The 57,671-nt window shown below is 59.0% G+C and carries 47 protein-coding genes (2 of these 47 cut by a window edge); 25 read left to right on the top strand and 22 right to left on the bottom strand.

The features are described from left to right. The 4 genes from Q0106_RS09190 to Q0106_RS09175 form a co-directional block, all read right to left on the bottom strand. Positions 1 to 3,018, bottom strand: partial view of an autotransporter domain-containing protein gene (locus Q0106_RS09190; protein WP_297611914.1) — the 5' portion only. Its footprint begins 1,872 nt before the window's first position; the window shows 3,018 of its 4,890 coding nt (coding positions 1-3,018); its start codon is at positions 3,016 to 3,018; its stop codon lies off the left edge, out of view. A 349-nt stretch (positions 3,019 to 3,367) separates the two neighbouring features. After that, positions 3,368 to 4,516 carry a hypothetical protein gene (locus Q0106_RS09185; protein ID WP_297611911.1) on the bottom strand — a complete coding sequence of 383 codons (1,149 nt, stop codon included), beginning with the start codon at positions 4,514 to 4,516 and terminating at the stop codon, positions 3,368 to 3,370. Between the two features lie 21 nt (positions 4,517 to 4,537). Further along, on the bottom strand, positions 4,538 to 5,383 hold the full coding sequence (locus Q0106_RS09180) for an SAM-dependent methyltransferase (RefSeq protein WP_297611908.1): 846 nt from the start codon (positions 5,381 to 5,383) through the stop codon (positions 4,538 to 4,540). Positions 5,384 to 5,444: 61 nt separating this feature from the next. After that, complete coding sequence (locus tag Q0106_RS09175) at positions 5,445 to 6,041, bottom strand: Maf family nucleotide pyrophosphatase (protein WP_297611905.1); 597 nt, start codon at positions 6,039 to 6,041, stop codon at positions 5,445 to 5,447. Positions 6,042 to 6,290: 249 nt separating this feature from the next. Between Q0106_RS09175 and Q0106_RS09170 the strand changes: the two genes are divergently transcribed. From Q0106_RS09170 to Q0106_RS09150, 5 genes are all read left to right on the top strand, one after another. Next, complete coding sequence (locus tag Q0106_RS09170; RefSeq protein WP_297611902.1) at positions 6,291 to 6,803, top strand: YceD family protein; 513 nt, start codon at positions 6,291 to 6,293, stop codon at positions 6,801 to 6,803. Between the two features lie 109 nt (positions 6,804 to 6,912). Further along, positions 6,913 to 8,811 carry a PhnD/SsuA/transferrin family substrate-binding protein gene (locus Q0106_RS09165; protein WP_297611899.1) on the top strand — a complete coding sequence of 633 codons (1,899 nt, stop codon included), beginning with the start codon at positions 6,913 to 6,915 and terminating at the stop codon, positions 8,809 to 8,811. Continuing rightward, entirely contained in the window at positions 8,795 to 9,424 is a 630-nt protein-coding gene (locus Q0106_RS09160; protein ID WP_297611896.1) for a response regulator, read from the top strand. Before Q0106_RS09165 ends, Q0106_RS09160 begins: the two co-directional genes overlap by 17 nt. A 247-nt stretch (positions 9,425 to 9,671) precedes the next feature. Beyond that, complete coding sequence (locus Q0106_RS09155; protein WP_297611893.1) at positions 9,672 to 11,243, top strand: FAD-dependent oxidoreductase; 1,572 nt, start codon at positions 9,672 to 9,674, stop codon at positions 11,241 to 11,243. Positions 11,244 to 11,330: 87 nt separating this feature from the next. Beyond that, complete coding sequence (locus tag Q0106_RS09150; RefSeq protein WP_297611890.1) at positions 11,331 to 11,681, top strand: cytochrome c3 family protein; 351 nt, start codon at positions 11,331 to 11,333, stop codon at positions 11,679 to 11,681. A 136-nt stretch (positions 11,682 to 11,817) separates the two neighbouring features. Here the strand turns inward: Q0106_RS09150 and Q0106_RS09145 are convergent, their stop codons facing one another. Both Q0106_RS09145 and Q0106_RS09140 read right to left on the bottom strand, forming a co-directional pair. Further along, entirely contained in the window at positions 11,818 to 13,044 is a 1,227-nt protein-coding gene (locus Q0106_RS09145) for an OFA family MFS transporter (protein WP_297611887.1), read from the bottom strand. 797 nt (positions 13,045 to 13,841) lie between these two features. Next, a complete protein-coding gene (locus Q0106_RS09140) occupies positions 13,842 to 13,979 on the bottom strand; it encodes a hypothetical protein (protein WP_297611884.1) in 138 nt (45 codons plus the stop codon). On the opposite strand from Q0106_RS09140, the gene Q0106_RS09135 reads away from it, so the two are divergent. The 3 genes from Q0106_RS09135 (at position 13,978) to Q0106_RS09125 (ending at position 16,812) form a co-directional block, all read left to right on the top strand. Then, the gene (locus Q0106_RS09135; protein WP_297611881.1) at positions 13,978 to 15,060 is read left to right on the top strand and encodes an ABC transporter substrate-binding protein; all 1,083 of its coding nucleotides are present in this window, start codon (positions 13,978 to 13,980) and stop codon (positions 15,058 to 15,060) included. The genes Q0106_RS09140 and Q0106_RS09135 overlap by 2 nt on opposite strands. A gap of 103 nt (positions 15,061 to 15,163) precedes the next feature. Further along, on the top strand, positions 15,164 to 15,961 hold the full coding sequence (locus Q0106_RS09130; RefSeq protein ID WP_297611940.1) for an ABC transporter ATP-binding protein: 798 nt from the start codon (positions 15,164 to 15,166) through the stop codon (positions 15,959 to 15,961). A 44-nt stretch (positions 15,962 to 16,005) separates the two neighbouring features. After that, positions 16,006 to 16,812, top strand: a complete 807-nt coding sequence (locus tag Q0106_RS09125; RefSeq protein ID WP_152158753.1) for an ABC transporter permease — start codon at positions 16,006 to 16,008, stop codon at positions 16,810 to 16,812. A gap of 114 nt (positions 16,813 to 16,926) precedes the next feature. On the opposite strand, the gene mfd is transcribed toward Q0106_RS09125, so the two are convergent. Further along, on the bottom strand, positions 16,927 to 20,616 hold the full coding sequence (gene mfd / locus Q0106_RS09120) for a transcription-repair coupling factor (RefSeq protein WP_297611878.1): 3,690 nt from the start codon (positions 20,614 to 20,616) through the stop codon (positions 16,927 to 16,929). A 228-nt stretch (positions 20,617 to 20,844) separates the two neighbouring features. On the opposite strand from mfd, the gene brnQ reads away from it, so the two are divergent. Together brnQ and Q0106_RS09110 are read left to right on the top strand one after the other, a co-directional pair. Continuing rightward, positions 20,845 to 22,206: a branched-chain amino acid transport system II carrier protein gene (gene brnQ, locus Q0106_RS09115; protein WP_297611875.1), complete on the top strand. Its 1,362-nt coding sequence runs from the start codon at positions 20,845 to 20,847 to the stop codon at positions 22,204 to 22,206. 236 nt (positions 22,207 to 22,442) lie between these two features. Next, a complete protein-coding gene (locus Q0106_RS09110; protein ID WP_297611873.1) occupies positions 22,443 to 23,921 on the top strand; it encodes an amidohydrolase family protein in 1,479 nt (492 codons plus the stop codon). A 328-nt stretch (positions 23,922 to 24,249) separates the two neighbouring features. On the opposite strand, the gene Q0106_RS09105 is transcribed toward Q0106_RS09110, so the two are convergent. Both Q0106_RS09105 and Q0106_RS09100 read right to left on the bottom strand, forming a co-directional pair. Further along, the gene (locus Q0106_RS09105; RefSeq protein WP_297611870.1) at positions 24,250 to 25,587 is read right to left on the bottom strand and encodes an outer membrane protein transport protein; all 1,338 of its coding nucleotides are present in this window, start codon (positions 25,585 to 25,587) and stop codon (positions 24,250 to 24,252) included. A gap of 399 nt (positions 25,588 to 25,986) precedes the next feature. Then, the gene (locus Q0106_RS09100) at positions 25,987 to 26,475 is read right to left on the bottom strand and encodes a TIGR00645 family protein (protein WP_152158347.1); all 489 of its coding nucleotides are present in this window, start codon (positions 26,473 to 26,475) and stop codon (positions 25,987 to 25,989) included. A gap of 156 nt (positions 26,476 to 26,631) precedes the next feature. Between Q0106_RS09100 and ispF the strand changes: the two genes are divergently transcribed. The 7 genes from ispF (at position 26,632) to Q0106_RS09065 (ending at position 34,054) form a co-directional block, all read left to right on the top strand. After that, a complete protein-coding gene (gene ispF / locus Q0106_RS09095; RefSeq protein WP_297611867.1) occupies positions 26,632 to 27,828 on the top strand; it encodes a 2-C-methyl-D-erythritol 2,4-cyclodiphosphate synthase in 1,197 nt (398 codons plus the stop codon). A 145-nt stretch (positions 27,829 to 27,973) separates the two neighbouring features. Continuing rightward, positions 27,974 to 28,804 (top strand): RNA methyltransferase, encoded by an 831-nt coding sequence (locus tag Q0106_RS09090; RefSeq protein WP_297611864.1) that lies wholly within the window; start codon positions 27,974 to 27,976, stop codon positions 28,802 to 28,804. A gap of 62 nt (positions 28,805 to 28,866) precedes the next feature. Next, positions 28,867 to 29,667 (top strand): serine O-acetyltransferase, encoded by an 801-nt coding sequence (gene cysE / locus Q0106_RS09085; RefSeq protein ID WP_297611937.1) that lies wholly within the window; start codon positions 28,867 to 28,869, stop codon positions 29,665 to 29,667. 130 nt (positions 29,668 to 29,797) lie between these two features. After that, positions 29,798 to 31,261, top strand: coding sequence for a radical SAM protein (locus Q0106_RS09080; RefSeq protein ID WP_297611861.1), 1,464 nt, complete (start codon positions 29,798 to 29,800; stop codon positions 31,259 to 31,261). Between the two features lie 343 nt (positions 31,262 to 31,604). Continuing rightward, on the top strand, positions 31,605 to 32,357 hold the full coding sequence (locus Q0106_RS09075) for a MipA/OmpV family protein (RefSeq protein WP_297611858.1): 753 nt from the start codon (positions 31,605 to 31,607) through the stop codon (positions 32,355 to 32,357). A 109-nt stretch (positions 32,358 to 32,466) separates the two neighbouring features. Then, the gene (locus tag Q0106_RS09070; protein ID WP_297611855.1) at positions 32,467 to 32,589 is read left to right on the top strand and encodes a hypothetical protein; all 123 of its coding nucleotides are present in this window, start codon (positions 32,467 to 32,469) and stop codon (positions 32,587 to 32,589) included. Between the two features lie 271 nt (positions 32,590 to 32,860). Beyond that, a complete protein-coding gene (locus tag Q0106_RS09065; protein ID WP_297611852.1) occupies positions 32,861 to 34,054 on the top strand; it encodes a porin in 1,194 nt (397 codons plus the stop codon). Between the two features lie 167 nt (positions 34,055 to 34,221). Here Q0106_RS09065 and Q0106_RS09060 read toward each other — a convergent pair whose 3' ends face one another. The 10 genes from Q0106_RS09060 to hutW all read right to left on the bottom strand — a co-directional run bounded on the left by Q0106_RS09060 (position 34,222) and on the right by hutW (position 44,104). Beyond that, positions 34,222 to 35,130 carry a TonB family protein gene (locus Q0106_RS09060; protein ID WP_297611849.1) on the bottom strand — a complete coding sequence of 303 codons (909 nt, stop codon included), beginning with the start codon at positions 35,128 to 35,130 and terminating at the stop codon, positions 34,222 to 34,224. Next, positions 35,117 to 35,557 carry a biopolymer transporter ExbD gene (locus Q0106_RS09055; RefSeq protein ID WP_297611846.1) on the bottom strand — a complete coding sequence of 147 codons (441 nt, stop codon included), beginning with the start codon at positions 35,555 to 35,557 and terminating at the stop codon, positions 35,117 to 35,119. The genes Q0106_RS09060 and Q0106_RS09055 overlap by 14 nt, the downstream gene beginning before the upstream one ends. A 12-nt stretch (positions 35,558 to 35,569) precedes the next feature. Then, on the bottom strand, positions 35,570 to 36,223 hold the full coding sequence (locus Q0106_RS09050; RefSeq protein ID WP_297611843.1) for a MotA/TolQ/ExbB proton channel family protein: 654 nt from the start codon (positions 36,221 to 36,223) through the stop codon (positions 35,570 to 35,572). 66 nt (positions 36,224 to 36,289) lie between these two features. Then, positions 36,290 to 36,793, bottom strand: a complete 504-nt coding sequence (locus tag Q0106_RS09045; protein ID WP_297611840.1) for a flavodoxin family protein — start codon at positions 36,791 to 36,793, stop codon at positions 36,290 to 36,292. A gap of 22 nt (positions 36,794 to 36,815) precedes the next feature. Continuing rightward, entirely contained in the window at positions 36,816 to 37,349 is a 534-nt protein-coding gene (gene hutX, locus Q0106_RS09040; protein WP_297611837.1) for a heme utilization cystosolic carrier protein HutX, read from the bottom strand. Positions 37,350 to 37,398: 49 nt separating this feature from the next. Then, positions 37,399 to 38,913, bottom strand: coding sequence for an ABC transporter ATP-binding protein (locus Q0106_RS09035; RefSeq protein WP_297611834.1), 1,515 nt, complete (start codon positions 38,911 to 38,913; stop codon positions 37,399 to 37,401). A 16-nt stretch (positions 38,914 to 38,929) separates the two neighbouring features. Next, positions 38,930 to 39,712: an energy-coupling factor transporter transmembrane component T gene (locus Q0106_RS09030; RefSeq protein WP_297611831.1), complete on the bottom strand. Its 783-nt coding sequence runs from the start codon at positions 39,710 to 39,712 to the stop codon at positions 38,930 to 38,932. Further along, a complete protein-coding gene (locus tag Q0106_RS09025; RefSeq protein WP_297611828.1) occupies positions 39,693 to 40,235 on the bottom strand; it encodes an MptD family putative ECF transporter S component in 543 nt (180 codons plus the stop codon). The genes Q0106_RS09030 and Q0106_RS09025 overlap by 20 nt, the downstream gene beginning before the upstream one ends. A gap of 107 nt (positions 40,236 to 40,342) precedes the next feature. After that, positions 40,343 to 42,349 (bottom strand): TonB-dependent receptor, encoded by a 2,007-nt coding sequence (locus tag Q0106_RS09020; protein WP_297611826.1) that lies wholly within the window; start codon positions 42,347 to 42,349, stop codon positions 40,343 to 40,345. Positions 42,350 to 42,409: 60 nt separating this feature from the next. After that, positions 42,410 to 44,104 carry a heme anaerobic degradation radical SAM methyltransferase ChuW/HutW gene (gene hutW / locus Q0106_RS09015; protein WP_297611823.1) on the bottom strand — a complete coding sequence of 565 codons (1,695 nt, stop codon included), beginning with the start codon at positions 44,102 to 44,104 and terminating at the stop codon, positions 42,410 to 42,412. Between the two features lie 327 nt (positions 44,105 to 44,431). On the opposite strand from hutW, the gene Q0106_RS09010 reads away from it, so the two are divergent. From Q0106_RS09010 to Q0106_RS08985, 6 genes are all read left to right on the top strand, one after another. Continuing rightward, a complete protein-coding gene (locus tag Q0106_RS09010) occupies positions 44,432 to 44,896 on the top strand; it encodes a metal-dependent transcriptional regulator (protein ID WP_297611820.1) in 465 nt (154 codons plus the stop codon). Between the two features lie 87 nt (positions 44,897 to 44,983). Continuing rightward, positions 44,984 to 45,502: a flavodoxin family protein gene (locus Q0106_RS09005; RefSeq protein ID WP_297611817.1), complete on the top strand. Its 519-nt coding sequence runs from the start codon at positions 44,984 to 44,986 to the stop codon at positions 45,500 to 45,502. Positions 45,503 to 45,559: 57 nt separating this feature from the next. Next, positions 45,560 to 46,462 carry an ABC transporter ATP-binding protein gene (locus Q0106_RS09000; protein WP_297611814.1) on the top strand — a complete coding sequence of 301 codons (903 nt, stop codon included), beginning with the start codon at positions 45,560 to 45,562 and terminating at the stop codon, positions 46,460 to 46,462. 4 nt (positions 46,463 to 46,466) lie between these two features. After that, complete coding sequence (locus Q0106_RS08995) at positions 46,467 to 47,225, top strand: ABC transporter permease (RefSeq protein WP_297611811.1); 759 nt, start codon at positions 46,467 to 46,469, stop codon at positions 47,223 to 47,225. 113 nt (positions 47,226 to 47,338) lie between these two features. Continuing rightward, the gene (locus tag Q0106_RS08990; RefSeq protein WP_297611809.1) at positions 47,339 to 48,688 is read left to right on the top strand and encodes an ATP-binding protein; all 1,350 of its coding nucleotides are present in this window, start codon (positions 47,339 to 47,341) and stop codon (positions 48,686 to 48,688) included. Positions 48,689 to 48,992: 304 nt separating this feature from the next. After that, entirely contained in the window at positions 48,993 to 50,744 is a 1,752-nt protein-coding gene (locus tag Q0106_RS08985) for a flavocytochrome c (protein WP_297611806.1), read from the top strand. Positions 50,745 to 50,827: 83 nt separating this feature from the next. Here the strand turns inward: Q0106_RS08985 and Q0106_RS08980 are convergent, their stop codons facing one another. After that, positions 50,828 to 51,904, bottom strand: a complete 1,077-nt coding sequence (locus Q0106_RS08980; protein ID WP_297611803.1) for a hypothetical protein — start codon at positions 51,902 to 51,904, stop codon at positions 50,828 to 50,830. A 234-nt stretch (positions 51,905 to 52,138) separates the two neighbouring features. On the opposite strand from Q0106_RS08980, the gene Q0106_RS08975 reads away from it, so the two are divergent. Both Q0106_RS08975 and menC read left to right on the top strand, forming a co-directional pair. After that, positions 52,139 to 52,975, top strand: a complete 837-nt coding sequence (locus tag Q0106_RS08975; RefSeq protein WP_297611800.1) for a MetQ/NlpA family ABC transporter substrate-binding protein — start codon at positions 52,139 to 52,141, stop codon at positions 52,973 to 52,975. A 58-nt stretch (positions 52,976 to 53,033) separates the two neighbouring features. Further along, positions 53,034 to 54,158: an o-succinylbenzoate synthase gene (gene menC, locus Q0106_RS08970; protein WP_297611797.1), complete on the top strand. Its 1,125-nt coding sequence runs from the start codon at positions 53,034 to 53,036 to the stop codon at positions 54,156 to 54,158. Here the strand turns inward: menC and Q0106_RS08965 are convergent. Both Q0106_RS08965 and pflB read right to left on the bottom strand, forming a co-directional pair. Then, entirely contained in the window at positions 54,155 to 55,405 is a 1,251-nt protein-coding gene (locus Q0106_RS08965) for an alpha/beta fold hydrolase (protein WP_297611793.1), read from the bottom strand. The two genes, menC and Q0106_RS08965, sit on opposite strands and share 4 nt — an antisense overlap. A gap of 98 nt (positions 55,406 to 55,503) precedes the next feature. Next, a protein-coding gene (pflB, locus tag Q0106_RS08960) for a formate C-acetyltransferase (protein WP_297611790.1) crosses the window boundary here: on the bottom strand, positions 55,504 to 57,671 show its 3' portion. It continues 79 nt past the right edge of the window; the window shows 2,168 of its 2,247 coding nt (coding positions 80-2,247); its start codon lies off the right edge, out of view — the gene reads right to left on this strand; it ends in the stop codon at positions 55,504 to 55,506.

Here is a 57,671-nt window from a genome sequence, read left to right as displayed (position 1 = left end):
AATGGTCGAGACTTCATCATTAAAAGTCTTTTCGGTCGAATTGTAGTAATCCCGAGTATTACTGACCGTGACGTCATTGGCGGCGGCCGAGAAGGTAGCGTCTTCACCGACGTTCAGCGTACCGGTCGCAACCGTGTAACCCGAGCCGGACTCAACGCCAGCGATCGTGAGCTTGCCGTCAACATTGAGATCATCAACATTGATGGTCTTCGTCGTCAGATTGCCGTCAGCGGTGACGGAGAGCTTGGTGCCAGTGACTGTGTCAGCAGTCTTCGTGACGCTGCCGACTTCACCGGTCGTAGTAACAACCAGAGCGCCGCTATCACCGAGCTTCACATTCGAGACGGTCGGGGTCTTAGTGGCGGAGGTGCCGGTGCCGGAGGTCACTTCATGCCAAACAAGGAAGCCTTCCTTTTCGGTAGCCTTGTTGAGCGTGAGGGTACCCGTGGATACCGTCAGATCCGTACCTGTCGTGTAGATGTTGCCGTAGCTTTCAGAACGATCGATCGTATTAGTTTCAACGGACGCAGACTTGTAAGCCGTCGTGGTGAGGCCCTTGATCATGTCCGTATAGGCGAAACGTCCTGTTTCGTCATCGGCATCAACACCAGAAACCGTGACGTTGCCGAGATCGATTACACCCTTATAGTCAGTAGCGAGCTTACCAATCAGCTGAGTGTTGATGGTATCTTTTGTAAAGGTAGCATCAGACTCAGCGTAGTCCGTGAGTACGAGGGTGCCGTTCTGGTTGAGCTGAATAGTCTTGGCAATAACCTTGCCGGCTCCTGAAGAACTATCTTCAGCGAGAATATTGGAAGTACCAGCCTTCAGACCAATGCCATGGAGGGTGGTGGTGACTGTGCCGTCCTTCACAGTCAGGATTCCGTCAGTACCCTTAGTGGTGAGCTTTCCGATCGTGAGGTTGCTTGCACCGCTCACCGTTGCTGAATTGCCAGTAGTGTTATCAATGCTCAGATCGCCAACCGTAACCGCGGCGCCCGATGCAACAGAGAAGGCACCAGATTTGACGTAAACGGACTTGAGTTCCTGATCAGCAGTGACGGCGAGAGAGGCGGTCGCGGCATTAACGACAAAGTCAGAGATGACGGCATCGTTACGATCAGTGATCGTGCCGCCAGCAAGCACAAAATTCGTCGTCAGACCAAGGGCGGTTGCGGGCTTCTTATTCGCAGGCACAGGATCAGTGCCGTCCGCTTGAACATTGAGCGCCGTCTTCAGAACGCCGCCTTCAGCGATCGTCGTCGTGCCCACATCATAGTTGGCAGGAGCAAGCGTCGTGCTGACGAGACCGCCTTCGGCGATCGTCAATTTTTCAGCGCTGATCTTGCCGTTGACATCTTTATCCGCGGTAGCGCCAGCAGTGTAGTTGATGAGCTGGCCGGCAACGGAGATGGAACCAGACGTGTTGGCTTCACCGACCGAACCGCCAGAAGCATTCGTGAGCACCGCATCCTTTGCGATCGTGAGGGAGCCGCTGGTGCCGAGCGAGATGGTGCCGGCATTGGTGGAAGCGCCGGACGCGAGGGTCAAGCCAGCCTTTTGATTCTGAGAATCACTAATCTTGACCGTGCCATGGTTGGTGACGGTATTGAGCGTAAGACCGCCCTGAGCAAGAGTGAATGTACCTGCTTCGGTCTTAGGATCGGCAACAGCCGCTTCAATCGTCAGCGATTCAGCGGTAACGTCGACCTTGCTGTTCGTATTCGTAAGCGTAAAGTCGGCGGCAGTTGTGGCTACGTCTTCAATCGTGATGGCGCCGAGGTTCGCCGTACCAAAGACGTTTTTACCGCTAACATTTTCAGACCTGATGGTCACTTTAGCGCCGGATGCAGAAACAACCGTAGCGGCGGTTTCAACTGCGCCATTTACGGTAAGAGTCTTGTTGCCAGCAAATGTAAGCTTTGTCGCGTTGATAGATCCGCCGTTTTTGACCGTCGCACCATTCTGGAGAAGAACGAAAGCTGCATCATCGGTCTTGCCATCTTTCTGATTAAAGTTGTCAGCCAGGCGGACTTCCCCACCGGTGATGGCGCCACCGATGTTTGTTTCAGTTGTTCCATTGACAACGAGCTTGCCGGAGTTCTGTTCAGCGGCATAGTCGGCATTGAAGTTAACACTCGCGCCGGAGAGCGTAACCGTGCCGGCATTAGCGAAAACAACACCTTCTCCGATAGTCGTAATAGCGGCTAAAGAGAGTTCCTTTCCTTCTGCAACCTTGATATTGCCTTTCTGGTAATCAACTTTGCCTGCGGTAACGGTGGTGTTAAGACCAATGTCGAAGTTGTAGTCAGTGCCCGGCGTGACAAGAGTATCGTTCGTAGCCAGTTCATCCGCAACGCCGAGCTGCAGCGTGCCGTTCGCGAACTTAAGCTCGGCAGAGCCGGCATCGACATGCTTTTCAGACGTTGCAGTCGTTGTCTTCAGCGTACCGGATGCAAACACACGCGTATCGGAACCGGAGAGCGTCAGAGTCGCTTTAGTTGCAGCACCCTTATCGCCATCCGCAGCGGTCATGTTGATGTCAAGAGCGGTGTGGGTATGCTTCTGCGTGAACCCCTTATCTTCAGCCAACGTGGTGTTAGCGGTGCTCGCATCAACCGTCACAGTGCCGGTGCCATCGATGGAGTCGACCGTCGTAGTTTCCGTGTTGGCAACCGAGAGGAGCCCATTAGCCAGAACAACCTTAGAACCGGCGCCGAGCGTATCAGTCTTGTCGTCCCACGAGGCGGTGGTAGAGGCGCCATCAGCACCAGTAGTAGTCTTATTGACGTCGCTGCTCTTGTAGGTTGTCGCAGAGTTAGCAGTTGAGATCGCAAGCGAACCCGTGATGTCTACGGTGCCGGCAACTTCTGCCGCCATCGCCGCACCAGCGACGAGGGAAGCCACCGCCGCAGCGATAACCGTCTTCACGGCCTTGCCCTGATAGGAAGAAGCCTTTTCGCTTGTCACGACCGTGCCGCGCGTCAGCGAGCGAGCCACTTTGAATGTCTTATTCATTTTTAGGGTTAACTCCAAATCAATTGATTTTGGTGAGCTTTCTGGTTTCTCCCGCTAAGGAGAAAAAGCTCATGCCCGCTCTGCTCATTTACTTCGGAAAGAAGCCGGGCAGTCGCAGGCACAGGCTTGATCCTAAGAAAATGCACGGATCGGGGGGGGGGGTTAACCCTAGTAATGAAGATAATTGCTTCGGTTTTCTTTAAATAAAGATCAATTAGTATGTGTAGTATAAACCCGAGTTTAGCAATGTTGGCAATCTGCTACGGCTTTCAATTTAACCTATAAAATACTAAATAATTTATTTTGATTTAATTAAAATTCCCAAGAAAAGCATATCATTCCATGAATCTTACCGACGTGCCAGCATCTCCTCATGCGCCTTCATGCCGATGAGCGAGCCGGATGACATGGGTCTCGGGAAAAGCTTCGCCACGATGGGCGTGAGAAGCTCGGAATAGTCGGACGCACTGATGCCGGCTGCTCCGCTGCCGCTCGACGAGAGCGACAGAAACTGCTTCGCATCCCCGAGCTTCGCTTCAATCACCTTGCGAAGATCCATGGACGGGCGGATAAAGAAGACCGCATTGTTCGTGCGAAGAACCGGCGCCGACGGGCGCCCGGATTCCGCAGAAAGAACGAGCGCGTTGATGACCGTCTGCAGAATGTCCTTCGTACGCATGGCTTCCGCCCAGCGCAGGGGATCCTCGGACCGGCCGCCCTTCGACTTGTATTCGAGCGCGATGAGACCGGAAGAGAGTTCAATCACGGCATCAGGCTGCGCAAAAAGGTCGCCCGAGGAGAAGGTTTCCCGATCGGATTCGGTAATCAGGAGCTTGCCGCTTCCCTGAGGAAGGAAAGGCACCAGGCGCAGCGTTACATCATCCCAGCGGGAGACGGCTTCCGGATCAAAGAAGACGGCTTCGATGCCTGCGCCGCAGAGATCCGCATGCGCCATGGAAAGGCCAACGCGCCTTTCGAAGGGAAGCGTAAGAAGAAAGTTCGCTCGCCCGAAAGGATCCGGAAGCTTCGGCGTTATCGGAGCGGAAGCGAAGGGTGCCGGCTGGGGCGGCTCAGGAGCGGGCTCCGCTGCAGGAGCCGATGCTGCTGGTTCGGCCTGAGGCTTCTCTTCGGCCGTCAAGTCTCTTTCGGGGGCTGCAGGTTGAGGAGCGCTTCCGGGCATCATGGGTTCAGCAGCTTCCGTAATGTCCGGGCCCTGGGCGCGCAGGCGCGCAAGCGCGATCGGTGCTTTGAGCGACCGACGGTCAAAGCTTTCAAGAGGATCTCCGGTGGAGCTGGCAGACTCTTCCGGCGTTTTTTCCTGAAGAGCATCTTCTGACGTCTGAACAGCAAGCGGGCTCTTCTTCTTGAAGAGAGACGCAATAAAGAAGATGAGACCCGTGATCAGAAAGCTCGCAAGCACAAAGGCCGCCGCCGCGAGAATCAGAAGTCCCGCGGGGGTTTGTGCGAAGTCGAGAAGCTCTTGCCAGAGTGCCTGCATGCCGTAATCCTTGTGTTTCCGTCAGGAGCGGTTCGAAGACAAGCGCTTCTTTCTGAAGGGCTTTTCCCCCTGAGGCTTGCCGCGGGAGGAATTCTGTCCCATGCCTTTGCGGGCAGCGTTCTTAGGCGCATAGCGGGGCGCTTGTTTTTTCCCGGGCTCCGCAAGAAATGCAAAGACGCAGGGAATTTTGGGGAGCGTGCGTTCTTCTTCCGTTGCCTTCTTCCACTCGGCAACCGTCTTCGTGCGGATGCTTTCGTTTTCTCCCGTGATGTCGAGCGCTACGGTAAGGCGCGTTGTGGGAGCGAGCGTCTCAATGAGTCCGGCGAGGAAGGCCGTGTTCCGGTAGGGCGTTTCAATGCAGAGCTGCGTTTCGCTAGCCCGGCTTGCGGCTTCAGCCGCAAGAATCGCGGCGCGCCGTTCATCCTCATGAATCGGGAGGTACCCGAGGAAGCGGAACCGCTGTCCGTCGAGCCCCGAAGCCATGAGGGTGAGAAGAAGCGAGCTCGGGCCCGTAAGCGGCACGACGCGTATCCCGAGTTCGTGCGCGCGCTGAACGATCTGCGCTCCCGGGTCGGCGATGCCGGGGCACCCCGACTCGGAAATAATCCCGGCGCTTCTTCCTTCAACGACGGGCGCGAGCCAGGCGTCGATTTTCCCTGCCTCCGGATCGTGCCCGATCTCTTCAATCGTGAGGGTCGAAATGGGCTGGGGATGTCCCATGCTCTTCAATGTTCCCCGGGCCGTCCGGGCAGCTTCGACGAGGAAGTAGTCGAGCGACCGCGCGACCTCGAGCGTGCGCTGAGGAATGGTCTCCTCAGGCGCACTCGTGCTGATCGGACAGGGAATGAGGTAGAGCGTTCCGGACATGAAAAGACGCCTTTGAGCGAAGGAAAAGAACGGCTTCTTGGGGGAGTCGCGAGCTGACGGATCAGCCTTCAAGAATCCCGGGGAGGACCTCAATGCCGGCTTCGGCAAGAAGGGTCGTAAGCTTCATGAGCGGGAGCCCGATCAGAGAGGTCGGGTCGTCGGATTCGACCGAAGCCATGAGCGCAATGCCGAGCTTTTCGATCTTGGCCGAACCCGCGCAGTCAAAGGGCTTCTCACGGTCGACATAGGCTTCGATCGTTTCGCGGGAGAGCTTCCGCATGCGGATCGTGGTGAGGCTTTCGAGCTTCTTCGCATTCCCTTCGGCGTCTATCACACAGAGGGCGGTGGCGAAGACGACGGTATTTCCCTGCATGCGGGAGAGCTGCTCGATCGCGCGCTCGCGGGTATGAGGTTTGCCGAGCTTTTCGCCCAAAAGATTAGCCGTCTGGTCCGACCCGATCACGACGGATCCGGGGTGCTTCTCCCAGATGGCGCGGGCCTTCATTTCGGAGAGGCGAAGCGCAGTTTCGCGGGGCGTTTCTCCGGGAAGAGACGATTCATCAATGTCGGGGCTTTCAGCAAGGTAGGGAAGGCCGAGACGGTCGAGGAGCTCGCGGCGGTAGCGGGAGCTCGAGGCAAGAATGAGCTGTTTGGTCATAGTGGCTCAATTCTAGCGGCGCTCTCCTCTGCTTTCGCAGGCGCGTGTCTTTTAATGCGCAGACTCCTCGTTAAAAATCGCAAATCTTCCGGTGCCGTCGTCTCCGGGATCGGTAGACTTCGCGGGGGACTGAGAGCGGCCGCTTAAGGACGTGTTCGGATCCCCAATACCCCCGAAGAGTGTTGAGGCATTTGCGGGCGGAGAAAATCTCAGCCCGCAGGAAAAACGCTCAGGATAAAAGGCAGAAAGATGACGCAGTACGTTGATTTTTTCGAACTTTGCAAAAGAGAAGAAGAGCTGGAAGGCGAGGTGCCGGTGAAGGACCTCCCGCAGCTCTGCACGTTTCTCGCGACCGATCGCGGCGTGATCAAGTTCGCTGCGTCGGGCGAGGGTGAAATCCGCGGGCTTCCCGCCGCCACGCTTTCAATGGAAGGCGACGTGGACATGTTCTGCGCGCGCTGCAATAAGCCCGTCACGGTGCACATTGAATCGGAAGCGGTCTTCCGTTTTGTGAAGACCGAAGCCGAAGCCAACGCCCTTCCGATCGAAGACGACGAGGAAGGCGAAGACGTTGCGGTCGGCTCGAGGCACTTTGATCTTGAAGACTGGGTGGAGGAAGAAGCCATTCTTTCGCTCCCGCGCATGGCCGTGCATGAGGACGGCTGCGAAGATAAGCCCGTCTGGGAGGACGAGCCTGAAGCCGAGGAAGAGAAGCGCCCGAATCCGTTCGCAGTGCTCGCAGGACTAAAAAAGCACGAATAAGACCAATGCGGGGAGCTTCGCTGAGGCTGCCGGGTACGACGAAAGCCCTGAGGCTGAATGTTCTGGACTTACGCTCTCAGCGATCATCTCTCACTTAATTCGAGCGAAAATGGGAACTTCTTCAGACGTTCCCTTTTCGCTTCCGATGCATTTCTGCCGATCCGTTTGCCGATGCTTTTCTGCAGGCGCTGCCGCGCTCCTTTCCGCGGCCGCGCTCTGCTTCGCCACAGCGTCTGCAGAGACGCTCGCGCAGAGCGATGGACGTCCGAATGTTTCCATCGGTTCGATCCGGCTTTCGCAGCCCTCTGAAAGCGATGCTCAGATTGCAAGGGCGCTCGATGCGCTGAAAGACGCATTTGAAGCCAGGGGCTATGCCGTCGAAATTGATTTTCTGACAACGGATCAGCTCGGCGCACGCATTAAAAGACACGGGATCGATATTTTTGTCGCGAGCGGCGGGTTCTACAGAAGCCATATTCCTGAGGGCGCCCGCGACATCGCAACGCTTTTCGACCCCCGTTCGGATTCTCCCAATCGCGGCATCGCCTCGAGCATTGTGGTGAGAAAGGACCGGCAGGATGTCGGGCACCTCGGGGACCTTAAGGGAAAAAGCATCGCGCTCACCTATCCCAATGCCTTTACCGGCAACGCCTATGCCATGGGAGAGGTGGCTCAGCGCGGGTTCGATCCGGACAATTTCTTCAGCCGACGGCTTTACCGGTTCCCTGCCTCGCGCATTATCGACAGCGTCCTTGAAGGGGAAGCGGACGGCGGCGTCATCGTCTCCTGCCTTCTTGAGGAGATGCGAGCCGCCGGCGACAGCCGCGCGGAGAAGCTGCGCGTGATTGACCCCAAAACGGACGACGGGCTGAGGTGCGCGCATACATCGGAGCTTTATCCGAGCTGGACCTTTGCCACGACGCCCAGGGCAACGCCCGAGGAAAGCACCATTGCCACGGCAGCGCTCCTTGGGCTCGCGCCCTCCGGAGACGGCTGGCAGTGGTCGGTGGCAACCGACTTCAGCCGTACGGACGAGCTCCTCAAAACGCTTCGGATTGGTCCCTACAGCATTCTGAAGGAGTGGACCTTCAGCGCCATATTGAAGCGCTATTCGGCGGAAATCACCGTGGCGCTGATTGCGCTCCTCATGCTGATCGCGCACAGCTTCATTCTGAGTCTGCTTGTGAAGCGGAAGACGGAAGCGCTCACGAAGGCGCATGAACGCGAAATGGCGCTTGAACAAGAGCGCCAGGAGGCCGGTAGCCGCCTCGAACAGATGCAGCGCGTGGGCACGATCGGGCAAATGTGCTCAATGCTTGCTCACGAACTGAAGCAGCCCCTTTCCGTCATCCGCTATTCAGCTCGAGCGCAGCTGAGGCTCCTCGAAAATTTGAACGGCATTGACGGCATGAACGCTTCGGCAGGTCCCGCGGATGTGCGCGGAAAACTTGAGGCAGCCGCTCAATCCATTCACCGCGAGGCTCTGCGCACGAATGAGATTGTCGAACGGGTGCGTTCTTATGCGCGTCAGCAGCGTGCGCCTTTGCCTGTGGACGTGAAGGCCGCCGCCCGTGCAGCGCTCGAAAACCTGAAGACGAGCGGACGCAATCTCGGGAGCGTCGTCTGCAGCATGCCCGAAGCCGGCGTCATGACGACAGGCGATCCGCTTGAAATTGAGCTCGCCATCGTGAATCTCCTCAAGAACGCGGGCGATGCCGTGAAGGATGAAGCCCATCCTCTGGTCCGGCTCTCTGTTGAATCGGATGAAGAGGAAGTCCGCGTGCGCGTCACGGACAACGGGCCGCGGCTTTCGAACGAGGCATTTGCGAATCTTGCTCAACCGCTTCATACCGGAAAGACTGAGGGCCTCGGGCTCGGACTCGTCATCGCACGCTCGATTGCCGAACTCGCCGGGGGAGGTCTTTCCTTTGAGCGTGCGCCCGGGGGCGGCAAGGGCCTTTCGGCAGTACTGACTTTTGCGCGGAGAACGAATGATGACCAGGAATGAAAAGCCCCTCATCCGCATCGTCGACGACGATGAAGGCATGCGTTTTGCATACGGCATGCTCCTCGGTGCTGAAGGCTGGGAGACCGCGGAATATCCCGATGCCCGGAGCTTCCTCGTGGGTGACTCGCCTTCGCGTCCGGGGTGCGTCCTCCTTGACTTTCAGATGCCGCTCATGAACGGCGTGGAGCTCTATCGCGAGATGAGAACGCGCGGGATCAGGCTGCCCGTCATTTTCCTCACCGCGCACGGCGACATCGACCTTGCCGTGCAGTCGATGAAGGACGGCGCGATCGATTTCCTGTCGAAGCCGGCCGATGAGGCGAGGCTCCTTTCCGCAATAGCCGGAGCCGTAGAGAAAGATCTGCGCCAGCGGGCCGGCATACGCGAGCCCGCAGTGGAGCGCGCGCTTTTTGAAGAGCTCACCGAACGGGAACTCGCCGTGGTGCGTCTTGTTGCGCGCGGGCTTTTGAACCGCGAGGTCGCGGAAGCCCTCGGCATCAGCGAAAAGACGGTTCAGGCTTATCGGGCGGCCGCCTACCGTCGGCTCGGCGTCAAAAGTTCCGCTGGACTTTCGCAATTCCTGATCCGCATCGGCGAGAGCACGTCCGGCTGATCCGGCAGGAAGCCGATGCGGGCGGAAGATGTCCGGAGCCTGAGGCGCATTCAGGCTCTCCGGTTCCTGAGGGACGCCAATGGAAGAGCGTCTCTTTCGGGGAAGGCTTCTGAACTTTCCCGGAAGCATCCCGATTGACGGGAATGCGGGTTCCCTAGGGAATTCAAAAAATAACCTTCTTCTCCATGGAGCAGCTCAGAGAAGAGTGACTGCTCAGACTACCCAAGCGTTTCCAAGGAGAAGAAAAATGCAACTTTCCCGTCGTTCCCTCCTCGCCGGCTCTGCTGCCGGGTTCCTGAGTGCCGCTGCCTTTGCCGCGCCCACGCCGTCGCTTCGCAAGCTTCCCGCGAAATGGGACATGACCGTCGACGTCGCTGTCGCGGGTTCCGGCATCGCCGGCATGAGCGCCGCTACTGCTGCCGTTGACAACGGCGCTCAGGTGGCTGTTTTTGAAAAGGACGTCAACTACGGCGGTGCGGCCATCATCAACGGCGGCATCATCGCGCTCCGCGGCGGCACGCGCTTTCAGCGCGAGAACGGCATGGAAGATTCTCCGCAGGCGCTCTACGAGCACCTGACTGATCCGCTTAACCCTGAATACCGCAAGAATGATCCGCGTCTCGCGAGGAAGTATTCCGAATACTGCGGGGGCACCCAGGAATGGCTCGAAGCAAGGGGCGTCAAGTTCCTCCCCACGTTCACGAAGCCCGGGAAGTACGACACGCAGCATCATGAGTCGTACCTCCACATCTATACGGATGATCCGGGCGACGGCGCTGTTAAGAAGCAGCCTTCAGGCGGCTTCATGTCGGGCCGCGGCATCATGGTGCCGCTTCGCGAATACTGCGAGAAGAAGGGCGTGAAGCTCTATTTCGAACACAAGGTGACGGATGTCTACCGCGACGATGACGGCAACTGTGTCGGCTGCCGCGTTGAGGCTGGCGGCCGCGTGATCAACGTCCGCGCCCGCAGGGGCGTGATTCTCGCGGGCGGGTCCTTCAAAAACAACCCCAAGATGCGCTGGCTTATGGATCCGCGTCTTGGCGGCGAAAACATCATTGCGTCCGGCTTCCCGCACTTTGATGCGGACGGTTCGGCAATCATCGCGGGTCTTCGTGCAGGGGCCATCTACGAAGGCGACCGCGGCGAGGATACGGCGCACATGCGCCGCAAGTTCGGCACCAACCGCTACAGCTTCCCGAAGGGAAGCAAGTACGGCTGCCCGGGTCTCGCAGTAGCCGGTCCGCGCTGGGGAGACGTGATCTTCACGAACAAGGAAGGCAAGCGCTTCGTTCGCGAGGAGGACACGAAGAATCTGGGAGGCTACACCTTCTACGACATGGCCCTGAGGCAGCCCGATCAGTTCCTCTGGTGCGTCTTTGATGATGCCGCGGCCAAAAAGAACCGCTGGGACACGAGCTATCCGCAGTGCGAAAAAGGCTATGCCTTTGACGCCGACACGATCGAGGAACTCGCGCGCATTACGAACCAGCCCGAGCTCCCTGAGCAGGTCGCCCGCTACAACGCCTTTGTGGAGGCCGGCAAGGACGACGAGTTCAATAAGCCCGCAAAGCTTCTGAAGCGCAAGATCGCGCAGGGACCCTTCCATGCGGTGCGCCTCATGGTTGTGATCCACAACTGCACGGGCGGCCTCGCCATCGACGAAAACGCCCGCGTCTACGACATTGAAGGGAACATCATCCCGGGTCTTTACGCAGCCGGTGAAACGGCGGGCGGCCTCTATGTCGGCAACGGCATGCCGCGCGGCATCATGCCCGGCCGCTTCGCAGGCGAGCATGCCGCGTCGCGCCGCGCCTGATCTCTGCCAACGGCGCCGTCCGGATTCTTCCTTCTCCTTGGATGTCCGGGCGGCGCCTCCTCAGACCCCAATCCAGGTAATCCTGCCATGAAGACGATTCTTGTCCATGCGCTCCTCGCTCTCCTTGCGTTTTCCTCGGGCGCTTCCGCTTTTGCTGCTGAAACTCTGACGAAGGACCAGTGCCTCGGCTGCCACGGTTCGTTTGAAGCTCTGATTTCAAAGAATGTTCAGGTGGAAGCCGATCCGCTTCCGATCAACCCGCACACCTATATTCCGCATGGCGAAAAAGCGGATCAAAACATCTGGGAGTGCACGACCTGCCACACGCCGCATGCCATGCCGCCCCGGAAGGGCGCGAAGGCTGAAGCGAACGTGGATGCCTGCTACCAGTGCCATCATCAGTACACGTTTGAAAAGTGCTCCGCCTGCCACAGCTGACGGTAGTTTGATTTCAGCACTCTAAGAGGCTTCCCCGTCATTCCTGAGGAATGAAGAGGAAGCCTTCATCATGTGGATGACCCAATGCTTTTGCATATCAAAGCATGCTGATGCGTGCATATTCCGGGATCCATCCTCACGAAGCCTTCTTCGCACGATCGAAAAGATAGGCAAAAACGAGTCCGAGAACCGCGAGCGTGCCGGCGATCAGGCAGATCTCCTGGTAGCTCATGCCGGCTTCCTTGAGAACGTTCATCGCCATGGGGCCGGCGAACCCGGCAACGGAGAAGCCCGAAAACATGATCCCGTAATTGACGGAATTGTTTTTCGCGCCGAACTCTTCTGCTGTGAAGCCCGGATAGATCCCCATAAAGGCCCCGAAGGAGAGGCCGATCGCAAGAATGCCCGCAGAGAAGAGGAGATGCGCGTTCTGGTCTGAGAGCGAGAGCAGAACGGTTGCCAGAATTGTGAGAATGAGCGCGCCCGTGAGCGACGCGAGCCGTCCGAATTTGTCGGAGAGCGCGCCGGCGAGGAGCCTTCCGAAAACGTTTGCGAGCGCCAGCATGGAAACCATTGCGGAGGCAGCTGCCGCATCAAGCCCGGCCACGTCCTTCGCGAGACTCCAGCAGTGCGAGATGATCATCATCCCGGGGATTGCGCCGCAGAGCATGAGCGCCGCCATGGGAGGAAAGCGCTTCGAACGAAGCATTCCGCGCCAGTCGCACTCTTCCGCTGCCCTTCGTTTGCCGGGTGCGGCAGCAGAGAATTGCTTTGCAAAACCGTCCGGGCACTTTTCGAGAAGAAGGCCGCCCGCCGCAATCACGACCGTGAAGATGCCGCCCAGCGTGAGGAGCGCCGCTTCAATGCCCTCCGTTTCAATAAGCGCATGCGCGATAGGAGGAAGAAGCACGGAGCTGAGGCCGTACACCGCCGTCGCGATGCCGCCCGCAAGCCCCCTGTGGTCGGGAAAGAATTTGAGTGTTGTGTTGACGCTCGACCCATAGACGAATCCGAGTCCCAGACCGAATCCCAGCCCGTAGCCCAGGATAAGCTCAAGCGGCGTTGCGGCCCTTGCGGCCAGATAGAAGCCGATTCCCATCACGATGCCGCCAGCGGGAATGATGGCGCGCGGTCCGAAGCGGTCGTTGATCCAGCCGCCCAGGATCATCGGAATGGGTGCAATGCCGTTAGCAAGGCTGAAGGCGGCGGCGAGGCTTCCTGCCGTGACGGCAGTGCCTGTGATGAGGGAGAGGCGTTCAGCAAGAGGCGGCGCAAAGACCGACCAGGCGTAGATGGAGCCTGCGCAGAGGTTGATGAGGCACGCAGCGGCAAGGAGGAGCCAGCGTTTTTTGAGGAGGTTCATGTTTTTATTCCTGCGCGTGGTGTTTGGGCGGAAATCGGGGAAAGCGCTGGATTGCATCCGGAGCCCAGCGCAAAAAGCGTGCGTGAGCGTTCCGTTACGCCTTCAGTGATGGCATGCGCGCAGAGGTCATGCCTTTCTACTCCATCTTCTCTTTCAGCAGTTGCGAGGTCAATCCCGCCTTTGTCGACAACGACGTCGATGCTCGTTCTCTGTCGGACTTCGCGGCTTCCTGACGGCCGGATCTGCGAATACCGCATTGAACGCGCAGACGCCAGGTTCGTGCGCATAGCGATCTGAATGTTTGAGGACGATATTCAGAATAAAGCGAAAGTTTATTTACGCAGTATTCTGAGTATGGATTTAAAAATTCCTTAAAAAGCAAAGATAAGGTGCTTCTCTATTTTTGACATTGAATGTTAGGAGAAGAGAATTTTCTTCTCTTTTGCATAAATCATCCTTCGCTTAGGCAGATCTACCTAAGAAAATGGAGGTTCTGGGATGTTTTCACTATTGCCGGGAGGGCCTGCAGGGTGCATTATTCACCGCACGACAAAGGAAACGAACAGTCGCTTTCCATAGAACTCAAATAGATCAACTTTTTATTTTGGAGATTTCGCAGATGCATTCAGAAGCTTCCCAAAGCACGGTTTCACGCCGGATGCATCTTGTTCTCCATGCCGGTCTCCTGCGGCTTCGACTTAGGGTGGAGGACGGCATCTGAAGCTCCTCCGGCTGCTGCCGGAAAAGCAAAGAGCCTTCCTCCCAAAGCCCCGCAAAAATGCAGAGGTGCCGGCTCCTCAATGAAGTCCTGAAGACTTCCGGGAGATCGACCGGGCGAAGCGATGAAAATCGTCCGGATCGACTGAAAATCCGGGGAAGCGCGTCATCCTCTGCGGTTTTAAAGAACCCATGCCTTCTTTTCGGATGACCATCATGTTTGCTCCCTCCTTCTCTTCTTCCTTCTTCTCCTCGATCTCCCGCCGCGACTTCATTGCCGCCGCCACGCTCGCGGCCGCCGGCATTTCCGCTTCCACCTTCTCCCGCGGCGTGTGGGCAAAGGAACCCGAAAAGAAGTCCGTGACCATCGCCGTCGGCGGCAAGAACCTCTACTACTACCTCCCGATGGCGCTCGCCGACTGGATGGGCTTCTATAAGGAGGAAGGGCTCGACGTCAAGGTGGTCGACTTCCAGGGGGGCTCCAAGTCGCTTCAGGCTGTTGTGGGCGGCTCGGCCGACGTGGTTTCGGGCGCATTCGAGCACACGCTCATGATGCAGACGAAGCGCCAGCGCATGACGGCCTTCGTGCTTCAGGACCGCGCGCCTCAGTGCGTTTTCGTCATGAACCGCACGACGATGAAGGACGAAAAGGATCCTGCCAAATTGAAGGGCCGCCGCATTGGCGTCTCGGCCCCGGGTTCCTCCACGCACGTGATTGCGAACTTCGTCATGCAGCGCGCGGGCGTGAAGCCCAATGAATTCTCCGTGATCGGCGTGGGCACGGGTGCTGGCGCCATTGCCGCCATGCGTGCCGGTCAGATCGATGCCCTGGTTGGCCTCGACCCCGTCATCACGCAGCTCACCGATGAAAAGGCGATCACGATCGTCACCGACACGCGCCGCGTGGATGAATCGGATGCGCTTTACGGCGGTGCAATGGTCGGCGGCTGCCTCTACGCCCCGGAAGCCTTCGTGAAGGCCAATCCGGAAACGGTTCAGCGCCTCACGAACGCGGTCATCCGCTCGCTCAAGGTGATCGAGAAGGTAACGCCTGAAACGCTCATGAAGTCGGTGCCGCGTCAGGCCTTCATGGGGAATCCCGATCTCTACGCCCACTGCTTCGTCAACAACCGCCCCTCGATGTCGACCAACGGCCGCTTCCCCGCGGGGTGCGTTGAGGCGGCGGCGAAGGCCCTCTCCTCCGTGACGCCGGCGCTCGCGTCCTTCAAGTTCGACGCGGCCGCCTGCTTCGCCAATCAGTTTGCTGAAGCTTCGCCGATCAACGCCAGAAAGGCGTAAGGGATCTCGCAGGCACGCCAATTACATCCATTCCGACTTTTCAAAACCGCATTCAACTCAGGCATCCGTGATGTCCGCATCTACCACTTCGCAATCGGGCGACATGCCCGCCATCGAATTCAAGAACGTTTCCTGCCGCTTCCCTGTTCCCGGAGGCATCTACACCGCGACGGAAAACGTCTCCTTCTCCATCGGCGACGGTGAATTCGTGAGCGTCGTGGGGCCGACCGGATGCGGAAAGTCGACAATCCTCAATGCCGCGGCCGGGCTTCTGAAGCCCGCCGACGGCGAGGTGCTCGTTTACGGGAAGCCCCTTCAGGGGCTCAACCGCCGCGCGGGCTACATGTTCCAGGCCGAGAGCCTCATGCCCTGGGCTACGGCTCTTGAAAACGTCACGATGAGCCTCACCTTCCGGGGCGAGGATCCGAAGCACGCCCGCGAGCTCGGCATGAGCTGGCTCGCCCGCGTGGGACTCGAAAAGTTCCCCGACCGCTATCCCCACGAGCTTTCGGGCGGCATGAGAAAGCGCGTCGCGATGGCGCAGACCCTGATTGCGGATCCGGACATTCTCCTCATGGACGAATCCTTCTCGGCGCTCGACATTCAGACGCGCCAGCTCATGGAAGACGAGCTTCTCGCCATCTGGCAGGAAAAGAAGAAGGCCGTGCTCTTCATCACGCACGACCTCGACGAAGCGATCGCCATGTCCGACCGCGTGGTGGTCTTTTCGGTCGGTCCCGCTTCTCACCCGATCGGCGACTTTCCGATCACGCTCGAGAGACCACGGAATGTGGCGGAAATCCGCATGACGCCCGCCTTCAACGAATGCCATGCAGCCATCTGGAATGTGCTTCGCGACGAAGTGCTGAAGTCCTATCAGCAGCATCGCGCAGCGATCTGATCCAGGGGTTTAGGAAAAAAGTTTCTAGAGGCAGGCAAAAGAAAATGAATCATCACGCGAACGCCTTCAAAATCCGCATCTGGCAGTGGGGGCTCCTCGCCGCCATCTTCGTCTTCTGGTGGGCGATGACGAAGCCGGGGCTGATCCCGCCTTTCTTCTTTTCAAACGACAGCCAGGCGGCCTTCTTCTTCGGCGAACCCTATGAGATCTTCATGCGGATCAAGGATTGGTTTGTCGGGGGCGAAATCTACCGTCATCTCGCAGTGACGCTCTACGAAACCGTGATGGCCTTTGCGATCGGCACCGTGGCGGGCCTCGCCACCGGCCTCTGGCTCGCGCTCTCGCCCATGGCGGCCGCTGTTGCTGATCCCTTCATCAAGGGCTTGAACTCCATGCCCCGCGTGATTCTCGCGCCGATCTTTGCGGTGTGGTTCGGCTTGGGGCCCGCGTCGAAGATTGCCCTGGGCTTCACGCTCGTCTTCTTCATCGTCTTCTTCAACGTCTACCAGGGCGTTCGCGAGGTGAACCCGACGGTTCTCAATTCCGCAAGGATGCTGGGCGCGAACGCGAAGCAGCTCTTGAAGCACGTCTATCTCCCGTCAGCCATGAGCTGGGTCTTCTCGAGCCTTCATACGTCGGTCGGCATGGCGTTCGTCGCCGCCGTGATCGGCGAATACCTGGGGTCGGCCGAAGGCGTGGGCTACCTGATCCTGCAGGCAGAAACCACCTTCGACATGAATACGGTGATGGCAGGCATTCTGGTGCTGACCGCCTGCGCGCTCATCCTCGACCGCATCGTCACGGTCTGCGAAAAGCGCCTGATGCGCTGGCAGCCTGAGCTAGGCCGCTGATAGGGCTTTCCCTTCACGGCACAAAAAACAAGGCTCTGAGCTTCTCCTGGAAAGAGAAGATCTCAGAGCCTTTTTCGTTTTGGGCCTTTTTCGCGTCAGTTCTCAGGCATCGCCTTAACCGCGCCGCGGACCAATCGCCCGGACGGCGTGGCCGCCGCGCGACCCTCTCCCGTGCGTAGCCTTCAGCACATTCGCCGTGGTCTGAGCGGGCTTCTGGGGCAATGCCTTCTGAGGAGACTTCTTCGAAGCGGAAGAAGAGGCAGGAGAGACGGCTTTGGATGAAGGCGCATTCCCGCTCTTGCCGCTCTCGCCTTTACCGCTCTCGTCGCTGCTTCCGCTTCCAGTTCCCTGAGGCGAAAGTCTGGCGAGCGTTTCATAGACGATCGCGAGGCGCTTTTCCGGATCGTCGCTCGAACCTTTGAGCCTGAGCTTCTCGGGTCCGAGCATCTGCGCATCCGTTCTCGACTGGAGGAACTTGATGAGCGCGAGCGGATCGAGATTGGGCTTCTGCGTGAAGATGATGATGATTCCGGCCGCTGCGGCGTCGATTCTGCGGATGCCGATCGCTTCGCAGCGAAGCCTCAGGCGATGGATGTCGATCAGCCTCCTTGCCGGGTCGGGGAGCTTCCCGTAGCAGTCGACCAAAGCTTCGGTCGACTTCTCGAGCGCGTAGCGGTCCTCGGCGGAGGCAAACGCCTTGTAGTAGGCGAGGCGCTGGGAGACGTCGGATACGTAGGAAGAGGGCAGGAGCGCGGGCGCATGAAGATTGATGTCGGTCGAGAGCGAAAGCGGCCCGTCGACCGAAGGGCTTTCGCCGCGCTTCAGGGCCTTGACCGCCTGCATGAGCATGCGGTTGTAGAGGTCATAGCCGACTTCTGCAATTTCGCCGCTCTGGTGTTCGCCCAAAACTTCGCCCGCGCCGCGGATTTCGAGGTCGTGCATGGCGAGGTAGAAGCCCGAGCCCAGATCCTCCAGAGCCTGAATGGCGTCCAGGCGCTTCTGCGCATCCTTCGTGAACGCGCCGTCGGGGGGCGTGAGCAGGTAGGCGTATGCCTGATGGTGCGAACGCCCGACGCGGCCTCGCAACTGGTGAAGCTGAGCGAGGCCGAACTTGTCCGCGCGCTCGATGATGATCGTATTGGCGGAAGGAACGTCGATGCCCGTTTCGATGATGGTGGAGCAAAGGAGCAGGTTGAAGCGCTGCTGATAGAACTCGCGCATCACGCGCTCGAGCTCGCGCTCATGCATCTGGCCGTGAGCGACCGCAATGCGGGCTTCGGGCACGAGCTTTTCGAGCCGAAGCCGGGCGTTCTCCATGGTTTCGACTTCGTTGTGAAGGAAGTAGACCTGACCGCCGCGCTTTAGTTCACGCAGGATCGCCTCGCGGATCGTTCCGTCCTGGTCGCTCTGAACGAAGGTTTTGACGGAGAGTCTGCGCTCCGGAGCGGTCGCAATGACGGAAAAGTCGCGGATCCCTTCGAGGCTCATCGAGAGCGTGCGCGGAATCGGGGTTGCCGTGAGCGTGAGCACGTCCACTTCAGCGCGGATTTTCCTCAGAAGCTCCTTCTGACGTACGCCAAAGCGGTGCTCCTCATCGATGATGACGAGCCCCAAGTTCTTGAAGTTCACCTTGTCGGAAAGGAGCTTGTGCGTGCCGATCACGATGTCGACCGTGCCGTCGGCGAGGCCTTCGAGTGCTTTGGTTGTTTCCTTACCCGTACGGAAGCGCGAGAGCTCGGCAATCGTCACGGGCCACGCGCGGAAGCGGTCGCGGAAGGTGGCGGCATGCTGCTCCGCCAGAAGCGTCGTCGGGCAGAGGACTGCAACCTGTCGGCCCGCCATCGCGGCAATGAATGCGGCGCGAAGCGCGACTTCAGTTTTGCCGAACCCGACGTCGCCGCAGACCAGGCGGTCCATGGGCTTCCCTGACGTCATGTCGCTCACGACCGCCTCAATGGCGCTCGCCTGATCAGGCGTTTCGTCGAAGGCGAAGCCCTCCCGGAAGGCCTGATAGTCGTTGGGGTCGAGCTTGAATTTGAGCCCTTCGCGGGTTTTTCTCAAGGCATAAAGGTTGAGGAGTTCAGCCGCGGTGTCGCGCACCTCTTCGGCGGCCTTCCGCTTCGCCTTCTCCCAGTCCCCGCGGCCGAGCTGGTGGAGCGGCGCATGATCGGGGTCGGCACCCGCGTAGCGGGAGATGAGCTGCAGATTCGTGATCGGAACAAAGAGCTTCGCTTCGTTCTTGTATTCAATCTCGAGGAACTCGGCTTCGCCTTCCCCCGTTTCCATGCGCACGAGCCCGCGGTAGCGTCCGATGCCGTGGTCGGCATGAACGACGGCGTCGCCGGGCTTCAGTTCCGCGACGTCGCGCACCATCATTTCGAGCGTCGTCGCGTGCTTGACGCGCCTCAGGCGCTGCCGCCGGGGACTCGCGGCATAAAGTTCGGTTTCCGTGAGGATGACGAGCTTTTCTTTTTCAAAGACCGCGCCGGAATAAAGCGGCGTTGCGGCGATGTTCACCTTGTCGTCGGCCGCGAGGAAGTCTCCCCACGAGTCGACGGGCGAAAATTTGAGGCCGCCCGAGCGGAAGAGCTCCGACATCGTTTCCTCGCGTCCCGGGGACGACGCGGAAATGAGCGTTCTCCAGCCCTTCATGCCGTATTCCTGCGTGCGGTGCAGAAGCTTTTCAACCGGGTTCTGGCTCTTCCTGTCGACCTCAACGCCCGTGAGGAGCTCGAGGTCTTCGGCACGGTTCCTCTTTTCGACCGTGAAGCGCGCGAACTTGTTGAGGGATTTGAAGAATTCCTCGGGCTTCTGCCAGAGCATTTCAGGCGGGAGCGCCGGACGGAGGATGTCGGTCAGAAGGACCTTCGCGCGCGACGTCATGTCGCGCCAGAAGGCCTGGAGCGCCTTTTCGGCGTCGCCCACGAGAAAGACGCGGGTCGTTTCCGACAGGTAGTCGGCGAGGATGGAGGTCGATTCAAAGAAGAGCGGCAGATAGTATTCAATGCCGGGCGAAAGAATGCCTTTCTCAATGTCGGTGTAGACGAGGCTCTTTCTCGGGTCGCTCGCAAACTGCGTGCGCCAGCGCTGGCGGAAGGCAAGGAGCGAATCCGGGTCCACCGGGAATTCGTGCCCGGGGAGGAGCCGGATTTCCTTCGTTTCCTCCATCGAGCGCTGGGTTTCCACGTCGAACCATCGGATCGATTCGATCTCGTCGTCGAAGAAGTCGAGTCGGAAGGGTCGTTCGGACCCCATCGGGAAGACGTCGACGATGCTCCCGCGAACGGCAAATTCGCCGGCCGCAAGAACCTGCTTCACGGAGGCGTACCCCGCGAGCGCGAGGCGCTCCTTGATCGCGCCGATCGAGATCCGCTCGCCCTCGTGAAAGAAGAAGGTGCTCGCACCAATGTAGGAGACCGGAGCCATTCGCTGCGACGCCGTGATCGCTGAGGCGAGAAGCACGTCCGCGCCCCCGGTGGGAGCCGTCAGGCGGTAGAGCGTTTCGAGACGCTCGGAAACGAGGTCTTCCTGGGGCGAGAGAACGTCGTAGGGGAGTGTTTCCCAGTCGGGCAACGGCCGAACATTAAGTTCAGGTTCGAACCAGGGAAGTTCGGAAGAGAGCCTCGGCACATCCGCCGGATCCGCGCAGACGACGAGCACGCGCATGCCCTTTGCCTTCATGTCGAGTGCAGCGCGGGCAATCGCCGCGGCGTCGCTCGTCTGGGCGGAGATTTCGAGCCTGCGGCGAACACCGGGTTCGACGGCGGCAAGGTTTTCCTTGAAGAGGATGGGCGTGTCGGTCATGGCATGACGTAGAGAAGAAGATGTACAAACGCCAAAGCCCGCCCGGCGCGATGCTGCGCAGGGCGGTCCATAAAGAAGCGCTGATTTTGCGGACATTCTGCCACAAAGGGAAATTGAAAAAGCCTTCGCTTGCCGCACGATCGGAGCTTCAGGACGGACATGGCCGCGAGGCGTAGAGACGTGTTAGCCTTTCGGGCTTTCTAATCTTTACCCCGGATTTCTTGACTCATGAATTCACTGCCGCTTGGGAAACGCCTTCTCGTCGGATTCACGCTCTTCGCCATGTTCTTCGGAGCAGGGAACCTCATCTTTCCGCCCTGGCTCGGCGCTCAGGCCGGCGTCGACACGCTTCCTGCACTTGCAGGCTTTCTCGTCACTGCCGTGGGCTTTCCAATTCTCGGCGTGATGGCAGTGGCGGAGTCTGGCGGTTTGAAGTCGCTCGCGGGCCGCGTGCATCCGGCCTTCGCCTTCGTCTTCATGCTCCTCATCTACCTTTCGATCGGTCCCTGCCTTGCTATTCCGAGAACGGCGAGCACGTCCTTTGAAATGGTGGTGCGCCCTGTTCTCGAAAACTTCGGACTCCTCGAAGCTCAAATGGGCGGGTGGTCGCTTCTCGGTACATCGCAGTTTGCCTATTCGGTGGTCTTCTTTCTCCTCGCCTTCGCAGTGGCGCTGAACCCTGAGAAGCTTACGCAGCGCCTGGGGCGCTTCCTCTGTCCCGCGCTCATCACGCTCATCGCCATTCTCTGGATAGGAGTGATGGCGACGCCGATCGGCGAACCCGGGGTCGCAAAAGCGGGCTACGCCGCGAACGCCTTCTTCACGGGCTTCATCGACGGCTACCAGACGATGGATACGCTCGCGGCCCTCAATTTCGGCCTCATCATCGCGATGAACATCCGCGCCTTCGGCATCAAGTCGGAAAGCGCGGTCGTGAAGGAAACGGTCTTTGCGGGCATCGTGGCCGCGGTCATCTTCTTCTGCGTCTACGGTGCGCTCTCTCAGGTCGGCATGGAAGCGGGCAGCATCTCGAACAGCTTTGAGAACGGCGCGCAGATTCTTACGGCGGCTGCCGGCACGCTCTTCGGGCCTCTCGGCACGGTGCTCCTCGGGTTCGTCTTCTTCATTGCCTGCTTCAATACGTGCGTGGGCCTCATTGCCTGCTGTTCGGACTACTTCAGCTCGCTCATGCCGAAGCTCGGCTACCGCGGCTGGGCGGCGCTCTTTGCGTTCGTGAGCATGATCGTGAGCAATGCGGGCCTTACGCTCATTCTCAAGTTTTCGATTCCGGTGCTTGTCGCCATCTATCCGATCGCGATCGTTCTGATCGTGCTTGCGCTCATCACGCTTGTCTGGCGGCGTTTGCCTCAGCACCGCTGGGTCTATCCGATGACGATTCTCTTCACAGGCGTCGTCGCGATCACGCAGGGTCTGGAAGCCTTCGGGCTGACGGTTCCCATGCTCTCCAATGTCTGCAGGGATCTGCCCTGGGCTGCTGAGGGGCTCCAGTGGGTGAGCCCGGCGATCGGAGGCTTCTTCGTGGGGCTCTTCTCTTCCTGGAAGATTCCGCACTGCTGCGATCCGAGCTGAACGCTCTGATGTCTCAGGGAATCATGACGATCTGATTTCAGAGGAGACAGCTGCAGGGAACGCTTTTGCGGGCATTCGTTTTCGGACGGGTGCCCGTTTCTTTTGGGAATCTCGACGCTAAAGGACAGGTTCTGTCGCCGGATGCTATAGGCGCGCCGACAGCCTCTTCCTACACTCGGGCAAAGAGGCGGCACGGGCTTCAGATGCCGCTTTTGATCCCCTAAAAGGAGAGCGGCATGACCGGGCGCAGGATTCTGATTCACGGCTACGTTGTCACGATGAACGGCGACTATGAATGCATCGAAGACGGTGCGGTTCTGATTGAAAAGGACCGCATCGAGGCGGTCGGGAAGACTGAAGCGCTTCTTCAGCAGATCGCCGGTCAGGATGTCGAGAGGATCGACATGTCGGGGAAAATGGTTCTCCCGGGCCTCATCGACGCCCATACGCATGCCGGGCACTGCCTCAACCGGACGCTTGGTCTCGACTCCCGCACGCGCTGGATGGACTACTTGACGAAGCTCTACCATCACTGCACGACGCCCGCCTACTGGCATGCCGAAGGGCGGCTTGCGGCGCTGGAGCGCCTGAAGGCCGGGATCACCTGCGGCGTGTCGGTGATTTCAAATGCCGCCCGGTGCGACGATCCCCGCATCATTGCGGAGCATGTCCGCGGGCACGCCGAAGTCGGCACGCGCGAAAATCCGGCGATCGGTCCCTCGAATCCGCCGTACCCCAGGGCATTCGCTCAGGAAGAGAACGGCCGCCTCGTCGAAAAAGAATTCTCTTTCGACGAACTGATGGCCAAGGCCGAAGAGGCGATTGAGCTTGTGAACGGGAGCTACAACGGCCTCATTGGTGCGTTTGCCGCACCCTTCGTAATGGTGAGTTCGATTGAAGGCTCTAAAGCGACGCCCGCCGATCTTGCCTGCCGCCTGACTGAAGCAGACCGCCACATGATGAAGTCGATCCGCGAGGTAGCGCGCCGCCAGAAAGTGAGGATTCATACCGAAGCCTTTGGCGGCATGATTCGCCTCGCCGCTCAGGCCGACGATCCGCTTCTCGGGCCCGACGTTCATGTGCAGCACTGCAAGGGGATATCGTTTAATGAAGCAATGATTCTCGCCGAGACCAAAACAAACGTCACGACGACGCCTTCCTGGAATCAGATCCCGATGCGCTGCCCGGTGCCGGAACTGATTGAGCTCGGTGCAAACGTCGCCGTCACGACAGACGGCACGGCTCCGGCCATGCCGTTCGATCTTTTCCGTGCGGCGCGCGACACCGCGCTCCTGCAGCAGTCGGTGGCGAACGACCCCTTCCTCCTGCCTGCCGGGAAGCTCCTCTCCATGATCACGATCGAAGCCGCCCGGGCAATTGGTCGCGAACATGATCTGGGGTCTCTCGAGGCAGGGAAGCTCGCCGACATCACGACGATCAAAATGACGTCGCCGCACCTGATGCCGCGCCTCATGCCGATCCATCAACTCATGATGTTCGGGAACACCGGCGACGTTGCGGATGTTTTTGTTGCAGGCAGGGCCCTCATGCGCGATCGCGAGGTACTGAGCGTTGCGGAAGCTGATGTCTTCGAGTGCGCCGAAGCTGCGAGCCGTGAAGCGATTCATCGGGCGGGGTACGAGAGGCTCTTGAAGCCAAGCGCCAATTTCTGGACGGGCGCACAGAGCAATCTTGATGCGCTTCGGGAGCCTTGAAGCGCTTCAGGCTCAGAGAGCTGACAATTGAATTTCCTGCAGAAAGCGATGCCGTAAGCGTAGAACTTCCGGCATCGCATCCTGCGGATGAAAGTTGCGTAGTTCTTCTCGCAAATTAACTTCAATGCATCGTCGACCGTGTTGATAAGGCCATTCCGGTCGGATCTTGCGCTTGAGCTCGATTACTGGATTTAATTCATGCGAAATAAGTAGTGTGTTATGTAATTAACATGTTTATAAATAATATGAACATAAATTAAACCCGCACAAGAAATGATCTCATGCGGGTTTGAAATCAGACGAGCGTCTATCTCATCCGAGGATCGGCTTAGAAGCGGTACTGCATCTGAACGCCGAGGAGGTAGGCGTCAAGATGACGGAACTTGCCAATCTGTTCGCTGTTACCGCCCGGAGTGTGGTCATAGAGCGAACGTTCATGCACACCGTGCAGATGAGCAAAGCCGATATCCGTCTGGAAGTCCTTCGTCCAGTGGAAAGAGGATCCGATAGCAAACCACCAGCGGTCAGCGTCAGGAATGAGGGCCGTACGGGTCTTGGGGTCGCCGATAGCAGACGTTTCATAGGCAACGCCACCGCGCAGAGTCCAGAAGGAATTCACGCGGAGGTCGTAACCTACAGAATACAGGTAGGTATCGACCCAATTATTCTCGATGTTGGCAAGATTGTTGAAAACAGCGGACAAAGACTTAATTTGTCCTTCGTTGAGAATGCCGTTTTTCCCGAGGGCTCCCAGCGTCCCTACGACATTAGAACTGAGTTCAGGAGCATCGGTTTTGAGACTCTTGAAGCTAGACCAATCTGCCCAACGGAAGGTGGCGTAAAGGCTGAGGTAGTCGTTGACATCCCATGCTGCATTGAACATTGCCCAAGCCGGGCCGGAAACAGTAACCGAGGCGTCATAATCACCACTCAGCCCAGCCAGATTGTCCGTACCGCGCGTTTTGAGCGTTCCGTTCGTTTTGTGCTTCGTTTCAGAACGATACGAAACCCCGAATCGAACGTTCTCGACGGGGGCCCACATCATGCCAAGATTGAATCCCCAGGTGAAGCCATCTGCCGTGTATTCGTTGTGGATTGAGCCAAGTCCCAATTTGTCTTTCGCGACACCGACACCGAATTTAGCATCCACATACTGCAGCGCAAGGCCCGCACCGAAGGAAAGCGTATCCGTAGCCTTCCAGGCGACATTCGGGTTGAAGTTGATCACGGTGATCTTGGCATCCGTGCCGAGTTCCTGATGCTTCCAATTGGAGTCATATTCCGTGGCGAGGCCGTACGGGATCGTAATGGCAAGACCAACCCAGGTAGTGTCGTTGATCTGGTGGGAGATATAGCCGTGCGGAAGCACTTCTTCCTTGGCTCGGCCGTTCTCTTTGTACTCGGCATCATGACCGACATACTCAAGATTGAGGCCGACGCCCACAGCGCCCAGCTGAACCTGCGTGCCCGGATGAAGGGTCATCGTGGCCGGGTTGTAGTACATGCCCGAAACGTCCGTGCCGTCGACGCCGACGCCGGCGTAGGCGCGGCCGAGGGCGAGAGCGGACTGTTCAGTAAGCTGGAAGCCGGCGGCATAGGCCGTCGAGGCGAAGGCGGAAGCCACGGCGAGAGCCGTCGCCGCAATCTTGAGGTTCGTGCGGATCACGAGTATCTCCTGCGATCTGGTTTTCAATTGAGGAAACGCGTTCAGCGGACGCTCTCGCGCCCGCGATATATGTTTGGGATCGCATTTTGCGCGTCGAAAACACGCTGTGGGAAAACAGAAATTAGGTGTATACCCGGATTCATGGTCCCGTCTTCATGCAAACGGATGACCCTGAGAGAACAGAGATTTTTATCTTTAACTCTGTGTTAAACAGTAAAAATGATGATTTGGTTATTCGGTTTGTCGGCAATCGTCATCCGGAATCTCCGGCGCGCATGGGCTAATCCGAAATAGTTTCCGGCGGATGACGTGGAATTGCGACAACCCAAGAAAAACGGCCTGACGCTTCTCTTTCAAAGCGCAGGCCGTTTTTCCTGAATCTCAAGACCGTCGTTCGGGTCAGTGCCGCGAGAAGCGGTCGATGAAGGCCATCACGAGAGCCGAAAGAACGAACGTCAGGTGGATGATCACGTACCAGACGAGCTTGTCGTTCGCGATCTCCTGAATGCCCATGAAGATTCTGAGGAGGTGAATCGACGAAATGGCAACGATTGCCGCAGCCACCTTGTTCTTCAGCGAGCCCGTGTCAAGCTTCCCGAGCCAGGAGAGGCGCTCCGCATCCTTCTCGATGTCGATCGAGGAGACGTAGTTCTCATAGCCCGAGAACATCACCATCACAAGAAGGCCGCCCACGAGGCCCATATCGATGAAGGAAAGAATGGCGAGGATCAGGTCGTTCTCGGAGAGGTCGAGCACATGCGGGAGCACGTGAACGACTTCCTGGAAAAATTTGATCGTCAGAGCGAGGAGCGCTAATGAAAGGCCGATGTAGATCGGAGCAAGCAGCCAGCGCGCGGCATACATCATGCGTTCGACGGTTTTTTCCATGGTGCGTGTTTGTTTTTTGTTGGGGTCCGAAAAGGGAAGGAGAGCTTAATACTTTCGGCGGAGGCCGGGCATAAACGAAGCATGAAAATTCGCTTCTCTTTTTGCCCGTTAGACTTGGAGCCTCTCCTCCGGACTCTTCAAAGAGGAACATAAGGAATGCCAGACGACAAGAAAGCCCGCATTGCGGCGCTGATTCCCGCGGCCGGCGTCGGACGCCGCATGGGAGCAGGGATCCCGAAGCAGTACATGGATATTGCGGGCGAACCCATGCTTCTTCAGACGGTCCGCGCGCTCGAGCGCGTTTCGCGCATTGACGCCATCTTCGTGGTGGTGAGTCAGGAGGATGCCTGGATCGATGAAACGGCCAAAGCTTTCGGCCCCCGCGTAAAGGTTCTTCGGGCGGGAGGACGAGAAAGAGCCGACACGGTATTGGGGGGGCTTATGGCGGCGAACCTCCCGGGCGACGCCTGGGTGCTGGTGCACGATGCGGCGCGTCCCTGCGTGAGGCCTTCGGAAGTCAATCACCTCCTCGACGAGGTCTTAGGCGACTCGAGCGTCGAAGGCGGGATCCTCGCCGTTCCGATGGCCGATACCGTGAAGCGCACCGACTCTCGCCGCAGGATTCTCGAAACCGTGCCGAGGGAGAACCTCTGGCGGGCGGCCACGCCGCAGCTCTTTCGCGTGAGAACGCTGATGAATGCGCTTCAGAGAAGCACGGAAGGCGTTACCGATGAAGCGAGCGCTGTTGAGCGTCTGGGGCTTCCCGTCAAGGCTGTCTCCTGCCGTTCAGCCAACATCAAGGTCACGCAGCCCGGGGATGAAATCGTCGCCGGACTCATTCTTGGAGAGAAAAACATGACGATTCCCAATATCCGCGTGGGTCAGGGATACGACTCTCACCGTCTGGTCGAGGGGCGTCCTCTGGTTCTGGGCGGAATCACGATTCCCTTTGAAAAGGGCTTGGACGGCCATTCCGATGCGGACGTGCTCCTTCATGCCATTACGGATGCGGTGCTGGGCGCAGCAGCCCTGGGGGACATCGGAACGCACTTTCCGCCCTCAGACCCCAAGTGGAAGGGCGCAGACAGCGCGAAGCTCCTCGCGGCAGTGATGGAGCTCGTGCGCTCTGAAGGGTGGACTCTCGTCAATATTGATTCCACCATCGTGGCCGAACGCCCCAAGATCGGTCCTCACATGAAGGCGATCCGCGAGAGCGTCGCGAGAACCCTCGGAATCGATATTGAACGCGTGAGCGTCAAGGCCAAGACCAACGAAAAGATGGATGCTGTCGGTCGCGAGGAAGGCATGGCTTCCTATGCCGTTGCGCTCCTTATGAAGGCGCCCCAGGGCTGACTTGATTAAACCTCCAAGGGTTTACACCTATTTCCCTGAAGGCATCCTAAAATGAGCCCTTCAGCTTCTTTTGCGAGGTTCGGCAGAAAGAGATTGACTTCTTTGCTGCCGGAACTCTTTTGATTTCTTCCTTTCACCCTTCGAAATGCAGCAGACGCCCGAGCTTACCCGACGCGTTCGATTCGTCCTCTGTGAACCCGCCCATCCGGGCAATATCGGTTCGGCCGCACGGGCCATCAAAACGATGGGGTTTCGCGACCTGAGGGTCGTTGCACCCCGCGAGCCCGGCTATCGCACGCACCCGGAAGCGGTTGCGTATGCGACGAGCTCCATTGACGTGCTCGAAGCGTCGCGCATGCATGAGACGCTTGCCGACGCCCTCGAAGGCGTTACTTTTGCCTGGGCGCTCACGGGCTACGACCGCGAATACGGTCCGAAGCTCTCGCCCATGCGGGAAGCGGCCGGAAAGGCGACCGCCTGGCTCGAGCAGATGGACGGCGACCTCGCCTTTGTTTTCGGCACCGAGCGAAGCGGTATGACCAACGAAGAAATCATGCTCTGCCAGGGGTGCGCGGCTATTCCTGCGGATCCCCAGAGCCCGAGCCTCAATCTTTCTCAGGCCGTGCAGATCGCCGCCTATGAAATGCAGATGGCGCTCCTTGCGGCGGACGGAAAGGAAGGCGAGCTCTACGACTGGCAGGGGCGCTTCGAAAACGATGAGCCCGCGTCGAGCGAGTCGATCGAAGGCTTCTACGGTCACTGGGAAAAGGCGATGGAAGCCTGCGGCTACCATGATCCCGCCAACCCCCGGCATCTGATGGACATGACGCGCAGGATCTTCAGCCGTTCGGGGTTGTCCAAGAACGAACTCGCGCTCCTTCGCGGAATCTGCGCCGCCATCATTCAGCCGAAGAAGGAGCGGATCGGGAGCAAAACGAAGGCTCAGTCCGCACACAAGCCCGAATCCTCAGACTGACGCCGAAGTACGTTTGGAAGAAGCGAACGATTTCATTTCAACTCAAGGCCAATTCAATGTCGATTATCAGTGACGCCAGGGAACTTATTGAAACCATCCGGGAAAAGGATCCGGCTGCGCACAGCACGCTTGAAATCATCTTTTCCTATCCGGGGTTTCATGCGGTGGTGATCCATCGCGCGGCGCACTGGTGTCTGCTTCAGGGGTGGGAGAGCTTCGCCCGATGGGTGTCCCACGTCGGGCGCTTCCTTACCGGCATTGAAATTCATCCGGGCGCCAAGATCGGCCGCCGCGTCTTCATCGACCACGGCATGGGCGTCGTGATCGGCGAGACGGCGGAAGTGGGCGACGACTGCACGATCTACCACGGGGTGACGCTGGGCGGAACGTCCCTCACCAAGGGCGCGAAGCGCCATCCGACGCTTGAAGAAGGCGTCGTGGTGGGCGCGGGAGCCAAGGTCCTCGGCTCCTTCACGGTCGGAGCCGGCGCTCAGATCGGTTCGAACGCCGTCGTCGTGAAGCCCGTTCCCGCGGGTGCCGTTGTTGTGGGCGTGCCGGGCCGCGCTACGTGCCCGAAGACCGCAAAGAAGCCGGGATGCGAGGAGAAGACCGCGGAAGAGAAGCCTAAGGAACAGGAGTTCCATGCCTACGGCGTGAGCGCGGGCGACAAGGATCCGTACGCTGTTTCGATCCTCGAGCTCGTGCGCGTGGTTGAGGCGCAGAGCGCGGAAATCCGCAGGCTCTCTGGCGAAGTGAAGGCCCTGGGCGGCAAGCCCGTTGACGAAGTGGCGGACTTTGACCGTTCAAAGCTCTGGGCATCGGCGCGAAGCCATAAGAACGAGGACGGCAAGATCTCGCAGTAATCCGGGAATTCCCGATAACGTTCATCGGGACCGGCCGGCCCAAAAGAGGTGCGCCGGCGCGCGGGGAGTGATAATCTTACGTAAAAGAGAATTATTCTCATTTGCGATTAAGATTTTTCCCACTCCCGCCATGTCTGAAGTCGTCTCTCATCCGCTCGCCCGCCCCACGTCCGATCACGCGTCCTTTGACTGGCGCGCATCGCCTTCGTCCGATCCCCGCAGAATGGCATTTGCGAATGCCGGTGAGGGTTCTTCTTCAGAAGTCGTTCCGGCTGAAGTATTGACGGGGGCGGCAGCCGACGAGGAGATTGAGAATCTTCTCGACCGCACGCGCCGCGGAAAGGCGGTTGCAGAAATCCATGTGCCCTTCTGCGAAACGCGCTGCGAAGGGTGCGGCTGCTGGCAGAACGACTACCGCGAGCTCGAGAGCAGCCGCTATGCGGATGCCGTCGTGCGCGAGATGCGCCTCTGGAGCGGCGAGCATGCGCAGTCGGGAACTCCCATTCAGGCGCTTCGCATCGGGGGCGGCAATCCCACGGCGCTCGAGCCCGTGGACATTCTGCGCATTCTCTCCAACGCGAGAAGGATTCTTCCGCTCGCGAACGACTGCGAAATCGAATTCGATGCCCGCGTGCATCACTTTACCGAGGAAAAGATGGAAGCCGCGCTCGCGGGCGGCGTCACGCGCTTCCTTCTTCCCGTGCGGTCCTTCAATACGGCGGTGCGCCGCGCTGCTGGACGCGTGGAAGACGCCCATGCGGTCGTGAAGACGCTCGAGCGCCTTCTTTCCTACGACGAAGCAAGCGTCGCGATTGAACTTAATTACGGTCTGCCCGGACAGTCGCCTGAAGTCTGGGAGAGCGACCTCAGGACCGCTTCCTCAATGAATCTTGACGGCCTCACGCTTCGTGCGGCAGGCGAGCCCGAATTCCCGGCCGAAGCCGAGAAAACCTTCCGCGCGGCTTCGGATGAACTCCTTGCATCCGAGCATGCACTCGCCTTTGAGCTCCTGCCCGGCGAAGGATGGGAGGTGCGCTCGGCGCTCGGCTGGGGACGATCCGCGCGCGAACGGAGCCTTTATCGGTCGCTTGCCATGGGCGACGCCGACAGGCTCGTTTTCGGGTCGGGCGCGAGAGGGCGTCTCTTCGGACGCGAATACCTGATTGAACCCGAGCTCGACAAGTGGCTGGGCGCCGTCTATTCGGGCCGGCGGGCTGTGCGGGAAGTGACGCTCCCCCGACCCTACTGGCGCGCCGCTGCGCTCCTTGCTCAGGGGATTGCCGACGGGCGCTTCTCGATCACGCGCATGGAACGCGCGGGCGGCGTCATGCTGGGCGGCATCCTTGAGCCCTTGCTCGAGAACTGGCGCGCTGCCGGCCTCATCAGCGGCAGGGGCGACTGGATCCGCCTCACGGAAGCGGGCGCCTTCCATCAGTTCCGTCTCGCGGGCGCGGTCAGAAGCTATGTTGAGAACATGACTTCCGAGCTCGTGGAGCTCCCCTACGTGTCTTCCGTCCGGCAGTTCCCGACGGTCCCCCTCATGGCTGAAAGCGACTGGCGCTCGGCCGAAGCGTCGCTCGCTGCCGCGAGCTGACTTAAGGGCTCTTCGGAACGGCGAAAAAAGTTTTCCCGAAGCATGCTTTTCAGAGCTGCGGGCATTGCGGCAACAGAGGCAACTCTCGCTGCAATGCCCGTTTTTTCGCGTATGCCGCGCTTCTCTTTCCAGCCGCACTCCGCTAGCGGCATCGGGAAAGTCCTTTCATAGAGTCTTCCGGACAAAAGCAGAAGGAAACATTTGCTTGCATCTCGCAGAGTGAACAACTGTTCACAGAATCCCGCGCTCGATATGATTGCGGTCCGTCTTGCTTTAAGACGCATGAATAAAAATCAAAGATTTTCAATGCGCTCCATGGGCGCTTTGTGAGACCAGAAGAAGAATGAAGAAGACTTTTGTTTCAGGGACCGTTGCGCTGATGCTCGCAGCCGCCGCGGGTGCCGCCGCTGCAGGAAGCTTTTCGCTCGGCGCCGCAACTTTCGTTAATTTCCCCGTCTACAAGGACGCGGATCCCCAGTGGTATCCGCTTCCGGTCGTTCAGTACGAAGGCGAACGCTTCTACGTGAACGGCATCGAGGGCGGTGCGTATCTCTTCAAAGAGGGCGGTCACAGCCTTCGGCTTGGCGTGAGCTGGATGCCGATGTACTTCAAAACGGACCGCTCCGACAATGCTGCCGTCAGGAAGCTCGACGACCGCAAGACGAGCCTCGCAGGCATGCTTTCCTATCAGTGGGCCGGGAACTTTGGCAAGATCTCTGCCGGCATCAAGGGGGATCTCCTCGGCGAATCGGACGGCATTCTGGTGGGTGCGGACTATTCCTACGACTTCCGCTTCTCGAAGTTCGTCGTGACGCCTTCCGTCGGCGTTCTCTGGGCGAACGACAAGTTCAACGACTACTACTTCGGAATTTCGAGAAATGAAGCTGCGAGGAGCGGTCTCGACGAATACCATCCCGACGGCGGCCTTGCCTACACGGCGGGCGTGAAGACCTCCTACGCGATCGACAAGCACTGGGTGGCCTTCGGCACGCTCGGCGCCATGCGCCTTTCCGACGAGGTGAAGGACAGCCCCATGACCGAGAGCAGCGCCGTCAACTGGACGGTCGGCGCCGGCATCATGTATCGCTTTGATTGACGTCCTTTAACGTCTGACCGCAAGGCTTTCAAAAGCAGCAGAAAGCGCTCTCCGGATTGAGTTTCGGAGGGCGCTTTTGCATAGAGGCGGCTGGAACCTTTATTTGCGCGTGAAGACCACCGGGACGGACACCGTCATGGCCTTCGCGAGCGAAAGCTCTATGCCTGACGAGGCCGTCGGCCTCCTGGAGCGCCGCACGGTTGAGGAGCACCGAATTGTGCTTCCCCGCTGAAACTGATCGAGCGACGCCGCTTTCGTCAATCCATTGAGGCATGGCATCAGTCTTTCAAATGCGAACATTTCTCACTAGCAATGGTGTTGCTGTATAAAAACAACTTTGAGATCATCTTAACTAGATGATATTTATAAGTAAACACAAATTAAGACGGATTTGAGGTTGAGCTTTGATGATGTCTTGTAAACAATGTAAACACCTTCGATCTGATCGAAAAGGGGACCCCCTCGGATGATCGAAGCGTTTTTCAAAAAAGGGATTTCATATCATGAAAAAGACTCTTGCTGCACTCGCGGTTCTCGGCGCTTTTGCCGGTACAGCTGCCGCTGCTGACGTTACGCTTTACGGCGTGGCTGACCTTGGCCTTAACTACCTGCATTCCGAAACGACGGGCAAGGCTGATGTTGACACCTTCTCCATGGCTAGCGGTCAGAACTCCGGTTCGCGCTTCGGCCTGAAGGGTACGGAAGACCTCGGCAACGGCATGAAGGTTGGCTTCGTCCTCGAAAACGGCTTCAAGGCTGACGATGGCACGCTCGATCAGGGCGGCCGCCTCTTTGGTCGTGAAGCGATCGTTTATGTCAATGGCGCTTTCGGTACGTTCGCCATGGGTCGTACGGGTGCTCTCGCTGCCGGCACGGGTTCCTACAACCTTCTGAAGTACGCTCCCTTCTCCACCGGCTGGAGCAAGTCCGCTACCCGCGCCAACTTCTGGCTCGGCGACCGCGACCGTATGGACAACACCGTGACCTATGTCACTCCGTCCTTTGCCGGCTTCAAGGTTTCTGCCCAGTACTCCTTCAACCGTAATGGTCAGGAAGATTCCTCCCACAACGGCAATGAGCGCTGGAACGATCGCTACGCTGCTCTCGGCGCTTCCTACTCGGCCGGCAACTTCAATACCGCTCTCGTTGTCGACACCGTTCTCAACGCTTATGACGGCAAGTACTCGAATTCCGAGGATTCCCTCGGCGTTTCCTGGACCGCTGACTACAACTTCGGCTTCGTGAAGCCCTTCGTGATGGCTCAGTACGGCAAGAACGAGAACATGATGGGTTTTGACGTTACCAGTTTCACACCGGACAAAACTGCCATTGACGGCAACGAAGGCTTCAAGGGCTACACCCTTGGCCTCGGTGCGACTGCTCCGGTCTTCGGCGGCACGCTTTACGTTCAGGCCAACTATCTGGATTCTGAATCCGAATCTGATGTGACGTATGAAAAGGTCGATGCAGCCGGCAATACGACTGGATTCGATAGTGCTCACAAGTACGAAGGCAAGAACTACGGCTTCGCCCTTGGCTATAAGTATCCGCTCAGCAAGCGCACGTCGGTCTACGGCTATGGTTCCTACAGCCAGCTCGAGGTCAAGAATACGACGCGCCAGGCTGCTGGCGACGTGACCGACAAGGACACGACGAAGCAGACTGAGTTCGGCTTCGGTCTCGTCCACACGTTCTAATTCAGGACGCTCTTCAATAAGAATCGAGCGGAAGGCATCAAAGCCGGCTTGCAGCAGTCGTTAGAGTCTTCACCTCCCGCTCGTTTCAGATGAAGTTTGCCCCGCAGGATTTGCACGATCCTAGCGGGGCTTTTGATTTCGGCGTTTGGCGTTCCGACGCGTCGCTGTTATTTGAGCGTGAAGACCACCGGAACGGACACCGTCATGGCCTTCGCGAGCGGAAGCTTCATGCCCACGAGACCGTCGGCCGCCTGGAGCGCCGCACGGTTGAGGAGTACCGAATTGTGCTTTTCGCCCACGGCAACAGAGCGCACCACGCCGTTTTCGTCGATATCGACGGATAGAACAACGCGGCCTTCAATGCCTGTCTGCCTCGCGCGCCTCGGATAGCGCTTATGCGCCTCGATTTCGCGCACGATGATGGCAAGCGCCGCGGATTCGTCGCCCAAAGCGGCGTTCCCGCCCGCGTTCGAGACGCCTCCGGCACCACCGGATGCAGCAGCACCATTCGTGCCCGTTGAGGCTTCAGAAGGCGCTTCCTCAGCGGGAGCCGGCTTTTCAACAACGGGCTTCGGCGCCGGCTTCACGGGTTTGGGTGCGGGCTTTGGAGCCGGTTTGGGAACGGGCTTCGGCTTCGGAGGCGGAGGAGGTTCCGGTTCAGGAGGTGGAGGAGGCGGTGGCGGCGGTTCGGGCTCGGGTTCAGGCTCCGGTTCGGGCTCCGGCTCTGGTTCAGGTTCCGGCGGGGGAGGCGGAGGCTCAACGACCGGTTCAGGCTCAGGTTCAGGTTCCGGCTCCGGTTCAGGAGGCGGTTCGGGCTTCGCGTCCACTTCGAAGGCGCTTTCGTCGGCCGTATGCTCGATGAGCGGCTCCTCAACCTTGGGCTTTTCCTGCGGATCCTCAATGCGCCGGAATTCCGTGACGGTCACGCGCTCGCGCAGAATCCCCTCGGGAAGGCTCGGCACGGCGATCACCTTCTCGACCACGTCGAGGCCCGCAGCAAGCACGGCCGCCACTGCCGCGGCAATGACGGAAATGCGCGCCGCCCGGGTGGCGAAATGGGACTCACCGCTCGCCATTGCCGTTCTCTTCAGAGGGCTGAGCAGGGGCGGAACCCGGATCGCGCGTGCTGATGACGAAGCGCCCGGCGCGCTTCACCTTGGCGAGGTCGAGCACCTTCACGAATGCCGCGAAGGGCGCCTTTTCATCCATGTAGATGTTGAGGAGCTTGTCGGGATCCGCATCGAGCCTGAGAGCGAGTTCGTCGAGCGTCACCGGGTCGGTATTGACCGCATAGGTTCCGTCCGACTTGACGGAGAGAAGAATTTCGTTCCGCTCGTGGCTCGACTCCGCGTTCTTCGCTTCCGGAAGAATGATCTCCAGCACCGGACGCGAGAAGCTCATCGTGAGGACGAAGAAGATGATGAGCATGAAGAGGCAGTCGATCAGAGGGGTGAGATCGATCTGGGGCTCTTCGTCAAAGCCGTCGAAGAAGCTCGAATTCATGGCGCGCTCCTCTTAAAGACCGGAATTTTCGTCGGCGCCCTTGGCGCGCTTCGCACGGATCTTTCTCATCACTTCGAGCGCGCGGTAGCTGTGCTCGATCGCTTCAATGTGAAAGCCCCTGAATTTGAGCATCAGGTAGTAGTAGCACATGAGGGTCGGGATCGCGACCGAGAGCCCCATGATGGTGGTGATGAGCGCGGACCAGATGCCGGACGCGAGAATCTGGGCGTTGGCGTGCGTGACGTCGCTCATGCTCTGAAAGACGTCGACCATGCCCCAGACGGTGCCGAGCAGACCGAGAAGCGGGGAAACGACGGAAATGAGCTTGAGCCAGCAGAGGCCGTTCGTGACGCGCTTGAAGTTTCTGTGGAAGAGGTAGCCCACTTCGGCGCGGATGTCGTCCGAGTGCTCGCCGTGCGTGGTGACGATTTCGTAGATGATGCGGATGAGCGGATTGGCCTTCTTCGGATCCACGAACCTCAGGCACCGTTCATTGCCGCGTTCAAGGTCGAGAAAGTCGCGGCGGAAGTTGCGCCAGACGGCCGTCATGTAAATCAGCTGCCAGACGGCAAGGTAGACGGCAAAGAGGGCCACAAAGACAAGCGCCACGCCGGCCGGGCCGATCATCGAGTAGATGTAGGCGAGTCTGTCTGCGGAGAGTTCCATTTTTATTTTCCCCTTCTTCTGCTTGGTCGCCCTTTCCCGTTGCGGGAAAGGGCATCGAGGAGATGATCAGTTGAAGAATTGCTGCCAGGCCGCGGCGGCCTCGAGCGCGTCGAGGCGGTCGGGATGGTGTTCAGCCGCCTTCCTTCTCGCCTCGCGTTCGGGCGAAACTTCGCCCCCCATCATGGCCGACATCTGCGCGAAGAGTTCCGGGTCGATCCGTCCCTGGCAGAGGAAGGTGCCGGCGAGCTCTGCGCCCGGAGCGGAAGCAACGAGCGCTTCCGAAGTCTTCTTCATCCATTCAAGCGCGCGCTCGGCCTTCGGGTCGCCGCCCATCGTGGCAAAGCAGGCGATTTTCTTGCCGGCGAGCTTAGGCGCCACGGTCTTCGTGTCTTCCGGGGCCATGCCGCGGTCGCACCAGAAGAAGAGGCCGACGGGATTGAAGCCGGAGAGGTCCTCAGGGAGCTTCTCGGCGGTGGTGAGAAGCGCGTCCGGGAGGCTGTCCGCAACGGCATGAGCGATGATCCGCGTGTTGCCGGTTTTGGAGCTCACAATCAGAAGGGGCTTGGTCATTTCTTGTCTTCCCAAAAGAAAATCAGGCGCAGAACTTTTCGCGATCGGCAAAGAATGCGGTCTTCACCGATTCGATGATCTGGTGGTTTTCGCGGCCCGCGTAGACGGAGAAGCTCACGCGTCCTTCGGCGTCGAAGAAAAGGACGGAAAGCGACTCGCGACCCATGAAGGGCATCGTGACGAAGGCGGCCGCCTTGATCTTTTCGTAGGCGAGGTGGCCGCCGACGACGGCGTCCTTCGCGAGGATGTTGTAGTAGCCCATGGCGCGCTTTCCCGTAGAGAGCTTCGCCGCGATTTCAAAGACGTGGCCTTCGTGGGTGATGAAGAGCGTCGCCTTTTCCCAGGCGGCAAGCGCCGCCCAGAGATCGTCGAAGCGCTCGTTCATGTCGCCCGTCACAAAGGAGACGCGGTCGGCGGGGAGGCGCCGGGCGGCTTCGAGCTCCGTCATGCCGAGCTTTCCGGCAATGGACGAGACCGTAACCGGGAACTTCGCGTTCATGAGTTCATTGATGGTTGCGGCTTCGGCTTCCGTGGGGGTGATGCGTTCAATCGTCATTTGATTTGAATCCATGGGGTAAAAGAAGTTGGGAACGACGTGATGTTTGTCATGCATTCGCGTCGGCAATCGGGTTTTGTGGCTGCAGATCCTTCATCCTCAGCGCCCTGTCGCAGATGCCGAGGAGTTCGAGGTCGTGCGTAATGAGAAAGACCGCGCGGCCGCGGGCGGCTTCGTCCTTAAGGAGCTTCGCGATGCAGGCCATGTTGGCGCCGTCAAGCCCTGAGGTCGGTTCGTCGAGAATCAGAATGGCGGGGTTCTTCACGAGCGCGCAGGCAATGACGACGCGCTGCTTTTCGCCGCCTGAGAGGCTCTGCGGGTGGCGGCCGGCAAGGTGCGTGAGGTTGAGGCTCTTCAGAATCTCCTCTGCGCGCCGGATCTGGCTCGCGTTGAGCTTCACGCGCGCGAAGCGCTGCCAGAAGCCTTTCCTGGCGTTCATCGCAGCAATCCCTGCTTCCATCGCGCAGATCACTTCCTCGCGCACGGTGCGCATCTGAAGCTGATGGTCGGCGTTCTGAAGCACAAGGCCAGAGTGCGGCATGAGGCCGCCTTCGCCCACGGGGCGTCCGCAGACGGCGAAAGAGCCTTCGGCCTTGTTGAGCCCCGTGAGAATGCGCGCGAGCGTGGTTTTCCCCGTGCCGTTGCTCCCGATGAGCGCCGTGACGCCTGCCGGAACGGCAAAGGACGCGTCCGTGAAGACGGGCTTTTCGGGCGTATAGGCGAAGGACATGCGGGTGGCGGAGAAGACGCTCTTTTCCGACTCGTCAAGAGGAACCGGTCTCTCAAAGACCACATCGATCGGGGCAAGAGTCTCACGCGGATCGGCGACGTCGGCTTTTCTCAGGCCCCAGCGGGCGCGAAGGGCGTCGTTTCTGAGCATTTCCCAGGAGCCCGAGGCTTCAATACGGCCCTTCGACATCACGATCACTTCGTCCGCGACATCTCTCAGCCAATAGAGTCTGTGGTCGACCACCAGAATGGCGGCGCCTTCCTTCTTGAGCTCTCCCATCGTGACGGCAAGCGACTCCGTCGCTTCCGGATCAAGGTTGGCGCTCGGCTCGTCGAAGATGAGAACTCGGGGTCCGAGCGCGAGAATGCTTGCGAGCCCCACCTTCTGCTTCTGACCTTCGGAGAGTTCGTGAATGTCCTGCTTGAGAAGGTTCGTGATGCCGAGCCGGTCGGCGGCGGCGAGCACACGCTCTTCAATGGTTTCAGGAGCGACCCCGCGGCTTCTCAATGCAAAGGCGATTTCGTCGCCGACGTTCAAAGCGAAGAACTGCTCCTCGGGATCCTGGAAAAGCGTGCCCACGTGTTCGGCAAGTTCCGCCACGGGCGTTTCCGACACGTCGCAGCCGGCGACGCGCACGGATCCCACAACCTTCCCGCCGTAGATCTGGGGGCAGAGGCCGTTCGCAAGCCGCATGAGGGTGGTCTTCCCGCACCCGGAGGCGCCGGTGACGACCTTGAGCTCGCCCGCGTGCACCGTGAGCGAAATATTTCTCACAGCCTCTTCACTGGTGTTGGCGTAGACGTAGGAGACGTTTTTGAATTCAATCATCGGCATCGAATGCGTCTCCGGGTTAATGCATCATGGTGATCTTGGCGGCCCAGATGTGGCGGAGGAAGATTTCCGCGAGGACCGTGAGAACGGTAAAGACGAAGAGGAACGAAAGCACCCGCGCATCGATCGTCTTCATCGTGCGGCCGTCGGTGCGCATCGTGCGCTTCGTCGTGCCGAGGCCCTTCAGTTCCGAGGCAACGCCGAGGGTTTCGGACGACTTGAGCGCCCGGAATAGAATGGGAGCGAGGATGAGGCGCGCGCAGAGAAGCGGCCGGCAGGTCATCATCACGGGCCCCACGGGCCAGCCGCGGATCCGAAGCGTCTCCCAGACCTGACGGATGTCGTTCGTGAAGGTCGGGATGAAGCGGAGCATCACCGCAGTCGGCAAAAAGATGCAGAAGGGAAGGCGGATGCGCTCGAGCGTGGCGAGGAGGTCCTCAACGCGCGTCGTCATCGCAAGCACCATGACGACATTCATCATCGAAAGGCCGCGCATGAAGGGAACAAAGAGCGCGCGAAGCGTGATGCCGCCCATCGCGGGGAGCCACTCTTCAAGAAGGAGCCCGAAAAGCGCGGCAATCGCCATCATCACTGCCATGAGGCCGTAGAGCACGGCGAGGAGCCCCGGGCGTTTGAGGTAGAGCGCATAGATGAGGGTCGAGGCGAAAATGACGATCTGCGAAATGACGCCCGAGCAGGCGACGGTGAGAATGGCGACCACGAGCGTGACGGCAAGCTTCGTCCTTGCGTCGAGGAATTTGAGCACGCTCGAGTCGGCGCCTTTAGCGAACAAAGCCCGCATGCTTGAGTTCTCCAACAGTTTTCCAGCCGAACCAGAGGCCGAAGAGGGATCCGAGGTAGCCGCAGGCGACGATCGGGATGATGATCGTGATGAGTGCCGGACTCTCACGCATGAAGAGGTAGGAAACGCCGAGCGACAATCCCTTGCTCATGAGGTCGTACATGCCGACCGCAACCCAGGGGGCCCAGCGCTTGCCCGCACCGCCCGTTAGCCAGACCGCGGCTTCGCCGATGAGCGCGGCAACAAGGGCCGCCGGGAGAAGCGTGAGGCTTCCGCCCAGAAGACAGACGCTCACGATCATGGAGATGACCGTGAAGAGAAGAAGCGTCCCCCATTTCGGAACCTTTGTGAGGAGAACGATCATCAGGGTCGTGTAGACCAGATTCTTCGCGACGAGTCCGATGGGATTCATGCCGCCGCCCGCAAGGGCGATAAGGAGGCTTGAGAGCTTTGCCGCAGCGGCAAAAACGCCGATGAGGACGAGCTCGCGCGCTTCCCAGTAGCGTTTGATGGGGGGATTCATCGTGAGGCACCCACAGAGGTTTCGAAAGGGGAGAGGCGACCGCAGTCCCTGCAGTCGGGAAAACCGCAGGGACTGTGATCAACACTCAACAGGACATGAGTGTCTGGTTAGAAGCGGGCGTTGAGCTTGACGGCGAAATAACGTCCCGGCTCGTAAATCGCACCGTCGTTTTGATAAAGCTTGTCGCCGATGTTGTAGAAGCCGGCATCAAGCGCATACTGCTTTTCGGTGCCGAAGCTGACGCCGCCCGTCACGTTGAAGGTCGTGGCGCCGCCATATCGATACGTGCCGTCATCCGACTCAGACTGTGAATAGGCATAGGCATCAGCCCGAAGTCCGAATCCATTCTTGTCGCCGTTCCAACGGACGCCGTAACGGCCATAGAACTCAGGCTGACCGGTCTTGAACGTCTTCACGCCATCTTCGTCATACTGGCGGCGCATCCAAGTAAGGTCGGCGTAGGGCTCAAATCCGGTTTCACCAATGGCATAAGAGGCGGAAAGTTCAATGCCCCATGTTTTGGCCTTGGCAATATTTTCATATTTGCTGGTGTTGGGCTTTCCGGGGACGGCCACGGTATCAATAAAGTCTTTGGCGCTGGAGTAAAAAGCTGTCAGATCGAGGTTGAGGCCATACTTCACTAAACGAGCGCCAATCTCAAAGTTGTCGGAAGTTTCCGGCTTGAGATCGGGATTGGCTTCCGTAGCACCGCTGGAGACGCCCATTGCGGTATCAACATAGAGATGCTGAAGCAGAGGGAAGCGATAGCCCTGCGAATAAGCAGCCCTGAGCGTCAGATCTTCAATGCCGTTCCAAAGGATGCCGGCATTGAAGACGACTTTGCCGTCGCTGGTTGAAGGGCTGGAAGTGCTTCCACCTCTCAGATTGTTGGTGGTGTCTACTTCAGACTTAACCCATGTGTAGCGCACACCGTAGTTGGCTGTCAGATCAAACGGAAGCATCGTTTCCATGCTGGCAAAAACGGCATGCGTCATCTGGTAGCCGTCATAAGTCCGGTCAGCTACGGGTGTTGATGAACCCATCATATTCATGACGGTTAGACTGCGGGCATCCATGTCGTCATAATTGAACTCATAGCCTGCAATCAAATAGTTTGATTCTCCAAGCTGCCAGTCCGTTTGTATGGAAAAGCCATACTGGTCAAGAACATTGAACGCGTACGGCTGCACAATAACCGGGCCGCTTCCAACCGAGTTCACCATGTCTTTATCGCTGCGCTGGTAGAAAGCATCAGTACGAACTCGAACCAAAGTGTCAGAGATGTTTTTCATCTCGCCGAACAGTGCACCTTTGAAGCGGGTCCACTGAGGAACGTCTACAGCAAAATAATCTTCACTGGCAGCATTGCCGGAACCGAATTCGAGGTCGTAATAATCCAAATTTCCGCCGATTTGGATATTCGGATTCACGTCATACGCGAGGAAAGCCGACGCCGATCGTCCGTTGAAGTAGGTATTCTTCATATCGCCGGCAGGCGTTTTAAGCTCTTCATTGCTTTCAACGCTTGCGGATAGCCGATAGTGCCAACCTTCGTTCTGGCCATAAATGGAGCCAGAGGCGCTCTTCCCGGAAGCGGATGTATTGAGGCCCGCAGAGGCTTCACCCCCAAAGGCTTTATTGCCGCCCTTCTTCGTAATGATGTTGACGGCGCCGCCAATGGCTTCAGAACCGTAAAGAACAGAAGCAGGACCCTTGATGACTTCAATGCGTTCAACCTGAGACGGGTCAATCATCATGGGGGAGCCGGACATGGATTTCTGTTCGGAAACCTTTTGCCCGTCAATCATGATAAGCGTCTGATAGGTGCTGTTGCCGCGAATGGAAACGCGCTTGATGCCCTGACCGCCGTCGTTGCTGATGCGCACGCCGGGAACGTTTTCAAGCAGTTCGCCAACGCTTCGGGCGCTGGAATGACGGATCTGTTCAGCCGTGATGACGGAAACAGACATATTCACGTCCATCAGTTCCTGCTCAACGCGGCTCGCCGTCACCTTGACGTCTTCCGTCGTGACATCAGCAGCCTGAGCTGTACCCATGGAAAGAATTGCCGCGGAAAGAGCACTCGCGAGCATGCAAAGTTTCTGAGCTTTCATGATTGATATCGGGTGGTAGAAGTTTTCTTGGTTTTCTTTTGGGGTGTTTGGTACGGGGCCTCACGCCAGATGCGCGGGAGCTCCGGGATGTCTGGCCTGGGCCCTCGTTTTGGCAAAGCCCATGGGATCCTTGAGAAGAGCGTCGACTTCGTCGGGCTTGAGACCCTCAAGAATGCGGAGAACGTCCTCGCGCTTCACGCCCGTTCCCATGTGGTCGAGCTTTTCCTGCGGCATGTCCCTGAGGGCAGAAATGAGCATCGGACGCGGCATCATGCGGGCCATGTCGCGCACGCCCGAGGGAATGCGGGAGATCATGGCGGCGAGGGACTCAAGAGTCACGGGACCGGAACCTGCTCCCATGTGCTTCATGGCTTCGGGAGAGCCCATGTCCATCGGCATCCCGGCGGGCTTCGCGCCCGGGAGCATGGGTTCGAGCCAGTTCATGAGGAGCTGCGCGAGCGTGACGTGCCAGTACTGGCCGGCAACGGTCTGGTAGTACCACTCGCCCTTCTTGACGAGGAGGCCCGCTTCCGTCCACTGCTTCAGGATCGGAGCGGCCATGCCTTCGAGATCAACATTGCCGAAGGCGCGGCTGATCTTCGCAAGGCTGATCGAGCCCGACTCCATGTCGGCCGAGATTGTGCGCAGCAGGTGCCAGTTGGGCTTCGGCGCCATGAGGAAGGCCGCGGGCTTCTCGCCCTTTTCGAGGATCGCGTAGTAGTCGGCGAGCTTTCTTTCCATCATGAAGGCGTTGCCGAAGAGGCGCCCGCCCGCGCCGCACCCGAAGGCGAGGCAGTCGCAGGCGCTCTTGCCCAGCGCGTTGTAGATGTTTCTTTCGCGGGTGTTGTTCGCCCAGTGGTTGTTGGAAAGCCGGCGCCAGTTCTCTCCCGTGAGGTATTCGACGGAGCGCGCGAACATGTCCGCCTTCTGCGCCTGATCGGCGGCAGCGGGGAGCTTGCCGTTCGCGATGTAGCGGGCGAGCGGCGACTTTTCAAAGACGTTGAGCTGATAGCAGTCGATGCCGTCAAGCGGGAGGCTTGCCGCAGTTTTGAGGTCGTCGTTCCAGACATCCATCGTTTGGCCGGGGAAGCCGTAGATCAGGTCGAGCACGACCGCGGCGTTGTCGTAGGAGCAAAGCTTGTCGAGGCGCTTCAGAATCGTTTCGCGGTCGTCGACGCGCTGCACGGACTGACGGACCTGGCTGTTGAAGGTCTGGACGCCCAGCGAGAAGCGGTTGACGCCCCCTTCAAGCGCCGCTTCCATCTTGTCGTCGCCGAAGTTGTGAATTCGGCCTTCGAGCGTGATTTCGCAGTCGTTCGCGAGCGGGAGGTACTTCTTCAGGGCGCCGAGAACGAGCCGGAGGTCGTCGGGCGAAAACGCGGTCGGCGTGCCGCCGCCGAAATAGACGGCATGGACGGGATAGGCGTTCTGAGAAGCCTTGTCCGACCACATCTCGATTTCGCGCACGAGCTTCTTCGCATATTCATGGACCGCCTCTTCCTTGAAGGGGTTCTGATAGAACATGCAGTAGAGGCACCGCGTTTCGCAGAAAGGAACGTGGATGTAGGCGAGGGACTTCGCGGTGCGGGGGGTGTCGGCAAGTTCAAGAAGGCGCTTTCTCGCATCTTCTCCGAGAAGAGGCATTCCGCCCGGTCCCGAATGAATGGCGGCTTTCGCCTTGAAGGCATTGTGAAGGGGATCTTCGGCGTTCGCGAAGAAGGCTTCGGGTGCACGGGATTTCACCGCTTCATTCATTTCTCGCGCTCCAGCCTCAAAGGTGGAGGGCGCCTTGGCGGATGCACCGGAAGGATGATTCATCATGACTGACCGCTCGCGGGGTGGTTCGCTCCTGGAAACCCTTGGGATGGAGGTGTCTCAAAGCGAAAAGTAAATATTTCTGAGAAGCGTAATCGAAATAAAAATGAGAATACTTCTCAACGGCGCGAGTATATCGGTATAATGTTAGAAATGTCAAACATTGTTTCAGTCGTCACCCACTGTCAATGAGCATCAATGAGGGACGGCGCGCTCTGTCTTCGGGCAGAATCGAAAAAGAGAGTAAAAACCCGGAGATAAGAACGCATGTCGGATGAGATTCAGAAAGTGCGGAGCCGTTCTGCCAGGGGCTCCGAAAAAGACTCCCCGACGACGCCCACGCGTCAGAACTACCTCAAGTACATCTATCTTGAGGAAGAGGACAAGGGTCATGCGAGGGCCTGCCGGATTACCGAGCAGCTCGGCGTGACGCGCTCGACCGTTGCGCTCACCTTCCGCGAACTGAGAGCAGAAGGCTTCATCACGTACGAGCCCTATAGTCCGATCCGCCTCACCGAAAAAGGCCGAGCCGTTGCTGAAGGGATCGTGCGCCGCTATCAGGCGGTGAAGCACTTCAGCCGCACGGTGCTTGAGCTCGATGAGGCCATGTCGGAGAAAATTGCCTGCGAACTCGAACACGTGATCTCGGATGCCATAGCCGAGCGGCTCCTTGAGGTCGCAAAGGCCCATGAGGAGCGGAGCCTGGGCGCACCTGTCCCGAAGATCGCCTGACGGGCCGACGCCTTCCGACTATTTTCTTTCCCCACAAAGCTTCCAGGTAATGCACCGGACGACAAGAAAGTCCGGTGCAGATGAAAAATGCAGAAAACAAGACCCCTTATCGTCATCAGTTCCCGTACGGGCAACACCATGATCCTCGGCCATGCGATCGCGGACGCGCTCCCCGGAGCGCTTCTCGTGAAGCCTTCCGAACTGCCCGGAGATCTCACGCCCTTCAATCCCGTTCTTCTCGGCTACTGGCGCGACCTCGAGGAGGCGCCTGCCGACATGCGCGCCATTGCCCCGCGCTTTGAGGGAAAGACCATCGGGTGCTTCGCCACGATGGGAAGCGACGTGAACGATCCGGACTCCCAGGCCTGGATGAAGCGCACGGCCGAAGGCCTGGTTGCCGCAGGAAAGAACAATACGCTCGCGCAGACCTTCATCTGCCGCGGCCGCATCGATCCCGCACAGTTTGAAAAGATGACGAAGCTCATGGGCGGCGTCGTGAGTCCGGAGCGCGCGGAAAAGCGCCGCGAAAGCGAAACCCACCCCGACCGTCTGGATCTCGCGAAGGGCGCGGAAATCTTCCGCAGCGTCTTCGGCGTCAATTTCTAATGATCTGAACCGTCAGATTCAGTTTTCCGATACTCCACAAAGGAAAGGAACCCCAAAGTGAGCGTCCCTGCCGTGCGGTTTGATGCCGTTCAGAAACGCTACGCTTCCGGAACGCAGGCGCTCCGGGGCGTGAGCTTTGATGTCGAGGAAGGCGAATTCTTCGGCCTTCTCGGACCCAACGGCGCCGGGAAGACTACGCTGATCACGTGCCTTGCGGGGCTTGCTACCCCGACGGGCGGAAGGATCTTCGTGAGAGGCATGGACGTGCGCGAAAACCGCCGTGCGGCGTCTCTCTCGCTCGGCATCGTGCCGCAGGAAATCACGTTTGATCCCTTCCTTACCGTCCGGGAGACGCTTCGCTTTCAGTCGGGATACTGGGGCATCCGCCATAACGACGACTGGATCGACGAGATCCTCTCGAACCTCGGGCTCTCAGACAAAGCGGACGCCTCCATGCGTGCTCTCTCGGGCGGCATGAAGCGGCGCGTCCTCGTTGCTCAGGCGCTCGTTCACAAGCCTCCCGTGATCGTGCTTGACGAACCGACGGCGGGCGTCGACGTTGAACTTCGGGAGCACCTCTGGGACTTCATCGGGCGGCTCCATGGCGAAGGCCGGACGATCATTCTCACCACGCACTACCTCGCCGAAGCGCAGTCTCTTTGCGGGCGGATCGCCATCATGAAGAAGGGCGAGGTGGCGGCCCTCGACCGCACGGAAGCGCTCCTCTCGCGCTTTGACGGACGGGTGCTTCGCTGCAGGATCGTTGAGGGGGAGCTGCCAAAGTCGCTCGAGGGCGACCTCATGCGGCGGCATGGCGCTGACATTGCCCTGAGGCTCACCGACGCTGATGATGCCCTTGCAAAACTCGAGGCGCTTCGCGCCGCCGGCGTTCGAATTGAAAACCTCACGGTCGGGCAGCCCGATCTCGAGGATGTGTTCCTTGCGCTCACGGGAGCCTGATCAAATGTGGATACCGTTTCGCACGCTCTTTTTGAAGGAAGTCGTCCGCTTCATGAAGGTGTGGCTTCACACCATTCTGGCGCCCGTGCTCACGGGCGGGCTCTATCTCGTCGTCTTCGGCGAGGCGCTCTCAAAGCACCTTCCGGTTTATGAAGGCGTCTCCTACACGGCCTTCATCATTCCGGGCCTCATCATGATGACGGTGCTCCAGAATGCCTTCTCCAATACGGCAAGCTCCTTCATTCAGTCGAAGATCTCCGGAAACCTCGTCTTCATCCTGCTCCCCTCCATTCCGGGACCGGCTGTTGCCGCCGCCTACATCTGCGCGAGCTTCGTGCGCTCGATGCTCGCGGGTGCGGGGCTTTACCTCTTCTGCGCGCTCTGGGCGGCGCCTCCGGTGAAGGAGCCGCTCCTCATTCTCTCCTTTGCGTTCTTCGGCTCAATGATCATGGCCTCGCTCGGCCTCATTACCGCGCTCTGGGCTGAGAAGTACGACCAGATGGGAGCGGTGATGAATTTCGTGGTGATGCCGCTCACCTTCCTCTCGGGCGTCTTCTATTCCGTCGAGTCGCTCCCGCCCGTGTGGCAGGCGGCGAGCAAACTCAATCCCTTCTTCTATCTCGTCGACGGCTTCCGGTCGGGCTTTTTCGGCACCGGCGACATCAATCCCTGGGGGAGCCTCGTGATTGTCGGCGTCACGGCGCTTGCGGCAATGGCGCTGGCGGTGCTACTCCTCACGAAAGGCTGGAAGATTCGCAACTGACCATAAAGGTCATGTTAAACTAGATAATTGTTCTTTATGGACAAAATTTAATTATGGCTGTAAGCTTACGAACATAAGCTTACAGCCATAATTTTTTTGAGTTTCAGCGAACAATGCCTTTCCCCTTCTATGACCGCGAGCGTGAGCTTGAAGCCTTGTCGAAGATGTCGGAGCAGGTTGCCCGCGACTGCAGTCAAATGCTGGTCCTGACCGGCCGCCGACGCATCGGGAAGACGACGCTCTGCAACCGCGCATTTTCTGAGTCGTATTTGAAGTATCTCTTCTTCTTCATCAGCAATGAAAAGACCGAGGCAGCCAATCTTGAAGCCTTCTGGCGGGACAACGCAGGGCTTCTAGGGATGGATGGGCTTCCGGTCAGGTTTGCATCGTTTGCGGAACTGATGGAATTTCTGCTTCAGCACTCAACCAGCACGCCTCTGGTGCTCGTGATCGATGAATTTCAGAATTGTGCTTCCGTGGCTCCGTCCTTCATGAGCGACCTGCAGCGCCTTTGGGACAAATGGAGAAAGCATTCCAGGATGCTCCTGGTTCTCACGGGCTCGGTGGCGAGCGCGATGAGGGAGATCACGGAAGGTACGAACGCCCCGCTTTTCGGACGTGCGAGCGCGAAGCTCATTCTTCAGCCTTTTCCGACGGACGTCATCAAAAGGATTCTCACGGACTACCACGCCGACTGGCGTCCGGAAGAGCTTCTGACGCTCTATACCCTGGCGGGCGGTGTTCCCAAGTATCTTGAACTTTTGATGGAAGCCCGGAAATTTACTATTGAGGAGATGATTTCGTACGTAATAGAGCCGGATTCGTTCTTTACGACTGAGGGCGATATTCTGCTCAGAACGGAATTTCGCAGGGACTACAGTGTTTACTTCGGCATTCTGGAGCAAATCGCAGCAGGAAAAACGAAGCGTCAGGAGCTGGTTTCAGCCTTCCCGTCGGATATCAGCGGACAGCTTTTTAAGCTCGAGGACTACTTCCATCTCATCAAGCGGGAGAATCCGGTTGGAAGACAGAAGAACGCAAGGAACTTTCGCTTCGCGATGGCTGACGACTACCTGCATTTCTGGTTCCGATTCATTTATCCGAATCTGGGTCTGATCCAGCAGGGCAGCACCGCCCGACTGGAAAGAAAAATTCTCGACGAATTGCCTGATTACACCGGCCGCCACGTGCTTGAGCGCTGGTTCCGGACAAAGCTTTGGGAAAGCGGCAACTTTACGGAAGTCGGGCCCTGGTGGGATGCCTCTGGGAAAGGAGAGAATGAAATCGACATTGTGGCGGTCAACCCCTTTGACAAAGAGGTTCTTTTTGGAGAGGTCAAGCGCCGCAAATCGAATGTCGACCTGGATCTTCTGAAGCAAAAGTCGTTTGCGTTCCTCTCGCAGAATCCTGAATACCGCAAATACGACGTTCGTTACGAAGCTTGCGGCATGGAGGACATGTAGGACCTATTTACGCGCTGCGGAGAGATTTCACTCCAATAGCAGCGCCCTTCGATCGAAGGAATGGAAGGCGAAATTCTTTCCGCAAACTTCGGGTTTTCACGCATTCAAGGCTCCCAATTCATTGATCTCTCTCAAGAAAATAGCGGGATTTTCCCGATTCTCACGACGAAGGGCTATAAGGAAGACATAAGGCCATGCCGCATTTCCGCGAAGAGGGAAGCATGCCTTTTTTCGACGTACACAATCAGGCACGGCTCTACCGGCCCGACTCCGGGAGTCGGACCACTCGATCAAGGAGAGACATATGAAAATTCAGCTTATCGCCGGCATCGTCTGCTCGATCTTTGCCGCTGCGGCTTCCGCTGCTCCGGTGACGACCGAAGGCACCGGTGTAGGCAAGCACGGCGACGTGACCGTTGCCGTCACTTTCGATAACGGGAAGATCCAGAACATCAAGGTCGTCAAGGAACAGGAAAACCCGGTTCTCGCGAAGAAGGTCTATACGGATCTGAAGGATCACATTCAGGCGACGAATTCCGTCGACATTGATGTGATCTCCGGCGCCACCTTCACGTCGAAGGGGCTTCTTGACGCTGTTGCCGATGCGGCCAAGAAGGCAGGCGTGACGCTCGGCAAGGCCGACCAGAAGGCGATCAAGAAAATCGCAAAGGATCTCCCGAAGAACGCGACCTATGACGTCGTCGTGATCGGCGCGGGCGGTGCGGGCTTCTCCGCGGCCATTGAAGCCAAGAACGCGGGCGCCTCCGTCGTGCTCCTTGAAAAGATGCCTGCCGTCGGCGGCAACTCCCTCATTTCGGGCGCAGAAATGAATGCCGCGAAGAACTGGGTTCAGCCCGTTCTCGGCATCACGGACGATTCGCCTGAACTCCACGCGAAGGACACGTACCTCGGCGGCGACAAGAAGGGCGACATGAAGGTGATCAACGTCATGACGGGCAATGCCCTCGACGCTGCGCTCTGGTGCCGCGACTATCTGGGCGTTCGCTTCGAGCCCGACAACCTCTTCTTCTTCGGCGGCCACAGCCGCAAGCGCGCTCTGATTCCGGTGGGCCATACCGGCACGGAATTCATTTCGAAGTTCCAGGCGAAGGCCGACGAACTCGGGATCCCGGTCATCACCAACATGAAGGCCGAGGAGCTCGTCAAGGATAAGGACGGCCGCGTTGTGGGCGTCAAGGCCACGATGGACGGCGCCGAATACACCTTCAATGCGAAGGGCGGCGTGGTTCTTGCAACCGGCGGCTTCGGCGCGAACCCGAAGATGGTCGAGCACTACAACCCGAAGATCGACTCGCGCTTCAAGACGACCGATGCTCCGGGCACCACGGGTGAAGCCCTCTACATGGCTCAGCGTGCGGGCGCCGAGCTCGTCAACATGCAGTACATCCAGACCTACCCGATCTGCGACCCGATTTCGGGCGTGATCGAGCTGATCGCGGATGCGCGCTTTGACGGCGCCATTATGCTGAACCAGGAAGGGAAGCGCTTCGTCGAGGAGCTCGGCCGCCGCGACGTCCTCTCCGAAGCCATCCTCGCGCAGACGGGCAACTACTGCTGGGTGCTCTGGAACGACAAGATCGGCGCAGTGTCGAACACCGTCAAGGAACACCCGACGGAATACGATGCCTTCACGAAGCAGGGCATCATGGCCACCTGCGATGACCTGAAGTGCATCGCCGACTTCACGAAGATCCCGTACGACTCGCTGAAGGGCACGGTTGACCGCGTCACCTCCATGGCGGGCAAAGGCAACGACAAGGACTTCCACCATCGTGCGGGCTTGGTCGACATGAGTCAGGGCAAGTACTACGTCATCAAGGCCGTTCCCTCGGTGCACCACACCATGGGCGGCGTGCGGATCAACGAGAAGGCCGAAGCCCTCACGGCTGACGGCAAGGTGATTCCGGGCCTCTGGGCTGCGGGCGAAGTGACGGGCGTCACGCACGGCACGAACCGCCTCGGCGGCAATGCCTACACGGACATCATCGTCTTCGGCCGCATTGCCGGCAAGGCTGCAGCTGAAGCCGCGAAGTAACCGACGCTCTCGAGAATCCTCCTCCGGGATACTTCTTTGAGGACTCTGGGCCGCGCTGCGAAGATTATTTTTCGCGGCGCGGCTTATTCTTTAAGCAAGCGGTTGACGCTCGGCCAGAAGCCGGATTTTTCGTCAAGGTAGAGATTCAACCCGATCTTCAGTGCAAGGTAGCCGGGACCTGTGAAGCGCCTCATGAGGCTCGGCTTCGCATCAAACTTTGCCGGATCGATGAGCTCCATTCGAATCGGATTCGTTAACGGGTCGTGATTGAGCCTTTCCGTGGGGCTCCCCGAAAACGGCGCATCCGGGTCTTCCTCCTCTTTGTCGTCGTCCGCGTCATCGCCTTTATATTCTTCTTTTGGAAGCAGCCGTGTTTTCCATGGAAAGAGCCTGAGCTCAGCCGCTGCGACGGGAGAGATCCCGTCGACAGGGGAAACGGCGAGAAGCCCCCGGGCGGCAATGCCGATCGTGAGCATCAGGGTTTCAAGCGCCTCCGGAGAAAGAACGTCGCTGCGGATAAGCACCGTGGTGGAAGACGCCTTGAAGAGAGGCTTCCCGCCGGCATTCATGTCGCAGTCGCCCCTGAGCACCAGGGCGCCGTAGAGTTCGGCGATGCCGAGCGCAAGTTCGAGGTCTTCACTGCTGCCCTCCGTGACGGCAATTTTCCAGATTCGGGGAAGGCGTTCCCCCTGAGGACGAAGGGCGGCGAAATCGAGCGGAAGATCGAAGGGAAGCATCAGCGCTTCCTCGCGGAGCTTCAGCACCTCTGCGTGATAGCGCTCCTTCCAGGCTTCAGCCATGCCGTTTCTTCGCGCGGCGTCGAGCTCGTCCTGAAGCGACTCGTACCGAAGGAGACAAAGCGCCGCGCGGGCGGCGAGAGAAAGTTTTCCCGCCTTCTCAAAGTCAACGGACACAAGGTCGGTCTTCTCCCGGAAGGCTTCTTGAGCGACAGCCGCAGCCGAGCGAACCGCTTTGCTTTTCTCTGACACAAGCTTCTCCGGCAAAGCGCTTTCGATAAAGACGAGAATATCCTTCTCCGCGGCGCCCGCCTTCGACAACCGTGCGATGCCGTCCGCGACGCCGTAAACCGAAATTCTGAGATCTTCCGGGTTGAACACGATGCGCTCGAGCGCCTTGCCGACGGGACTCTGCTTTCTCATTGAAGCCTCCTTTATTTCTCTCACAGGTTTCATGGTAAGGGCTCCTGCGTCGAAAAATGGCGCAGAAAAGCATCGGAAAGGCGAATTGAAGGGCCCGCAGAGAAGGAAAAATCGACTGAAGATCTGATCTTGGTTGTAATACCTGAGCGGCTTCCCCGCAGTGGAAGCCCTCCGCTCCATCCATAATCAATGAATCAATCACGAACTTCCATTATCTGGTTCAAGGAGATTCCCATGCAGCGGCGCACACTGATTGGTTCAACGCTATCCATTCTCTTTGCCTCGGCGCTTCTCGCCGGGTGCGGGGACAAGGCCGGGGACGCCGCAGGCGGCGCGGCTCCGGAAAAGAAGGAAATCACGCTCGGCGTGACCGCCGGGTCTTCTGAAGAGATCGCCGAACAGGTCGCGATCGTTGCCGCGAAGAAGGGCCTCACCATTCACGTGAAGACCTTCGGCGACTACATTGCGGTCGACACCGCGCTCGCTCAGGGCGACATCGACCTCAACGCCTTCCAGCACGAGCCCTATCTCGTCAACTTCAACGCCAAGAACAATACCGATCTCGTCGCGATCGCGAAGACCTATCTCGCGCCGATCGCGGGCTACTCGAAGCGCTGGAAGAGCGTGAACGAGGTGCCTGACGGCGCCACCGTGACGGTGCCGAACGACCCGACGAACGAAGGCCGCGCGCTCTATGAGCTCTCGCGCCTCGGGTGGATCAAGCTGAAGGAAGGCGTTTCGACGACGAAATTGACGCCCAACGACATCGTCGCGAACCCGAAGGGAATCAAGCTCGTGGAGCTTGAAGCCGCGCTTCTGCCGCGGTCGCTTGACGACACGGACGTCGCGATCATCAATGCGGGCTACGCGATCAGCGCGGGCCTCAACAGCCAGAAGGATTCGATCTTCGTTGAATCGACCGAAACGAGCCCCTACGTCAACATCATTGCGGCGAGGAAGGGCACGGAAAAGGATCCGGCTTATCTGAAGGCGGTTGAATCCTTCCGCTCGCCTGAGATCAAGGCCTTCATCGAGAAGACCTACAAGGGTTCGATCGTTCCCTCGTGGTAATCGGATGCTTCGCTTTTGAATCCCCGCTATTTCTTCGGACCATAAGGACACATCTTCCATGCGCATTGAAAAGGCCGTCATCCGTCAGATGAAGCTCCCCTTCAAGACGGGCTTCCGCACGAGCTTCGGCACGACCGTCGTCAAGGACTTTCTCCTCGTGGAGCTCTATGACGCCGAAGGGCGTCTCGGGCTCGGCGAATGCTCGGCCTTCATGCGTCCCTGGTACAACGAAGAGACGACGGTGGGCGCGCGCTATGTGATCCGTGAATTTCTCCTCTCCGAACTTCTCCGGGCGGAAGAGATTGCGTCGCCCGAGGCGTTTTTCGATCAGACGGCGTGGATCCGCAGAAACCGCATGGCGAGGTCCGCGGTCGACTGCGCGCTCTGGGACCTCTGGAGCCGCGAAGAGGGCATTCCGGAGTGGCGCGCGCTCGGCGGCACCAAGAATGTGATTGAGTCCGGCGTATCGCTCGGCATTGAAAAGTCGCCGGCGGAACTCCTCAGGACCATCGAAAAGTATCTTGCTCAGGGCTACCGGCGCGTCAAATGCAAGATTGCGCCCGGCTACGACCTCGAATACCTGCGCGCGGCAAGGCGCGAATTCGGCAATATCATGCTGATGGCGGACGCGAATTCGGCCTATACGCTCGACGACATCGACACCTTCCGCGCGATGGACGAGCTTGATCTCCTCATGATCGAGCAGCCGCTCGCGAGCGACGACATCGTCGACCATCGTCATCTGCAGGCGGCGATCCGCACGCCCGTGTGCCTTGACGAAAGCGTCGACTCGGTCGACGACGCAAGGCGCGCGATTGAGCTCGGAAGCTGCCGGGTCATCAACATCAAGGTGGCGCGCGTGGGCGGCCTCACGGAAGCGCGCCGCATTCAGGAATTTGCCGCCCGCCATGACGTCGGCTGCTGGTGCGGCGGGATGGTGGATGCGGGGGTCGCCCGCGGGCACAACATTGCCGTCGCGACCCTTCCCAACTACGTCTACCCGAACGACATTCCGTCGTCAGACCGCTACTACGCCGACGACCTGGTGACGCCCTCGACCTTCATCGACTGTGAGGCTCATATCACCGCGTCCGAACGTCCGGGCACGGGGTTCGAGCCTGACTGGGCGGTGATCGAAAGGCATACGGTTGAAAAGGAAGTCCTCACGCGGGACGACTTCTAACCGTTCATCACAGAGAGGATGTCCTTCTCCTGATCCGTAAACCAGGGGTTGAACGTCAGGCGAGCAGTCACTCCGGTACGCTTCTTATCGCCCCAGGCGCCGTAATGGATGTCCTTTGCGGGGATCCCGCGGCAGGTGGTGGTGGAAGTGCGGTCATCGCCCAGCCGGCAGAGGCGGTTCAGGCCCTCCTTTCCGTACTGGGGGTTCTCCGGCGAATAGAGAAGCCCCATGTGCGAGAAGCTCGTGATGTTTTCATCCGGAAGATAGTCGCTTCTCACGACGACCCGCGGGTCGTTGCCGGAGAGCTCCGACGCGGTCGATTGACTCCCGTACCAGAGAATGCGCGTTCGCGGGTTCGTGAAGCGCTTCGGGAATGTTTCCAGAAGCGCCTGCGTATTCACGACCGAGTCGTGCTCGCTCATCATGATGACGGCAGGGCGGTCAAAGGGCTTCCGCAGGAGTGCGGCTTCGGCGCTTCGCATCGTGTCGACGAAGGCGGCAAGCGCCTGAACGGGAACGATCGTGTATCTGAAGGGCGTTTGTCCGCCCATCATGGAATCCTCGGGTTCCCTCAGCCAGTTGATGAAGGGCGCGAGAATCGGCGCCATGAAGGCGAGATGCGTGCGCACCTCCACCGCGGGAGAAAAGAGAACGAGCCCCGAGATCCATTCATGGCGGGAAGCGAATTCAATCGCGAGATTGCAGCCCGTCGAGAAGCCCCCGAGCCAGACTTCCGTTTTCTCTCCCGGATGGAGCGTCTTCAGGTCCCTGTCAAGGATTTCGGCCTGCTCGCGCACCACCCGGCGCCAGTCGTCCGCCGTGGGTTCGAGCATGTCTTCCGGCCGCGTGCCGCAGCCCGGAAGAAGCACCGTCCGCACGAGCCAGCCGGCATTTGCGTAGGTGCGAGCCTGATCAACGAAGCTCCAGGGCGAGTCGCCGAGGCCGTGAATGAGAAGAATGCCGCGGGTGCCGACGGCGCCGCCCAAGGGAAGGGTTTCCGAGGGCGTGTTCCAGCGAAGTTCCGCCGCAGGGTCGTCGGATACGAACTTCCGGCGGGCATTCACCCAGGCGCGGGTTTCGGCTGCGTAGGCAGCGAAGGACGTCTGCCCCAGGGGCTGAACACCGGCGACTTCCGCCCTCGGCGACGTCGCGCAGGAGGCGAGCGACGCCGTAAGCGGAAGGGCTGCGAGGACAAGGGCGCCGCCTAAAAGTCGGCGCCGGGAGAGCAGAGGACGGGAGGAAGGCATTCTTTTCATGATGCAGAAAAGAATAACGGGCCGGAAGGATTCCGGCCCGCTCCAATTACGTCAAAAAGTTGCGCAATTCAATCAAAGGAAGGCGTTGATTACATCTGGCGGTGGCAGGTGCGCGCAATCACGTCGAGCTGCTGCTCGCGCGTGAGGTCGATGAACTTCACCGCGTAGCCCGAGACGCGGATCGTGAAGTTCGCGTATTCGGGCTTCTCGGGATGCTCCATCGCATCAATGAGCTTGTCGGTGCCGAAGACATTGACGTTCAGATGGTGCGCGCCCTGGGCGAAATAGCCGTCCATCACGGAGACCAGGTTTTCAGCGCGTTCGTCAAGCGAATGGCCGAGCGCGTCTGGGCTGATCGTCTGGGTGTTGGAAATGCCGTCGAGCGCATACTCGTAGGGGAGCTTCGCGACGGAATTGAGCGACGCCAGAAGGCCGTTCTTTTCCGCGCCGTAGCTCGGGTTCGCGCCGGGCGAGAGCGGTTCGCCCGCCTTTCTGCCGTCCGGGAGCGACCCCGTGGCCTTCCCGTAGACCACGTTCGACGTGATCGTGAGGATCGAGGTCGTGGGTTCGGAATGGCGGTAGGTCGGGTAGTGGCGAACCTTTTCAATGAAGGTTCTGAGAAGCCACACGGCAAGTTCGTCCGCGCGCTCGTCGTCGTTGCCGTAGCGCGGGAAGTCGCCCTCGACCTCGAAGTCGACCGCGACGCCCTTGTCGTTGCGGATGGGCTTCACCTTCGCGTACTTGATGGCGCAGAGGGAGTCGACGACGTGCGAGAAGCCGGCGATGCCTGTCGCGAACGTGCGGCGGACGTCGGTATCGATGAGCGCGAGCTCGGCGGCTTCGTAGAAGTACTTGTCGTGCATGTAGTGAATGAGGTTGAGCGTATTCACGTAAATGCCGGCAAGCCACTCCATCATGGGGTCGAAGCGCGCCATGACCTCGTCGTAGTCGAGGAATTCAGACGTGATCGGACGATAGGCCGGACCCACCTGGGCGCCCGACTTTTCGTCGACGCCGCCGTTGATGGCGTAGAGCATGCACTTGGCGAGGTTCGCGCGGGCGCCGAAGAACTGCATTTCCTTGCCGGTTTCCGTCGCCGAGACGCAGCAGCAGATCGAGTAGTCGTCGCCCCAGACCGGACGCATGACGTCGTCGTTCTCGTACTGGACGCTCGAGGTGAGGCAGGAGATCTTTGCGGCATAGCGGCGGAAGGCTTCCGGAAGGGCCTTGGTGTAGAGCACCGTCAGGTTGGGTTCGGGGGCCGGATCCATGTTTTCGAGGGTATGGAGGAAGCGGAAGTCCGTCTTCGTCACCATCGGGCGGCCGTCCATACCGATGCCCGCCATCTCAAGCGTCGCCCAGACCGGGTCGCCCGAGAAGAGCTGGTTGTATTCCGGAATGCGGGCGAACTTCACCATGCGGAACTTCATGACGAGGTGGTCGATGAGTTCCTGGGCTTCGGTTTCCGTGAGCGTCCCTTCCTTCAGGTCGCGCTCGAGATAGATGTCGAGGAAGGTCGAGATGCGGCCCACCGACATCGCGGCGCCGTTCTGCGTGCGGATGGCGGCGAGGTAGCCGAAGTAGAGCCACTGCACGGCTTCGCGGGCGTTCACCGCGGGCTTTGAGATGTCGAATCCGTAGCTCTTCGCGAGCTCCTTCATCGCCATGAGGGCGCGGATCTGTTCGCTGATTTCCTCGCGCTGGCGGATGACTTCGTCGCTCATCATCCCGCAGCCGCAGTTCTTCAGATCGCGCTTCTTTTCAGCGATCAGATGGTCGATGCCGTAGAGCGCGACGCGGCGGTAGTCGCCCACGATGCGGCCGCGCCCGTAGGTGTCGGGCAGCCCCGTGATGATCTTATTTTTTCGCGCCGCACGCATTTCGGGCGTATAGGCGTCGTAGACGCCCTGATTGTGCGTCTTGCGGTATTCGTTGAAGATCTGATCGAACTTCGCGTTGGGTTCGTACCCGTAGGTGCGGCAGGCTTCCTGAGCCATGCGGATGCCGCCGTAGGGCATGAAGGCGCGCTTCAGGGGCTTGTCGGTCTGGATGCCCACCACCTTCTCGAGGTCCTTGAGCTCCGGATCAATGTAGGCCGCCGGGTAGGCCGTGATCGAGGAGACGATTTCGGTCTCCATATCGAGGACGCCGCCCTTCGCGCGTTCTTCCTTCTGGAGTTCGGAGAGTCGTCCCCAGAGCTTCTGCGTTGCTTCCGTGGGGCCCGCGAGGAAGTCGCTTCCGCCCGCATAAGGGGTGT

It is taken from the genome of uncultured Sutterella sp. (genome assembly GCF_937923675.1).
GTDB lineage: Bacteria > Pseudomonadota > Gammaproteobacteria > Burkholderiales > Burkholderiaceae_F > Sutterella.
The sequence above is the reverse complement of the archived record's forward strand: the minus strand, read 5'-3'. Positions and strand labels throughout refer to the sequence as shown.

Coding starts and splice junctions, on each gene's coding strand:
- Q0106_RS09140 (WP_297611884.1), bottom strand. CDS start 13,979: ATGATGGTCATCCGAAAAGAAGGCATGGGTTCTTTAAAACCGCAGAGG.
- Q0106_RS09025 (WP_297611828.1), bottom strand. CDS start 40,235: ATGAATCCCCCCATCAAACGCTACTGGGAAGCGCGCGAGCTCGTCCTC.
- Q0106_RS09110 (WP_297611873.1), top strand. CDS start 22,443: ATGACCGGGCGCAGGATTCTGATTCACGGCTACGTTGTCACGATGAAC.
- Q0106_RS08990 (WP_297611809.1), top strand. CDS start 47,339: ATGCCTTTCCCCTTCTATGACCGCGAGCGTGAGCTTGAAGCCTTGTCG.
- Q0106_RS09045 (WP_297611840.1), bottom strand. CDS start 36,793: ATGACCAAGCCCCTTCTGATTGTGAGCTCCAAAACCGGCAACACGCGG.
- Q0106_RS09055 (WP_297611846.1), bottom strand. CDS start 35,557: ATGAATTCGAGCTTCTTCGACGGCTTTGACGAAGAGCCCCAGATCGAT.
- Q0106_RS09050 (WP_297611843.1), bottom strand. CDS start 36,223: ATGGAACTCTCCGCAGACAGACTCGCCTACATCTACTCGATGATCGGC.
- Q0106_RS09035 (WP_297611834.1), bottom strand. CDS start 38,913: ATGCCGATGATTGAATTCAAAAACGTCTCCTACGTCTACGCCAACACC.
- ispF (WP_297611867.1), top strand. CDS start 26,632: ATGCCAGACGACAAGAAAGCCCGCATTGCGGCGCTGATTCCCGCGGCC.
- mfd (WP_297611878.1), bottom strand. CDS start 20,616: ATGACCGACACGCCCATCCTCTTCAAGGAAAACCTTGCCGCCGTCGAA.
- Q0106_RS09075 (WP_297611858.1), top strand. CDS start 31,605: ATGAAGAAGACTTTTGTTTCAGGGACCGTTGCGCTGATGCTCGCAGCC.
- brnQ (WP_297611875.1), top strand. CDS start 20,845: ATGAATTCACTGCCGCTTGGGAAACGCCTTCTCGTCGGATTCACGCTC.
- Q0106_RS09160 (WP_297611896.1), top strand. CDS start 8,795: ATGATGACCAGGAATGAAAAGCCCCTCATCCGCATCGTCGACGACGAT.
- Q0106_RS09155 (WP_297611893.1), top strand. CDS start 9,672: ATGCAACTTTCCCGTCGTTCCCTCCTCGCCGGCTCTGCTGCCGGGTTC.
- Q0106_RS09180 (WP_297611908.1), bottom strand. CDS start 5,383: ATGTCCGGAACGCTCTACCTCATTCCCTGTCCGATCAGCACGAGTGCG.
- Q0106_RS08965 (WP_297611793.1), bottom strand. CDS start 55,405: ATGCCTTCCTCCCGTCCTCTGCTCTCCCGGCGCCGACTTTTAGGCGGC.
- Q0106_RS09125 (WP_152158753.1), top strand. CDS start 16,006: ATGAATCATCACGCGAACGCCTTCAAAATCCGCATCTGGCAGTGGGGG.
- Q0106_RS09010 (WP_297611820.1), top strand. CDS start 44,432: ATGTCGGATGAGATTCAGAAAGTGCGGAGCCGTTCTGCCAGGGGCTCC.
- Q0106_RS09175 (WP_297611905.1), bottom strand. CDS start 6,041: ATGACCAAACAGCTCATTCTTGCCTCGAGCTCCCGCTACCGCCGCGAG.
- menC (WP_297611797.1), top strand. CDS start 53,034: ATGCGCATTGAAAAGGCCGTCATCCGTCAGATGAAGCTCCCCTTCAAG.
- Q0106_RS09170 (WP_297611902.1), top strand. CDS start 6,291: ATGACGCAGTACGTTGATTTTTTCGAACTTTGCAAAAGAGAAGAAGAG.
- Q0106_RS08995 (WP_297611811.1), top strand. CDS start 46,467: ATGTGGATACCGTTTCGCACGCTCTTTTTGAAGGAAGTCGTCCGCTTC.
- Q0106_RS09080 (WP_297611861.1), top strand. CDS start 29,798: ATGTCTGAAGTCGTCTCTCATCCGCTCGCCCGCCCCACGTCCGATCAC.
- Q0106_RS09060 (WP_297611849.1), bottom strand. CDS start 35,130: ATGGCGAGCGGTGAGTCCCATTTCGCCACCCGGGCGGCGCGCATTTCC.
- hutX (WP_297611837.1), bottom strand. CDS start 37,349: ATGACGATTGAACGCATCACCCCCACGGAAGCCGAAGCCGCAACCATC.
- Q0106_RS09130 (WP_297611940.1), top strand. CDS start 15,164: ATGCCCGCCATCGAATTCAAGAACGTTTCCTGCCGCTTCCCTGTTCCC.
- Q0106_RS08980 (WP_297611803.1), bottom strand. CDS start 51,904: ATGAGAAAGCAGAGTCCCGTCGGCAAGGCGCTCGAGCGCATCGTGTTC.
- Q0106_RS09145 (WP_297611887.1), bottom strand. CDS start 13,044: ATGAACCTCCTCAAAAAACGCTGGCTCCTCCTTGCCGCTGCGTGCCTC.
- Q0106_RS09005 (WP_297611817.1), top strand. CDS start 44,984: ATGCAGAAAACAAGACCCCTTATCGTCATCAGTTCCCGTACGGGCAAC.
- Q0106_RS09065 (WP_297611852.1), top strand. CDS start 32,861: ATGAAAAAGACTCTTGCTGCACTCGCGGTTCTCGGCGCTTTTGCCGGT.
- Q0106_RS08975 (WP_297611800.1), top strand. CDS start 52,139: ATGCAGCGGCGCACACTGATTGGTTCAACGCTATCCATTCTCTTTGCC.
- Q0106_RS09030 (WP_297611831.1), bottom strand. CDS start 39,712: ATGCGGGCTTTGTTCGCTAAAGGCGCCGACTCGAGCGTGCTCAAATTC.
- Q0106_RS09020 (WP_297611826.1), bottom strand. CDS start 42,349: ATGAAAGCTCAGAAACTTTGCATGCTCGCGAGTGCTCTTTCCGCGGCA.
- Q0106_RS09165 (WP_297611899.1), top strand. CDS start 6,913: ATGGGAACTTCTTCAGACGTTCCCTTTTCGCTTCCGATGCATTTCTGC.
- Q0106_RS09100 (WP_152158347.1), bottom strand. CDS start 26,475: ATGGAAAAAACCGTCGAACGCATGATGTATGCCGCGCGCTGGCTGCTT.
- hutW (WP_297611823.1), bottom strand. CDS start 44,104: ATGAATGAAGCGGTGAAATCCCGTGCACCCGAAGCCTTCTTCGCGAAC.
- Q0106_RS09135 (WP_297611881.1), top strand. CDS start 13,978: ATGTTTGCTCCCTCCTTCTCTTCTTCCTTCTTCTCCTCGATCTCCCGC.
- Q0106_RS08985 (WP_297611806.1), top strand. CDS start 48,993: ATGAAAATTCAGCTTATCGCCGGCATCGTCTGCTCGATCTTTGCCGCT.
- Q0106_RS09090 (WP_297611864.1), top strand. CDS start 27,974: ATGCAGCAGACGCCCGAGCTTACCCGACGCGTTCGATTCGTCCTCTGT.
- Q0106_RS09185 (WP_297611911.1), bottom strand. CDS start 4,516: ATGCAGGCACTCTGGCAAGAGCTTCTCGACTTCGCACAAACCCCCGCG.
- Q0106_RS09150 (WP_297611890.1), top strand. CDS start 11,331: ATGAAGACGATTCTTGTCCATGCGCTCCTCGCTCTCCTTGCGTTTTCC.